Source organism: Caulobacter sp. AVps16 (genome assembly GCF_058681455.1).
In genome coordinates this window covers 1072575-1127673 of record NZ_CM178739.1, presented here as the reverse complement: position 1 = coordinate 1127673, position 55099 = coordinate 1072575, and the positions used below count along the sequence as shown (strand labels likewise).

General features: G+C 64.1%; 60 protein-coding genes (2 of these 60 only partly in view). 26 read left to right on the top strand and 34 right to left on the bottom strand.

The features are described 5' to 3' along the window. From ACW17U_RS05400 to ACW17U_RS05375, 6 genes are all read right to left on the bottom strand, one after another. On the bottom strand, nt 1-461 hold the 5' portion of the coding sequence (locus tag ACW17U_RS05400) for a hypothetical protein (RefSeq protein WP_492055132.1). 217 nt of this gene lie to the left of the window's left edge; 461 of the gene's 678 nt are visible here — the first part of the coding sequence; it begins with the start codon at nt 459-461; the stop codon falls past the left edge of the window. A gap of 26 nt (nt 462-487) precedes the next feature. Continuing rightward, complete coding sequence (locus tag ACW17U_RS05395) at nt 488-682, bottom strand: helix-turn-helix transcriptional regulator (protein WP_062147181.1); 195 nt, start codon at nt 680-682, stop codon at nt 488-490. After that, entirely contained in the window at nt 679-1080 is a 402-nt protein-coding gene (locus tag ACW17U_RS05390) for a hypothetical protein (protein WP_492055131.1), read from the bottom strand. Before ACW17U_RS05390 ends, ACW17U_RS05395 begins: the two co-directional genes overlap by 4 nt. 25 nt (nt 1081-1105) lie before the next feature. After that, nucleotides 1106-1543 carry a hypothetical protein gene (locus ACW17U_RS05385; protein WP_492055130.1) on the bottom strand — a complete coding sequence of 146 codons (438 nt, stop codon included), beginning with the start codon at nt 1541-1543 and terminating at the stop codon, nt 1106-1108. Nucleotides 1544-1658: 115 nt separating this feature from the next. Next, nucleotides 1659-1958, bottom strand: a complete 300-nt coding sequence (locus ACW17U_RS05380) for a hypothetical protein (protein ID WP_492055128.1) — start codon at nt 1956-1958, stop codon at nt 1659-1661. Between the two features lie 333 nt (nt 1959-2291). Then, nucleotides 2292-3320, bottom strand: a complete 1029-nt coding sequence (locus ACW17U_RS05375) for a 2'-deoxycytidine 5'-triphosphate deaminase (RefSeq protein ID WP_492055127.1) — start codon at nt 3318-3320, stop codon at nt 2292-2294. Nucleotides 3321-3479: 159 nt separating this feature from the next. Between ACW17U_RS05375 and metZ the strand changes: the two genes are divergently transcribed. Then, nucleotides 3480-4664 carry an O-succinylhomoserine sulfhydrylase gene (metZ, locus tag ACW17U_RS05370; protein WP_492055692.1) on the top strand — a complete coding sequence of 395 codons (1185 nt, stop codon included), beginning with the start codon at nt 3480-3482 and terminating at the stop codon, nt 4662-4664. After that, nucleotides 4645-5109 carry a Co2+/Mg2+ efflux protein ApaG gene (gene apaG, locus ACW17U_RS05365; RefSeq protein WP_492055126.1) on the top strand — a complete coding sequence of 155 codons (465 nt, stop codon included), beginning with the start codon at nt 4645-4647 and terminating at the stop codon, nt 5107-5109. The genes metZ and apaG overlap by 20 nt, the downstream gene beginning before the upstream one ends. A 110-nt stretch (nt 5110-5219) precedes the next feature. On the opposite strand, the gene ACW17U_RS05360 is transcribed toward apaG, so the two are convergent. The 4 genes from ACW17U_RS05360 to ACW17U_RS05345 form a co-directional block, all read right to left on the bottom strand. Next, entirely contained in the window at nt 5220-6128 is a 909-nt protein-coding gene (locus ACW17U_RS05360; RefSeq protein ID WP_492055125.1) for an Hsp33 family molecular chaperone, read from the bottom strand. Between the two features lie 230 nt (nt 6129-6358). Beyond that, on the bottom strand, nt 6359-7294 hold the full coding sequence (gene argF / locus ACW17U_RS05355) for an ornithine carbamoyltransferase (protein ID WP_492055123.1): 936 nt from the start codon (nt 7292-7294) through the stop codon (nt 6359-6361). A 114-nt stretch (nt 7295-7408) separates the two neighbouring features. Next, nucleotides 7409-8629, bottom strand: coding sequence for an aspartate aminotransferase family protein (locus ACW17U_RS05350; protein WP_492055122.1), 1221 nt, complete (start codon nt 8627-8629; stop codon nt 7409-7411). Nucleotides 8630-8780: 151 nt separating this feature from the next. Continuing rightward, nucleotides 8781-9602 (bottom strand): ABC transporter permease, encoded by an 822-nt coding sequence (locus ACW17U_RS05345; protein WP_062147205.1) that lies wholly within the window; start codon nt 9600-9602, stop codon nt 8781-8783. A gap of 328 nt (nt 9603-9930) precedes the next feature. Between ACW17U_RS05345 and gcrA the strand changes: the two genes are divergently transcribed. From gcrA to ACW17U_RS05320, 5 genes are all read left to right on the top strand, one after another. Then, the gene (gcrA, locus tag ACW17U_RS05340) at nt 9931-10461 is read left to right on the top strand and encodes a cell cycle sigma 70 cofactor GcrA (RefSeq protein WP_062147208.1); all 531 of its coding nucleotides are present in this window, start codon (nt 9931-9933) and stop codon (nt 10459-10461) included. 70 nt (nt 10462-10531) lie between these two features. Beyond that, nucleotides 10532-12055 (top strand): exodeoxyribonuclease VII large subunit, encoded by a 1524-nt coding sequence (gene xseA, locus ACW17U_RS05335; protein WP_492055121.1) that lies wholly within the window; start codon nt 10532-10534, stop codon nt 12053-12055. A gap of 27 nt (nt 12056-12082) precedes the next feature. Next, on the top strand, nt 12083-12304 hold the full coding sequence (locus ACW17U_RS05330; RefSeq protein WP_492055120.1) for a DUF2093 domain-containing protein: 222 nt from the start codon (nt 12083-12085) through the stop codon (nt 12302-12304). Nucleotides 12305-12483: 179 nt separating this feature from the next. After that, entirely contained in the window at nt 12484-13152 is a 669-nt protein-coding gene (locus tag ACW17U_RS05325; protein WP_492055119.1) for a M23 family metallopeptidase, read from the top strand. Between the two features lie 79 nt (nt 13153-13231). Then, nucleotides 13232-13747, top strand: coding sequence for a response regulator (locus ACW17U_RS05320; protein WP_062147218.1), 516 nt, complete (start codon nt 13232-13234; stop codon nt 13745-13747). Here the strand turns inward: ACW17U_RS05320 and ACW17U_RS05315 are convergent. Further along, the gene (locus tag ACW17U_RS05315) at nt 13744-14673 is read right to left on the bottom strand and encodes a lysophospholipid acyltransferase family protein (RefSeq protein ID WP_492055118.1); all 930 of its coding nucleotides are present in this window, start codon (nt 14671-14673) and stop codon (nt 13744-13746) included. The two genes, ACW17U_RS05320 and ACW17U_RS05315, sit on opposite strands and share 4 nt — an antisense overlap. A 127-nt stretch (nt 14674-14800) precedes the next feature. Between ACW17U_RS05315 and ACW17U_RS05310 the strand changes: the two genes are divergently transcribed. Both ACW17U_RS05310 and hisN read left to right on the top strand, forming a co-directional pair. Further along, nucleotides 14801-15184: a helix-turn-helix domain-containing protein gene (locus ACW17U_RS05310; RefSeq protein ID WP_062147226.1), complete on the top strand. Its 384-nt coding sequence runs from the start codon at nt 14801-14803 to the stop codon at nt 15182-15184. A 42-nt stretch (nt 15185-15226) separates the two neighbouring features. After that, nucleotides 15227-16063, top strand: a complete 837-nt coding sequence (hisN, locus tag ACW17U_RS05305) for a histidinol-phosphatase (RefSeq protein WP_492055117.1) — start codon at nt 15227-15229, stop codon at nt 16061-16063. Here the strand turns inward: hisN and ACW17U_RS05300 are convergent. From ACW17U_RS05300 to ACW17U_RS05280, 5 genes are all read right to left on the bottom strand, one after another. Beyond that, nucleotides 16044-17009: an alpha/beta fold hydrolase gene (locus ACW17U_RS05300; RefSeq protein WP_492055116.1), complete on the bottom strand. Its 966-nt coding sequence runs from the start codon at nt 17007-17009 to the stop codon at nt 16044-16046. The genes hisN and ACW17U_RS05300 overlap by 20 nt on opposite strands. Before the next feature lie 4 nt (nt 17010-17013). After that, nucleotides 17014-17322, bottom strand: coding sequence for an SCP2 sterol-binding domain-containing protein (locus ACW17U_RS05295; RefSeq protein ID WP_062147236.1), 309 nt, complete (start codon nt 17320-17322; stop codon nt 17014-17016). 92 nt (nt 17323-17414) lie between these two features. Continuing rightward, complete coding sequence (locus ACW17U_RS05290; protein ID WP_492055114.1) at nt 17415-18077, bottom strand: hypothetical protein; 663 nt, start codon at nt 18075-18077, stop codon at nt 17415-17417. Nucleotides 18078-18085: 8 nt separating this feature from the next. After that, nucleotides 18086-18970, bottom strand: coding sequence for a class I SAM-dependent methyltransferase (locus tag ACW17U_RS05285; protein WP_492055113.1), 885 nt, complete (start codon nt 18968-18970; stop codon nt 18086-18088). A 58-nt stretch (nt 18971-19028) separates the two neighbouring features. Beyond that, on the bottom strand, nt 19029-19871 hold the full coding sequence (locus tag ACW17U_RS05280; protein ID WP_492055112.1) for a class I SAM-dependent methyltransferase: 843 nt from the start codon (nt 19869-19871) through the stop codon (nt 19029-19031). A 230-nt stretch (nt 19872-20101) separates the two neighbouring features. Here ACW17U_RS05280 and ACW17U_RS05275 point away from each other — a divergent pair, with 230 nt between their 5' ends. Further along, nucleotides 20102-20572 (top strand): Hsp20 family protein, encoded by a 471-nt coding sequence (locus ACW17U_RS05275; protein ID WP_062151599.1) that lies wholly within the window; start codon nt 20102-20104, stop codon nt 20570-20572. Nucleotides 20573-20699: 127 nt separating this feature from the next. On the opposite strand, the gene ACW17U_RS05270 is transcribed toward ACW17U_RS05275, so the two are convergent. The 3 genes from ACW17U_RS05270 to gpmA all read right to left on the bottom strand — a co-directional run bounded on the left by ACW17U_RS05270 (nt 20700) and on the right by gpmA (nt 24117). After that, nucleotides 20700-21965, bottom strand: a complete 1266-nt coding sequence (locus ACW17U_RS05270; protein ID WP_062147248.1) for a pentapeptide repeat-containing protein — start codon at nt 21963-21965, stop codon at nt 20700-20702. A gap of 93 nt (nt 21966-22058) precedes the next feature. Further along, nucleotides 22059-23318: a pentapeptide repeat-containing protein gene (locus ACW17U_RS05265; RefSeq protein WP_062147251.1), complete on the bottom strand. Its 1260-nt coding sequence runs from the start codon at nt 23316-23318 to the stop codon at nt 22059-22061. 85 nt (nt 23319-23403) lie between these two features. Next, on the bottom strand, nt 23404-24117 hold the full coding sequence (gene gpmA, locus ACW17U_RS05260) for a 2,3-diphosphoglycerate-dependent phosphoglycerate mutase (RefSeq protein ID WP_492055111.1): 714 nt from the start codon (nt 24115-24117) through the stop codon (nt 23404-23406). Nucleotides 24118-24216: 99 nt separating this feature from the next. Here gpmA and ACW17U_RS05255 point away from each other — a divergent pair, with 99 nt between their 5' ends. From ACW17U_RS05255 to ACW17U_RS05240, 4 genes are all read left to right on the top strand, one after another. Further along, nucleotides 24217-24450: a hypothetical protein gene (locus ACW17U_RS05255; RefSeq protein ID WP_062147257.1), complete on the top strand. Its 234-nt coding sequence runs from the start codon at nt 24217-24219 to the stop codon at nt 24448-24450. Then, complete coding sequence (locus ACW17U_RS05250) at nt 24447-25403, top strand: KpsF/GutQ family sugar-phosphate isomerase (protein ID WP_492055110.1); 957 nt, start codon at nt 24447-24449, stop codon at nt 25401-25403. Before ACW17U_RS05255 ends, ACW17U_RS05250 begins: the two co-directional genes overlap by 4 nt. Before the next feature lie 433 nt (nt 25404-25836). Then, the gene (locus ACW17U_RS05245; protein ID WP_492055691.1) at nt 25837-27333 is read left to right on the top strand and encodes a phosphomannomutase/phosphoglucomutase; all 1497 of its coding nucleotides are present in this window, start codon (nt 25837-25839) and stop codon (nt 27331-27333) included. Between the two features lie 57 nt (nt 27334-27390). Then, the gene (locus ACW17U_RS05240) at nt 27391-28668 is read left to right on the top strand and encodes a metal-dependent hydrolase family protein (protein ID WP_492055108.1); all 1278 of its coding nucleotides are present in this window, start codon (nt 27391-27393) and stop codon (nt 28666-28668) included. A 110-nt stretch (nt 28669-28778) separates the two neighbouring features. Here the strand turns inward: ACW17U_RS05240 and ACW17U_RS05235 are convergent, their stop codons facing one another. Further along, complete coding sequence (locus ACW17U_RS05235) at nt 28779-29996, bottom strand: multidrug effflux MFS transporter (RefSeq protein ID WP_492055107.1); 1218 nt, start codon at nt 29994-29996, stop codon at nt 28779-28781. A 153-nt stretch (nt 29997-30149) separates the two neighbouring features. Here ACW17U_RS05235 and ACW17U_RS05230 point away from each other — a divergent pair, with 153 nt between their 5' ends. Further along, entirely contained in the window at nt 30150-31112 is a 963-nt protein-coding gene (locus ACW17U_RS05230; RefSeq protein WP_492055690.1) for an alpha/beta fold hydrolase, read from the top strand. A 6-nt stretch (nt 31113-31118) separates the two neighbouring features. On the opposite strand, the gene ACW17U_RS05225 is transcribed toward ACW17U_RS05230, so the two are convergent. Continuing rightward, nucleotides 31119-31373: a low temperature requirement protein A gene (locus ACW17U_RS05225; RefSeq protein WP_492055106.1), complete on the bottom strand. Its 255-nt coding sequence runs from the start codon at nt 31371-31373 to the stop codon at nt 31119-31121. Nucleotides 31374-31470: 97 nt separating this feature from the next. Here ACW17U_RS05225 and pip point away from each other — a divergent pair, with 97 nt between their 5' ends. Next, on the top strand, nt 31471-32460 hold the full coding sequence (gene pip / locus ACW17U_RS05220; RefSeq protein ID WP_492055105.1) for a prolyl aminopeptidase: 990 nt from the start codon (nt 31471-31473) through the stop codon (nt 32458-32460). A gap of 15 nt (nt 32461-32475) precedes the next feature. Here the strand turns inward: pip and rodA are convergent, their stop codons facing one another. From rodA to ACW17U_RS05175, 9 genes are all read right to left on the bottom strand, one after another. Continuing rightward, a complete protein-coding gene (rodA, locus tag ACW17U_RS05215) occupies nt 32476-33633 on the bottom strand; it encodes a rod shape-determining protein RodA (RefSeq protein ID WP_492055104.1) in 1158 nt (385 codons plus the stop codon). Next, the gene (gene mrdA, locus ACW17U_RS05210) at nt 33630-35630 is read right to left on the bottom strand and encodes a penicillin-binding protein 2 (RefSeq protein ID WP_492055103.1); all 2001 of its coding nucleotides are present in this window, start codon (nt 35628-35630) and stop codon (nt 33630-33632) included. The genes rodA and mrdA overlap by 4 nt, the downstream gene beginning before the upstream one ends. 4 nt (nt 35631-35634) lie before the next feature. Further along, nucleotides 35635-36150 carry a hypothetical protein gene (locus ACW17U_RS05205; protein WP_062147298.1) on the bottom strand — a complete coding sequence of 172 codons (516 nt, stop codon included), beginning with the start codon at nt 36148-36150 and terminating at the stop codon, nt 35635-35637. Next, entirely contained in the window at nt 36147-37187 is a 1041-nt protein-coding gene (mreC, locus tag ACW17U_RS05200) for a rod shape-determining protein MreC (protein ID WP_492055101.1), read from the bottom strand. Before mreC ends, ACW17U_RS05205 begins: the two co-directional genes overlap by 4 nt. 48 nt (nt 37188-37235) lie before the next feature. Then, nucleotides 37236-38279 carry a rod shape-determining protein gene (locus tag ACW17U_RS05195; protein WP_004623009.1) on the bottom strand — a complete coding sequence of 348 codons (1044 nt, stop codon included), beginning with the start codon at nt 38277-38279 and terminating at the stop codon, nt 37236-37238. A gap of 342 nt (nt 38280-38621) precedes the next feature. Continuing rightward, the gene (locus ACW17U_RS05190) at nt 38622-39500 is read right to left on the bottom strand and encodes a DMT family transporter (RefSeq protein ID WP_492055100.1); all 879 of its coding nucleotides are present in this window, start codon (nt 39498-39500) and stop codon (nt 38622-38624) included. Continuing rightward, complete coding sequence (locus tag ACW17U_RS05185; protein WP_492055099.1) at nt 39497-40108, bottom strand: O-methyltransferase; 612 nt, start codon at nt 40106-40108, stop codon at nt 39497-39499. Before ACW17U_RS05185 ends, ACW17U_RS05190 begins: the two co-directional genes overlap by 4 nt. A 111-nt stretch (nt 40109-40219) precedes the next feature. Then, a complete protein-coding gene (locus ACW17U_RS05180; RefSeq protein WP_378109058.1) occupies nt 40220-41809 on the bottom strand; it encodes a 2-isopropylmalate synthase in 1590 nt (529 codons plus the stop codon). Between the two features lie 236 nt (nt 41810-42045). Next, nucleotides 42046-44019 (bottom strand): alkyl/aryl-sulfatase, encoded by a 1974-nt coding sequence (locus ACW17U_RS05175; RefSeq protein ID WP_492055097.1) that lies wholly within the window; start codon nt 44017-44019, stop codon nt 42046-42048. A gap of 153 nt (nt 44020-44172) precedes the next feature. On the opposite strand from ACW17U_RS05175, the gene ACW17U_RS05170 reads away from it, so the two are divergent. After that, nucleotides 44173-44769, top strand: coding sequence for a TetR/AcrR family transcriptional regulator (locus ACW17U_RS05170; RefSeq protein WP_492055096.1), 597 nt, complete (start codon nt 44173-44175; stop codon nt 44767-44769). Here ACW17U_RS05170 and ACW17U_RS05165 read toward each other — a convergent pair. Then, nucleotides 44744-45451, bottom strand: coding sequence for a TVP38/TMEM64 family protein (locus ACW17U_RS05165; RefSeq protein ID WP_062147312.1), 708 nt, complete (start codon nt 45449-45451; stop codon nt 44744-44746). The two genes, ACW17U_RS05170 and ACW17U_RS05165, sit on opposite strands and share 26 nt — an antisense overlap. 219 nt (nt 45452-45670) lie before the next feature. Between ACW17U_RS05165 and ACW17U_RS05160 the strand changes: the two genes are divergently transcribed. From ACW17U_RS05160 to ACW17U_RS05120, 9 genes are all read left to right on the top strand, one after another. Then, nucleotides 45671-46336 (top strand): AAA family ATPase, encoded by a 666-nt coding sequence (locus tag ACW17U_RS05160; RefSeq protein ID WP_062151605.1) that lies wholly within the window; start codon nt 45671-45673, stop codon nt 46334-46336. A 278-nt stretch (nt 46337-46614) separates the two neighbouring features. Further along, on the top strand, nt 46615-47817 hold the full coding sequence (locus ACW17U_RS05155) for a pyridoxal phosphate-dependent aminotransferase (protein ID WP_492055095.1): 1203 nt from the start codon (nt 46615-46617) through the stop codon (nt 47815-47817). Between the two features lie 104 nt (nt 47818-47921). Further along, entirely contained in the window at nt 47922-48068 is a 147-nt protein-coding gene (locus ACW17U_RS05150) for a hypothetical protein (RefSeq protein ID WP_166504218.1), read from the top strand. A 9-nt stretch (nt 48069-48077) separates the two neighbouring features. Further along, complete coding sequence (locus tag ACW17U_RS05145) at nt 48078-48341, top strand: hypothetical protein (protein WP_062147317.1); 264 nt, start codon at nt 48078-48080, stop codon at nt 48339-48341. A gap of 186 nt (nt 48342-48527) precedes the next feature. After that, the gene (locus tag ACW17U_RS05140; RefSeq protein ID WP_492055094.1) at nt 48528-49616 is read left to right on the top strand and encodes a sensor histidine kinase; all 1089 of its coding nucleotides are present in this window, start codon (nt 48528-48530) and stop codon (nt 49614-49616) included. Nucleotides 49617-49684: 68 nt separating this feature from the next. After that, a complete protein-coding gene (locus ACW17U_RS05135; RefSeq protein ID WP_492055093.1) occupies nt 49685-50266 on the top strand; it encodes a carboxymuconolactone decarboxylase family protein in 582 nt (193 codons plus the stop codon). Between the two features lie 87 nt (nt 50267-50353). Then, nucleotides 50354-50938, top strand: a complete 585-nt coding sequence (locus tag ACW17U_RS05130) for a glutathione S-transferase family protein (RefSeq protein WP_492055092.1) — start codon at nt 50354-50356, stop codon at nt 50936-50938. Beyond that, complete coding sequence (locus ACW17U_RS05125; RefSeq protein WP_492055091.1) at nt 50938-51882, top strand: DUF6807 family protein; 945 nt, start codon at nt 50938-50940, stop codon at nt 51880-51882. The genes ACW17U_RS05130 and ACW17U_RS05125 overlap by 1 nt, the downstream gene beginning before the upstream one ends. Before the next feature lie 2 nt (nt 51883-51884). Further along, a complete protein-coding gene (locus tag ACW17U_RS05120) occupies nt 51885-52061 on the top strand; it encodes a DUF4169 family protein (protein ID WP_084745929.1) in 177 nt (58 codons plus the stop codon). Nucleotides 52062-52183: 122 nt separating this feature from the next. On the opposite strand, the gene ACW17U_RS05115 is transcribed toward ACW17U_RS05120, so the two are convergent. From ACW17U_RS05115 to ACW17U_RS05105, 3 genes are all read right to left on the bottom strand, one after another. Continuing rightward, nucleotides 52184-53203 carry an alginate O-acetyltransferase AlgX-related protein gene (locus ACW17U_RS05115; RefSeq protein ID WP_492055090.1) on the bottom strand — a complete coding sequence of 340 codons (1020 nt, stop codon included), beginning with the start codon at nt 53201-53203 and terminating at the stop codon, nt 52184-52186. Nucleotides 53204-53278: 75 nt separating this feature from the next. Continuing rightward, nucleotides 53279-54796, bottom strand: a complete 1518-nt coding sequence (locus ACW17U_RS05110) for a tryptophan halogenase family protein (protein WP_492055089.1) — start codon at nt 54794-54796, stop codon at nt 53279-53281. Between the two features lie 46 nt (nt 54797-54842). Further along, nucleotides 54843-55099, bottom strand: partial view of a Coq4 family protein gene (locus ACW17U_RS05105; protein ID WP_492055088.1) — the end only. The gene runs 532 nt beyond the window's last position; the window shows 257 of its 789 coding nt (coding positions 533-789); its start codon lies off the right edge, out of view; the stop codon is at nt 54843-54845.

The following is a 55099-nucleotide window of genomic DNA, read 5'->3' as shown; positions in this document are numbered from 1 at the left end:
GTCAGGTTGCCGACGGTCTGGACCAGGAACAGCGCCACAATGCCGGTCATGACGGCCGCGCCCAGCTCGAACGGCAGTGGTTCGAAGGCCGAATTGGCCAGGACCGGAGCCGCCAGCATCACACCGGCCAGCAGCGAGACCAGCCCCTGCTGGCGATAGTAAGAGGCCTGGGCCGGCGTGGCATCACGGGCGCTGCCCGGATCCAGCACCCGGCTGGCCGTCTTGCGGCTGAAACTGACGATCAGGACCATGGCCCCCATCGCGATCAGCATCATGGCAATCAGGCCGGACAAAAGGTCAGACCAGCCCAGTCCCTCGACCCGTACGGCCCCGGCCTTTTCAAGCTTGCCGATCAGCATGCCCGATCCGAAGCCGACGATGCCGCCGCAGACGGCGAGAACGGAGGCCACCCTGACTTTGGGGCTGGCAAAAAACCTGGGGAACTTCGACGCAACAGTCATGGCGATGCTCCTGCTTGGGACGGCCCTCAGGCCTCGTCCTGGAAAATGGTTTCGATGGATTGGCCAAAGAGACGGGCGATCTTGAAAGCCAGAGGCAGGCTGGGATCGTACTTGCCCGTCTCAAGGGCATTGATGGTCTGGCGCGAGACCTCCAGGCGCTCGGCGAGGTCGGCCTGGCTCCAGTCGCGCTCGGCGCGCAGGACCTTGAGGCGATTTTTCACCGATACCTCCTGCTGACAAAGGGTTGGGCCAGGCCGAAGCTGCCGCAGAACAGCGGGAAGATCAGGTAGAGCGGCGGATGCGGCAGTAGCCCGGCATTCTCCAGGAACCCCCAGACCGTGCAGAGGGCCATGGTTACGCCGATGCCCCAAAGCATGGACTGGGCCAGTATGGCGCGCAGGAACTCGTCGGTCTCCTCGACCATGTAGAGCCCCATGGCGGCGATGGCGGCGATGATCGGCAGGGCGGGAGCCACGGCGACCAGCCAGAGCAAGGGCCCCTTGGGTTCAAGGTTCCCGAGCGCCCAGATCGACCCGAACAGGACGACGACATAGGCCAACATGGCGGGGAAGAAGCGGGCCAGATAACGGCGCGCAGCAACGGATTTGGCCTGGGCCATGATTTAGGTCTCCTTTCCAGAGATTTCAGCGTCGGCGCAGCCACCAGATGGACCAGACCAGGCCGTAGCCGATCAATTGGGCGGCCAGCAGGGCACCAAATCCCAGCCAGACCCATTCGCTCGGCGACTTTTGGCCAAACATGGCGATCAGGATCTCGCCCCGGATTGCCGCTGCGACGGGCAGCATCAACAGCAGACCGCCGGAGCCGCCCCAGAACCAGGCGAAGGTGTGAGCCTCCCGCGCGGCCTCGTCGATGTTTTGCCAATAGATGACAGACACCCACAGCAAGACCGCGACGGCCACTAGGCCCCCGCCGAGGATCAGCGCCGGCGGCAGGGAAATGCCGAGTTCGCCTAGCAACACGGTGCTGGCTCCCAGGACGGCACCGACGATGCTGCATCCCAGCAACATCCTCTGAGCCAGCGATTGGCGTGCGGCCTGACGCCCAATCTGTTCGGTCATGACAAACAACCTCATCTAAATGACAAGGACATTTGTCATCACGCGACGAACAATGTCAAGCGTGCTTTTCTTTTTGTCTAGCTGTGACGACTAAATGTAAGGCGTACCAAGCCCCTCAGGCTGCGCGGGGCAGGTCAAAGGGGTCCGTCGCTTCACTACCCATGACACCACGCCAGTGTATCGCTTCGATCCTCGATCGCTTGAGTGCACGCCCCAAAGCGCTTTGGCTTGGGCAGACCCGGGTCTCCCAGCCATAACGCGAGAACCGGTCCCCGAAGTCGGACCAGCGGATCACGCGTCCGGCGAGATCCTGTCGCCAGACGGCCTTGTCGCAGCCCGGTATCCGGGCACACGCCTCCCAGGCTCGAATGCGGGTCTGCAGGATCGAAAACGGATCGGAACCGAGACGGGCCATGACGCGGCCTCCATGGAAACCAGGGTTGCCAGACGGGATCTCTACTCGACCACTCCGGCGCGCTATATCTACCACTTGTGTTTGAATGAATCTCACCCACCAGATATGGTGTGACGCAATGCCGCGACGGCTAGGCGACGGGTGCATGGAAGCCGTTCGCCTCACGCCTGACTGCCGCTGGGCGCAAGACCCGCCAGCCGCCCTCGCCCACTACGCCGCTCACGTGTCATGACGTTACAACCCGTCTGAAACTCGTGAACTGAGCTAAGCGTGAGTCGGCTTAAGGCGGGACTTAAGCCGGGCGCGACCTAACGCCCCATGCCGCGACGGACCTCAGGACCAGGCCTTGAAGTGCTTGGATAGTTTCAGCCCCTGCCGCTGGTAGTGCGAGCCACCCTCGCCATAAAGCCGGACAGGCCGGGCGGTCAGGGGCTCATAGACGAGGCGTGCGACGGTCTGTCCGTCCTCAAGCAGGAACGGCGTTTCGTGGCTGCGCACTTCCAGAACGCCCTTGGATCCGACGGCCGAGGCCTCCTCTGTGCCAAAGCCTGGATCGAAGAAGCCGGCATAGTGGACACGGAACTCACCGACCGAGGGATCAATCGGGGTCATTTCGGCGGCTTCAAGGACCGGTATCTCGATGTCGTCCTTGGAGGCCAGGATGTAGAACTCGCCGGGATCGAGCAGCAGCTCGCCATGGCGTGTTTCCAGGGGCTCCCAGTAGTCACGGGGATCATGGCCGTCGACGTGGTCCAGATCGACGACGCCGGCGTGGCGACGGCCCCGGAAACCGACGATGCCGCCCATGCCCGGGGATAGGTCGACGCCGACACTGCGGACCGACAGTTTTGCCGGCTCACCGCGCTTCAGGCGCAATTGGTTCAGCCGGGTCCCGGAGCGCACCAGCACCGAGAAGGTCTGGGGCGCGATCTCCATATAGAGCGGGCCCGTATAGCCGGCGTCGACGTCATCAAAGGCCCGGCTGTGATTGGTCAGGAGCCGGACAAAAACGTCCACCCGCCCCGTGGAACTCTTGGGATTGCCGCGCGCCGAAACATTGAGCGGGAGCTTCAGGTGTTCCTGCAATTCGGCGATATAGACGCAGCCCTTCTCCAGCACCGCGCCCCGGGTCAGGTCCAGCTCGTGCATGGCCACGTCCTTTAGACGCTCGGTCACACGGCGCCCCAGGCCCGGCAGGAACGAGGCGCGCACGCGCCAGGCCCGCGCGCCAAGGCGCAGGTCAAGACTGGCGGGCTGCACCTGGTCGACGTCGAACGGCGTCTGAGCGGTGATCGCCTCTTGGGCGATGAGGTCTTCGATGGTCTGGCAGGGCAGAATCCCTGCGGTGTGGGCGTCGGTCATTGGCGCGACAGTCGCTAAAGCTCGCCTGGAAGGCAAGGCTGCAGCGACGTCGGCTCGCCTGAAGCAATTCTGATGTTGAAATCAGTCCGCATCGCCTTGACCGTGTGCGCCGCTAAACCCCTTATGCCGGGCTTTTCCGCGCCGAAGAAGGAAGACCCCGTGGCCGAGGACCCGAAAGACTGGGACATCGCGACCAAGCTGATCCGCGGGGGGCTGGCCCGGTCGCAGCATATGGAGACCGCTGAGGCGCTCTACCTGACCCAGGGCTTTACCTATGACAGCGCGGAGGGGGCGGATCGCCGCTTCGCCGGCGAGGATCCCGGCTTCGTCTATTCGCGGTTCAACAATCCGACCGTGAAGATGTTCGAGGATCGCCTGGCCCTGCTGGAGGGGGCTGAGGTCTGCCGTGCCCAGGCCACAGGCATGGCTTCGATCCACATGTCGCTGATGGGCCTGGTCAAGGCTGGAGACCATGTTGTGGCCGGCCGCGCCCTGTTCGGGTCGTGCCGCTGGCTGATCTCTGAATGGTTGCCACGCTTTGGGGTCGAGACCACCTTCGTCGACGCCACTGATCCCAAGGCCTGGGAAGCGGCCATGCGCCCCAACACCAAGGCCGTACTGATCGAGACGCCGTCCAATCCGGTGCTGGAGATCACCGACATCCGCGCAGTGTCCGAGATGGCTCACGCCGTCGGGGCCAAGGTGATCGTCGACAATGTCTTCGCCACCCCGATCTTCCAGCAGCCGCTCAAGCTCGGTGCCGACATCGTGGTCTATTCGGCCACCAAGCATATCGACGGCCAGGGCCGTGTGCTGGGCGGCGCGATCCTGACCAGCGAGGCCATCAACGAGGAGTTCTACCGCGACGCCCTGCGCCATACGGGCCCGTCGCTGTCGCCCTTCAATGCCTGGGTCCTTGTCAAGGGCTTGGAAACCCTCGACCTGCGCGTCCGTCGCCAGACCGACACCGCCTTTGCCCTGGCCAATGTCATGGCCGAGCACAAGAAGACCCAGTCTGTGCTCTACCCCTTCCGACCCGATCATCCGGGCCACAATGTCGCCAAGTCGCAGATGACCGGCGGCGGCACCGTCGTGGCCCTCGACCTGGGTTCGCGGGAAGCCGCGTTCAACTTCCTCAACGCCCTTGAGATCGTCGACATCTCCAACAATCTGGGCGACGCCAAGTCGATGGCGACCCATCCGCCGACCACCACCCATCGCTCTGTGCCCGAAGACCAGCGCCCTTCACTGGGCGTTGTCGAGGGTGGCGTTCGCCTGTCCGTCGGCCTCGAAAGCCTCGAAGATCTAACCCGAGATGTGATCCGTGCGCTCGACCAGGCGTGAAACCTCTCCGCCCCTGCAGCGGATCCGTCGACGTAGAGGCGCCGATGGCGGCATCTATGAAGCGCGCACGCGCGACATCGTCGTGCGGGTTGCGCCGGCCTATCTGCCAGAAGAGTCCGCGCCGGAAGAGGGCCTGTATCTGTGGTCCTACACGGTCGAGATCGAAAACCACGGCGTCGAGACCGTGCATCTGGTCGCCCGTCGCTGGGCGATCACCGACTCGCTCAATCGCTGCAATGAGGTCGAGGGCTCGGGCGTGGTCGGTGAGCAGCCGGAACTGAAGGCCCGCGAGGCCTTCCGCTATGTCTCCAGCTGTCCGCTGCCGACCGCATCAGGGTCGATGCGCGGCAGCTACCAGATGATGACCGAAGGCGGCGAGGTGTTTGACGCCGAGATCCCGGAGTTCTCCCTGCACCTTCCCGGCGCTGCAAAGCGCCTGAACTAGGGCCTATTCCCAGGGTGGCGAAACGCACCGCCAATCAGAAGCCTGACCTAAACCTCTGAATTGGATTGCGTTTCGCACACTCACTTGAAGGTGCCGGGTCACAAATGGCTCTAGCCCACCTCGGCGGGGTCCAGGGCATAGACCCGCGAGCAATATTCGCAGGTCACGTGGATCTTGCCGTCGGGCTCGATCATTTCGGCCTTCTCGGCATCGGTGAAGGACTGGATCACGGCGCCGATACGATCTTCCGAGCAGCGGCAGAACGACCGCAGCGGCTTTTCTTCCAGCAGACGCACGCCGTCCTCATTGAACAGCCGCCAGAGCAGCGTCGGGGTGCCCAGGGCCGGATCAATCAGCTCGTCCTCGCCGGTCGTTTCGAAAAAGGCTTGAGCGTGGTTCCAGGCCTCCTTGGTCTCGCCGCGCGTCTCATCGCCGGCGATCGACTGGATCAGGATGCCGCCGGCCCGCCAGGTCGGGCCTTGGCCGATGTCAGCCTGACCGACAGCCAGACGGACGCGCGTCGGAGTCTGCTCCGACTGGAGGAAATACTGCTCAGCGCACAAAGCGAGGGTTTCGCCCTCGATCGGCGTCACGCCCTGATAGCGGTCCATGTCAGGCCCCTGGTCGAGCGTCATGATGAACACGCCTCCGCCGAGCAGGGTCTTGGCACCCGGACGGGCAAAGCCTTCCGAAACCTGGGCCACCTCGTCCGGATCGAACCGGCAATAGCCGCGCAGGCCCCCGCTGGTGTCGTAATCAACCACCACATAGCGCACCGGCCCATCGCCCTGGGCCTGGACGATCAACCGCCCCTCAAACTTCAGACTCGAGCCCACCAGGGCCGCCAGGGCACAGGCCTCGCCCAGCAGATTGGCGACAGGCTCGGGATAGTCATGGCGGGTCAGCACCTCGTCAACGGCTGCGCCGAGGCGAACGACACGGCCGCGCACGGGCAGGCCCTCGATCTGAAAGGCGGAAACGATGTCGTCGAGGGCGGGTATGGCGGTGGTGTCAGTCATGGGGCGGTTAAATAGGGGCTTCCGGCGAAAATGCGAGCCCCTGGATGTCGCGGCCACACCTCACCACGTCCGCCCCAGCCTGATCTTCCCATAATGGGTACGATCCACCGCAGGGCCCATTGTCGGACAGGCAGAGTCGGCGCACCCCAAGAAGGTCGCTGCTTCTGCCCATATGCAGCGGCAAAGCCGGCCAGTGTTCCACCCCCACCGGGCGCTGGCCGGCGCCCTCCCTAGCCGATCGCGCCGAACGCCCAGGCCAGGATCGACTTCTGGGCATGGATCCGGTTTTCAGCTTCGTCCCAGGCCAGGGAGCGCGGACCGTCCAGCACGGCGTCGGTGACTTCCTCGCCCCGGTGAGCCGGCAGGCAGTGCAGAAAGACACCGTCCGGCGCTGACAGGTCCATCAGGGCCTCGTCGACCTGATAGGGCTCCAGGGCGGCCAGACGCTCGTCATGGTCGGTATCGCCCATCGACACCCAGGTATCGGCCACCACCACGTCGGCTCCGCGCACCGCTTCCTTGGGATCGTCGGTCATCGTCACCTGACCCTGCAGATCGGCAGCGCGGGCCAGATCCACCAGATCAGGATGATAGACGGCGGGACAGGCGATCTTCAGCTTGAAGCCGAGCAGCGGAGCGGCATGGATGAAGCTGGAGCAGACATTGTTCCCGTCGCCGACCCAGGCGATGGTCTTGCCGCCGACATCACCGCGATGTTCCTCGATGGTCAGCAGATCGGCCATGATCTGGCAGGGGTGGCTCTTGTCCGTCAGGCCATTGATCACCGGCACGGTCGAAACCTGGGCAAAGCGCTCAACGTCGGCGTGACTATTTGCGCGGATCATGACGGCATCGACCATCCGGGACAGCACGCGCGAGGTGTCCTCGATGGTCTCACCCCGACCCAGCTGCATGTCGTTTGACGTCGAAATGATCCCGCTGCCGCCCAACTGACGGATCGCCGCGTCAAACGAGAACCGGGTACGGGTCGAGTTCTTCTGGAAGATCATCGCCAGAACCCGGCCGTCCGCCGGTGCGTCGGCGTCGACCCTGCCCTTGCCCCAACCCTTGCGGGCAGCCTTGCGGGCCTTGGCGTCCTCAAGCAGCAGCCGCAGCGTTGCGCCGTCGAGCTTCCACAGGTCGATAAAGTGCCGGGGTTGGGTCATTGCCATTCCCTCGCCGCTCTCCCCGGCGAGGGCCGGGGCCCGGATTTCTCCAGGACTTGAGAGGGCGTGTGCTGGGTCCCGGCTTTCGCCGGGACGCGCGTAAGAGTTCAGGGGTTAAGCGGCGGCCAGCTTTGCCCGCGCGGCCTCGCAGGCCTTTTCGAGCTTGGCGATGGCTTCACTGGCCTCTTCGAGGGTCAGGTTCAGCGGCGGCAGCAGACGCACGCAGTTGTCGCCGCCACCAGCCACCAGCAGCTTCTCGTCGCGCGCCAGAACCATGAACTCGCGATTGTTCGAGACCAGCTTGATCCCGATCAGGAAACCCTTGCCGCGGATGTCGACGATGACGTCCGGAAAGCGATCCTTCAGACCATTGAGCTGCTGGACGAAATAACCGGCTACCGACTTCACGTTGTCGAGGATCTCGGGCGTGTTGATCGTTTCAAGCGCGGCCTTGCCGATGGCCATGGCCAGGGGGTTGCCGCCAAAGGTCGAGCCATGGACGCCAACGGTCATGCCCTTGGCCGCCTCGGTGGTGGCCAGGCAAGCCCCGACGGGGAAGCCGCCGCCGAGCGCCTTGGCCACGGCCATGATGTGCGGCTCGCCGCCCGGGGCCCACTCATAGGCGAACAGCTTGCCGGTCCGGCCCATGCCGCATTGCACCTCGTCATAGATCAGCAGCACGCCGTGCTCGTCGCAGAGCGAGCGCAGGCTGACCAGGCAGTGCTCGGGAATGGCCCGGGCACCGCCCTCGCCCTGCACGGGCTCGACGATGATCGCTGCGGTGGTCGGCAGGGCAACGGCCGCCTTCAGGGCGTCGTGGTCGCCGAACTTCAGCTGGCTGTAGCCCGGCAGGCGGGGACCAAAGCCTTCGACATAGCTCGGATTGCCGGAGGCGTTGACTGCGGCATAGGAGCGGCCGTGAAACGAACCGTCGAAGCCGAAGATCTCGGTGCGCTCGGGCTGGCCGTTGGCCGTGTGGTACTTGCGCGCCGTCTTCAGGGCGCACTCGATGGCCTCAGTGCCCGAGTTGGTGAAGAACACCACATCCGCGAAGCTGTGAGCGCAGAGCTTGTCAGCCAGTTCTTCCTGCTCGGGGATCCGGAAGATGTTGGAGACGTGCCAGAGCTTCTCGCCCTGGGTCTTCAGCGCTTCAACCAGAACCGGATGGGCATGGCCAAGACCGTCGGTCGCGATGCCGCCGACGCAATCCAGATATTCCTCACCATCCGTCGAGAACAGGCGCGCGCCTCGGCCCCGGTCGAACGCAAGCGGGGCGCGATTGTAGACGCCCATGATGTGTTGTTGCGAAGACTGCGACGACGTCGGGCTGGTCAAGACCGCCTCCCAGAAAGGAAATAAGCCCCCGCACTGTTCGCACGGGGACCGGAAGGCCGCAGGTTGTCGCCGCGGAACAGCGCTCTGTCAATGAAGGGTCCAGGGCAAGTTCAGGGAAATTGTCCGCCCTGTTGCTTCCGGGTGACCCCCCTCAGGTCTTGAGGCGATATCCGGTGCGGAACAGGTGCCAGCACCACAGGAAAAGGCCGATTGTCAGGAGGGCTGTCGCGATCACCCCGACCTGGATAGAGCCGTCGGCGTGGCCGATGAACCCGTAGCGGAAGCCATCGATCAGGTAGAAGAAAGGGTTGTAGTGACTGGCCGACCGGAAGGGCTCGGGCAGGCGATCCACCAGATAGAAGGTCCCCGACAGGAAGGTCATCGGCATGATCAGGAAGTTGGTCACGGCCGAGAGCTGGTCGAACTTTTCGGCCCACAGACCGGCCAGAATGCCGGCGAGGCCGAGGATCAGCGACGCGCCGATGCCGAAATAGAAGATCGGCCAGATATGGGCGATGCCCAGGCCGGCCCCCGGCAGGACGCCAATCACGATCGCCGTAACCGCCCCGACCACCACACCCCGGGTCGCCGCCCCGAGGGCAAAGGCTGAGACCTGCTCCAGGGGCGACAGCGGCGGAGTCAGAAAGTCCGGCGTCAGGCCCATCATCTTGGCCTGGATCAGCGAGGAGGACGAGTTGGCGAAGGCATTGTTGAGAATGGCCATCATGATAAGGCCCGGGGCCACGAACTGGCCGAAACTGACGCCGTCCACGGCCTGACGGGCGGGACCGACTGCGACCACGAAGACCAGCATGTAGAGCAGGGTCGTCACCACCGGCGCGGCGACCGTCTGGGTGCCCACCTTCCAGAAGCGGCGGATCTCGCGCTGATAGAGGGTGAAGAAGCCGCTCCAGTTCCAGCCGTGATAGTCGCGCGGCTGCGGCGGAACGACGCTGTCTGCCATGTCTTTCATAGATCCGAGTCCCGAATGACGCCCCGGGTTTTCGAGGACCTCGAAAACGCTGAACCCCTTATCCATAGCGCGATTGCCGTCGAAACCGGTGGCAATTCTGCGCTGTCGAACCACCGGCATTTGCGCTTTGCGCTCACCGGACGCAAGTCGGACCCGATCCAAATCAACATCTAGTTTCTGTGGACAGACCACTGGGCGCCCATTGTGTGGGTTAAGGTTTTCTTTACGATATCTAGTAGGACGACCGCCGGCGGGGTGGTCAAGACACCAGATATGGGGTCCTGGGCTTGGGGAAGCCTCGGCCTTCATGACATGGCGGGAGATGCGTATGAGCTGGACCGACGATCGGGTCACCACCTTGAAGAAGCTCTGGCTGGACGGGCTTTCGGCCAGTCAGATCGCCAAGCAATTGGGTGGCGTCACGCGCAACGCCGTGATCGGCAAGGTGCACCGTCTGGGCCTGTCTGGCCGCGCGGCTCCCTCGCAACCGGCGCGTCCGGCCTTCAAGGCTCCACGCCCGGCCCGGCCCGCCGCCCAGACCATGCCGTCCGCGCCTCGGCGGGTCGTCACGCCGGAGCATGCTCCGGTCCAGGCCGTGGTGTCGGCCGGCGTCGCGCCCCCGACCCTGCCCGCCTTCCGCGATGAGCAGCCCGGTTCGGCCACCGTCCTGACCCTCGGCGCCCACATGTGCAAGTGGCCAATCGGCGATCCCTCGTCGGACGGCTTCACCTTCTGCGGCCGCCGCTCTTCGGAAGGCCCCTATTGCGGCGAACACGCCCGGGTGGCCTACCAGCCGCAACAATCCAAGAAGAAGGCCGGCCCCACCGAGCTGGCCCGCTCGCTGCGCCGCTACATCTAGACCCTACCCACAAGAACAAGTCTCTCATGCGGCCCTCCCCGTTCGTCGGGGAGGGCCTTATGCTGTGCGGATGACCGACGTCACCGCCCCTGATTCCAACGCGCCAGCCTATTCCGTCTCGGAACTGGCCTTTGCGCTGAAGCGCACGCTGGAGACCAGCTATTCCCATGTGCGGCTGCGCGGCGAGTTGTCGAAGGTCACCCACCACTCCAACGGCCACGTCTATCTGACGATCAAGGACGACAAGTCGGCCATCGACGGCGTGGTCTGGAAGGGCTCCGTGCGCGGCCTGGGCGTGCGGCCCGAGCACGGCCTGGAAGTCATCGTCACCGGAAAGATCACCACCTATCCGGCCGGATCGCGCTATCAGATCGTCATAGAAAGCATGGAGGCCGCCGGGGTAGGGGCCCTGCTGGCCCAGCTGGAGCGGCTGAAGGCCAAGCTGCACGGCGAGGGTCTGTTCGAGGCCAGCCGCAAGCGCCCCCTGCCCTCGATGCCCGCCGTGGTCGGCGTCATCACCAGCCCGACCGGGGCGGTGATCCGCGATATCCTGCACCGCATCCGCGACCGCTGGCCCTGCCATGTCCTGGTCTGGCCGGTAGTCGTTCAGGGCGATCAGGCCGCCGCACAGGTGGCGGGGGCCATTCGAGGCTTCAACGCCATAACGCCGGGCGGAGCCATTCCGCGGCCCGACATCCTGATCGTCGCCCGCGGCGGCGGATCGGTCGAAGACCTTTGGGCCTTCAATGACGAGACCCTGGCCCGCACCGTGGCATCCAGCGATATCCCGCTGATCTCGGCTGTCGGCCACGAGACCGACACAACCCTGATCGACTTCGTCTCTGACCGCCGCGCGCCAACCCCGACGGCCGCCGCCGAGATCGCCACGCCGGTGCTGGGCGAACTTCGTGCCCTTGTCTCTGACTACGACCGCCGCCTGAACCGCAGCGGCGCGAGGCTGATCGAGGATCGCCGCACCCGCCTGGTCAGTGCCGCCCGCGGCCTGCCCCGCCCGGCCGACCTTCTGGCCCTGGCCCAGCAGCGGTTCGACATCGCCGCAGGGCGACTGGATGCCGCCCTGGGCCGCAACACCGCCGTCCATGCCCAGGCCCTGCTTCGCGTGACTGCCCGCCTTTCGCCCGAGGCCCTGGGCCGTCAGCGCCAGCAAAAGGCCGACCGCCTGACCGACCTGACCCAGCGCCTGGATCTGGCGGCACACCGCACGCCCGAGCGCATCGCCCAGAATGCCCGCCTGCCCGCCCTGTGGAGCCGCCTCAACGCGGCCGGCGAGCGCCGCCTGCGTCGTGACGAGGATCGCCTGACCAGTCTTGAGAAGCTGCGCCAATCCCTCAATCCTCGCCGACCGCTGGATATGGGCTTTGCCCTTGTCCGCAAGGCGGATCGCTCAATCGTCCGCTCGGCCGCCAGCCTCGGCCCCGGCGACTGGGTCAGCCTGCAGTTCGGGGACGGCGATCGCAACGCCCTGATCGACGACAGTGCACCGCCCGTCGTCACGCCGCTGACAGTCGGCACGCCCAAACCCGCGCGGGCGAAACCGACAACACCAAAACCTGATCAAGGCGATCTGTTCTGAGACGCCGCATTGGCGTAAAAGGGCCTCATGAACGCTTATGACCGCGACCTTGGAAAGCCCGACGGCCTGGCCGTGCTCCACTACGGCGACGGCGAGTTCGCCGTCATGTCGCCGGGTCGCTTCGTGCTGTGCGCCGTCACCGGTGCCAAGGTCTCGCTAGAGGCTCTGCGCTACTGGAGCCCCGAATTGCAGGAAGCCTATGCCAGCCCGGCCGAGGCCATGAAGCGCTGGCAAGAGACCTCGGCCTGAACCGCCGGGCGCTTCTGGCGGGCCTGGCCCTTTGCGGCCCGGCTCTGGTCGGGGTTGGCACCCCAGTTTCCGCCGCGACCGCGCCGCTGGATCTGTATGGCCGGCTGGTTCAGGGTGGTTTCGCCATAGGCCGGACGACACCCCTCGCCACCCTTGATCTGGACGGCGAGATTGTCGGCATGGCCTCGGCCGATGGCTGGTTCTTCGTCGGTTTCGACCGCGACGCCCCGCTCACCCAGGTCCTGACGGTCACGACATCAGACGGTTCCGCCAGCCAAACCCTGGCCGTCGCCCCCGGCGATTTTGATATCCAGCAGATCAATGGTCTGGCGGCCGACCAGGTCGCGCCGGAAGACCCGCTCCTGCTGGCCCGGATCGCCGCCGAGGGCGAACGCAAGGCGAAGGGCTTCAGCAGCCTCGCGGACCTGGACGCCTTCAAGGATGGCTTCATCATGCCCGTGGTCAGGGCCAGGCGCTCGGCGCGGTTCGGCGGCCAGCGCATCCTCAATGGCGAGCCCCGGCGTCCCCATTTTGGGGTTGATCTGGCCGCCCCTGTCGGGACACCGGTTCGAGCGCCGGCGGGCGGACAGGTGTCCTTTGCCGAAACGGGCCTGCACTTCGAGGGCGGCCTCGTTCTGATCGACCACGGACAGGGCCTGATTACCGCCTATCTTCACCTGTCAAAAGTGATTGTAATGGCCGGAGATTTGGTCACGCAGGGCCAGGAGATCGGTGCCGTGGGACGTGAGGGCCGCGCTACGGGACCCCATCTCTGCTGGCGCATGAAATGGCGGGGGCGCAACCTTGACCCGTCCCTTATGGTCGATCTGCGCAGGCCTCGACTCTAGCGCGAAAATTAACCACTCGTTAGGCCTGATCTCTCTATCCAGAGACAGGGTCACGGACAGACACGGAGACACCCACCGCATGGCGGCGGACTACGCGAATTTGCGCTTTCTGCTGGTGGACGATAACCACCATATGCGGGCCATTGTCGCCGCCATTCTGAATGGCGTGGGCGTTCGGCACATTCGCGAAGCGACCGATGGTGCAGAAGCCCTGCAAGCCATGCGCGAGAGCATGATCGACATCGCCATTGTCGACTTCAAGATGTCCCCCCTGGATGGGGTGCAGTTCACCCAGCTAGTGCGCAATTCACCAGACAGCGCCGATCCCTTCCTGCCGATCATCATGCTGACCGGTTTCGCTGAACGGCACAGGGTGTTCGAGGCCCGCGACTCCGGCGTGACCGAAATCGTGGTCAAGCCGGTGACGGCGCGCTCGCTGCTCGACCGGATTGACGCGGTGATCTTCAAGCCCCGGCCATTCATTCGGTCGGCGGACTATTTCGGCCCCTGCCGCCGGCGGCGGGACGATCCCAACCATGCCGGCCCGTTCCGCCGCAAGGGCGAAGGCTCAAACCGCGACACGGTGGAAATCTAGTCCTCGGCCTGAGCGGCCATGGCCGCATAGACCTCGTTGGGCCAACGGCGATGTACCCAGAACCACTCGGCCGGACGCTCGCGGATGCGGTCTTCCATGAAGGCATTGATCAGCCGCACGCCAGCCTCGATGTCCGCGGAGCGATCGCCGGTCGAAGGCGGAACGATCGGGTCATGCACAACGGCCCGAAACCGCGCGCCCTTGATGCGCTGCACGGACATCGGCTGCAGCACCGTGCCAAAACGGATCGCCAGTCGCGTCGGGCCAGGCGCGGTGCGCGCGTCGTGGCCAAAGAACGGCGCAGCCACGCCATTATTGAACTTCTGATCGTTCATCAGGGCGACGGACCGGCCTTCCTTCATCCCCTCCAGCAGTTCACGGGCACCATCACCGCCCTTGGGGGCAAACAGCCTCACGCCATAGCGGAACCGGCTGTCCTTGATGCGCTTGTCCACATAGGGATTGTTGGCCGCCCGGTAGGTCATTTCGCAGATGACCCCGGAGTCGACGATCGCCGCCGGCATCACCTCCCAGTTCGACAGGTGGCCTGACACGAACACGACCGGGATCTTCTTCTCGGCGATCTCGGCCAGGCGTTCCTTGTTGACCACCTCGACACGGCCGGTGGAGGGCAGGATCCTGTCCATCAGGGGGAATTCCGCAAAGGAGCGCCCCAGACCGTCCCATTGCGCGACCAGGGTCTCGGCGCGCCAGGCGGCGTCCTTTTCCGGGAAGGCCAGCCGCAAATTGCGTTCGGCCACCTTGTGCGCGCCACTCAGGGGACCAAAGGTCCGGCCGATCCAGCCGCCAAGGCTTGACGCCGCGTCCACGCCCAGAAGGCGAAACAACGCGATGAAGAGGTCAAAGCCCAGCGCTTCCATGCGCCAGAGCAGATCCTGGGCCCAAGGCCGACGCTTATCCGACATGCCTTCTTAGTAGGCTGGCTTGCACGCCGCGCGCAATGTCGCTTCGCCCGGCACGCGACTTGCGGCTGTCAGAGCGGACCGTTCCGTTTCGGGACGCTCGATACTTAACAGGGGGGCTTGGCTTTCCATGGGTAATGACATCGACGTGCATCTGGGCAAGCGTTTGCGCCGCCGCCGCCGTCTTCTGGGCCTGACCCAGCAGCAACTGGCGGGCACGGTGGGCGTGCGATTCCAGCAAATCCAAAAGTACGAGTGCGGTGCGAACCGTATCTCGGCGGCTCGCCTCTGGCAGCTGTCTGAAGCGCTGGAAGTTCCGGTCGGCTATTTCTATGACGGGCTTTCCGACCAGGTTCGCCGCGAAACGACCAGCGACGCCGAAGGTGGCGAAATGTTTGCCCGCAAGGAGACCCTGGATCTGATCCGGGCCTACTACCTGCTCGGCGAGCGTCCGCGTCGTCGCCTGCTGGATCTGGCCAAGTCCTTGAACGGCGGCGAGCACGCCGACGCATAAGTGTGAGTGGCGTACGTGTGGCGGGGGCGTTAAACCCCGCCCATGACGCTTTCTGCTGACCGGCTTGCGGCGCTTGACGCCTTCATCATCGACCTGAACCGCGCTTCGGCCGAGGTCATACTCCCCCTGTTCCGGGCCGACCACGGGCTGGAAGACAAGGGGGCCGGCAAGGATCTCCCGCGGGCGAGCCATGCCGCCTTTGACCCGGTGACGGAAGCCGACCGCGGCGCTGAAGCCGCGATCCGCGCCCTGATCGCCAAGACCTATCCCGAGCATGGCGTGATCGGCGAAGAATATGGCGAGGACCGTCCCGACGCCGAGTTCGTCTGGGTGCTCGACCCTATTGACGGCACTCGCGCCTTTATCTCTGGCCTGCCGGTCTGGACCACGCTGATCGGCCTGCGGCATCAGGGTCGCCCGGTCCTTGGCTCCATCGGCCAGCCCTATCTCGGCGAAATCTTTCTGGGCCATGCCGGGGGCTCGCGCCTGCTGTCGCGCGGTGCCGAGCGCCCAATCCAGGTGCGGGCATGCGCCGAGCTGACCAGCGCCATCATCGCCACCACGGATCCGGATGCCTGCTTTGACGGGGCCGAACGGGCGGCCTGGCTGCAGGTCCGCGCGGCTGCCAAATTGGCCCGGCTGGGCTGCGATGCCTATGCCTATGCCATGGTGGCCCTGGGCAAGATGGACATGGTCATCGAGGCCGGCCTGAAATCCTGGGACATTGAGGCGGCCATTCCGGTGATCGAGGGTGCCGGTGGCGTCGTCACCGACTGGCACGGCCGGCCCATTGGCCAGCAAGGCGGGCAGATGGTGATCTCGGGAGATCGTCGGCCACTCGACGAGGCTCTGGTATCGCTCAGGCGGTCGGCGAAATAGGCGCGACCGCCGCAACCGTCTCATCAAAGGCCGCCCAGAACGGGGCCCGGCGGTCATCCGTTTCGATCAGCACCTCATGGAAGGCCCCCTCGACCTCGAGGTAACGCCCCTTGGGAATGCGGTCGGCGATCGCCTTGAGGTCCGCGTTCTTCACTCGGGTATCCTCGCCGGCCCCGACAATGGTCACCGGGATCGAAATCGCTTCAACACCCGGAGAACGGCGCAGCCAGGCGCAGGCGGAAAAGGCGAAATCGATCCAGCCCCAGGTCGTCCCGCCCAGCGCGATGTCGGGATTGGCCAGAAGTTGTGCCCGGTAGCGTTCATAGCGCGCCTGGTCATGGGTCAGGGCATCGGTGGCGAAGCTGTGCGTGAAGGGGTCACCCCGGTCGCCCAGGGCATAGTCCCCAGCGAAACCGGCACGGGCCATGATCCAGGCCAGGGCTCGCGCCGCGCGCGCGGGACGTTTGCCGGTATTGAGGCCCAGCATCGGGGCAGAGAGGACACAGGCCGAAAAACGTCGCTCGCCCTGGGCCAGGGCCAGGGTGGTAAGGCAACCGCCCATCGAGTGGCCCAGCGCGATCCAGGGCTTGGGCAAGCGATCCTCGAAGGTGTCCAGCAGGGTCGTGTAGTCACTCAAAAAGGGCTTGAAACCCCTGGCGTGCCCCTTGAGCCGGTCGGGCAGAGCCCGGGCCGACAGCCCCTGCCCGCGCCAGTCGTGGACCAGGATTGCGAAACCGCGATCCAGCAGGTCCTGGACGACTTCGAAGTATTTCTCGATCGGTTCGCTGCGGCCGGGACTAACGATCACAGAGCCGCGAGGCTCTACCTCGGGAAAAAAGCAAGCGGCGCGGAGGGTTGCCCCATCCGCGCCGCCAAACCATTCAGCCGTTCCATGGTCGGGGACAGGCACCTCGGGAATCGATACCAGAGGGGCCTGCTCCGACATGGGATCAGCGCATCTTCGAGAAGAGCGCCGCCATGCTCGACTGGAGCGCCATGGCCACGCCCATGTCCGACAGCTTCAGCTTGCCGGTCATCACCGCCATGGTGGGGTCGAGAGAGCCGGCACCGATGGCCAGCAGGTCATCCATGCTGAGGGTCATGGTCAGGTCGGCGGGCTTGTCTTCATTGGTGACCGAACCGCCGTCGATGTGCACGACACCGGCGTCCTTGAGGTCGAACTTCAGGCTCTTGCCCAGACCGCTGTCGTCGCCCACGGCGCCTTTAATACGATCGGTGATTTCCTGCAGCGTGGCCATTTGCGCGTTCTCCTTGTTTTTTCGCGTGTTGCGTTGGCAAAAGCTAGACCGGGCAGAGGCGGCAAGTAAACACCGTTCAGACCCGACCTTGCTTATTTCTTCTTCGGATAGAACCCGACCCTAGTTGGAGTTTTTGTCAACTTTACCTTCACGGCACCCGGAAAATCATCGTGGAGAAAATAGGGGGTCTCCTTGACCTGGGGCAGAGGTTTCGTTCGGCCATCAGCAAAGACGGCAACCCCGCCCTGGGCCTTTACAAAAGCGACACCGCCCATCTTGGGTGCGAGCATGGCGGCAGGTCCGGCCTGACGACGAATGACGCCGTTGGTTTCCTCGACAGTGGCCACCAGGTCCTTGACCTCGTACTCGGTCTCGGCCTTCAGGGTCGTGAGGAAAGCCATCGAGGTCCCGAACTTGGTGCCAACCGGTGCATCAAAGGCGACCTTGGCGTCGGAGAGCTGGGCCAGGCTTGGGGTCTTTTCGTAGTAGCCATCAGCATTGATCGGAATGACGGTCCTGTTGCCATTGGACTCGATCAGGGTCGCCTTCTGACCAGTGATGGGTTTGCCATTGACCCGGGGCGAATAGATCAATCGGAAGCGGGCCTTCTCACCGGGCGGAAGCTTCAGGAATCTTTCCAGAAACGGAAAGGCCTTGTCCGTGGAAACCGTCAGTTGGCCGGCAAGGGCGGGTGCAGCAGCGCCCATGGCCAGCGCCAAGGCCAAGGCCGGAACCAGGCGCGTTCGGTTTGTCATTTTTCCGCTCATTTGGGCTTCATGAATTTGAGGGTCATCCGATCGCTTTCGCCAATCGCGTCATACTTGGCGTGGTCGAACCCGGGTTCGGGCGGTTCTCCCCTTGGGGCCGAGAGCCGGGTTGGTGGCAGGGTCCAGACGCCGAAAGGATGATCCTTGGTGTCGAGCGGGTTGGCGTTGATCTCACTGGACCCGACCATGATGAAGCCCGCCTCCTGGGCCATCTGCTCGACATAGGCCTGTTGAACATAGCCGTCTGCGGCCAGGACATCCTGGATGCGCCCCGCCTGGCCCCGGTGTTCCTCGATCCCGAGAATGCCGCCAGGCTTGAGCGCCACCAAGGCGTCCTTGAAGGCCTTCTCGGCTATGCCGGCGGCCATCCAGTTGTGCACATTGCGCAGGAACAGCACCAGATCCGCCGAGCCCGCCGGCGCGACGGGACCACTCGTCGGGCCAAAGGCCGTAATCTCCACACGCCCGTAGAGCTTGGACTTCTCAGCCAGCTTATGACGATAGGCCTCCACGACCTCGATAGCCGATGGGTCCTGGCCATCCGCCTGCAGAGTTGGGGCATAAAGCTTGCCCTTCGTGGCCGCGAGAAATGGAGCCAGGATTTCCGTGTACCAGCCCGCGCCAGGCCAGAATTCCACGACGGTCTGACCCGGCTTCAGGTCCCAGAAGGTCAGGCTCTCGACAGGATGGCGCCACGGATCTCGCGCACGGTCGGCCGGCGAGCGCCAAGACCCGCCGACCGCCGCCTCTATGGTGTCATTCTGCGCCTTGTTCGGTGCCTTCGGGGGCGCTTCGGCGGCCTTGCGACCGCAGCCGGCAAGGCTTGCGGCCGCCCCGGCAACGATCACGCCGCGCCTGGACCAGGTTGTATCCGGAAGCATTCTTCCCCCTTACGAACGCCGCCAGACTAAGTCGCGACCTTGGCCAGAATGCGCCGCTTCAGCCAGGTTTGCGGAACCGCAGGGTCATCCGGTCGCTCTCGCCGATCGCGTCATACTTGGTGCGATCGAAGGTCGGGTCGGCAGGTTGGCCACCGGGGGCGGTGCGCTTGACCGGCGGCAGGGTCCAGACGCCGAAGGGGTGATCCTTGGTATCCTTGGGGTTGGCATTGATCTCGGACTTGGCGTCCAGCTTGAAGCCGGCCTTCTCGGCCAAGGCGACAACGGTAGCCGTGGAGAGGTACCCGTCAGCGCCGGCGCTGGTCTCGGACTTCGGGTCCGCGCGATGCTCCTCGACGGCCAGCATGCCGCCCGGCTTGAGCACAGCGAAGAAGTCCGCGAATACCTTGTCCGCAACGCCCGGCTGAACAGTCCAGTTGTGGACGTTTCGGGCGGTCAGCACGAGGTCGGCTGACCCGGGAGCCCCCAAGGGAGCGGAGACAGCGCCAAAATTGGCATAGCCGACCTTGCCGTACCGCTCATCCTTGGCAAAACGGGCTTCAAAGGCTTCGCGGCCCTTACGAGCCCCCTCTGAGAGCTTGGGATTGGCCAGATCGGCGACACCGGCGATGTAAACGCCACCCGTCGCCTTGGCGTAGGGCGCGAGGATCTCGGTCCAGTACCCGTTGCCCGGAGACACTTCGATGATCGTCTGGCGGGGCTTCACCCCCCAGAAAGACAGGCTCTCATACGGATGGCGAGCACCATCACGCGCGACATCAGCAGCCGGTCGCTGAGGTGCAGCGACAGCGGCCTTCAGCGCCGCATCGCGGGCGAAGGCGGAGGGAGCAGCAGCCACACAGAGGGCTGCTGCCAGAATCAGGACATGGCGACGGTGGGTCATTTGGGGGGCTCTTCCGCGTCAGGAGCGGCGACCTTAGCCGGGCAATTGCGGCAATCAAGCCCTTAGCGACCGTGGATCATTTTCGCCTCTTGAAGTCGAAAAGAGGCACCCCAACTAATTAATCGAAGGCGCTGGACTTCCGGGCCTTCCGGACCGCAGGCGATGCCGATTTCGGGTCGCCAAAGGGACGAACTGACACCGCAACCTTGCTTGATGAGAAGGATGTCACCATGCGTACCATCGACCTTTCCCCCCTCTATCGGTCTGTCGTCGGCTTCGACCGACTGGCCTCCCTGCTCGACGCCGCAGCGTCGAATGAGGCCGCGTCGGGCTATCCGCCCTACAATATTGAACGCACCGACGAGAACGCCTACCGGATCGAGTTGGCCGTCGCCGGGTTCAAGCCGGACGAACTGTCTATCGAGGTGAAGGAAAACCTTCTCACCGTCACCGGCCGCAAGACGGCCAATGACGAAGCCAAGCGCTACCTGCATCGCGGCCTGGCTGAGCGCAATTTCGAGCGCCGCTTTCAGTTGGCCGACTATGTGGTCGTAACGGATGCGGCCCTGGCCGATGGCCTGTTGTCGATCGCCCTGAAGCGCGAACTGCCCGAAGCCCTCAAACCCCGGACAATTGAGATCAAGTCGGAGGCCGCTCCGCTGATCGAAGGCAAGAAGGTCAAGGCCGACAAGGCCGCCTGACCGGCCACCTCCGACATCGACGTCTTCCCCCTCCCCGACTCTGGCGGCGCAGCGATGCGCCGCCTTTTTCGTGTCGAGGCAAAAGTCAGACCTGACGAAGGTCCCCCCGCGTCTTTCAGCAGCCGGGCTAGCTGGGGCCTGAGAGGTCCAGACCCTGCACCTGGCTAAGATCACAGTCCCGGAAACTGGTCTTGAGCACACGGGCCCCGGTGAAATCGGCTCCGCGCAGATCAGCACCGTCGAGCACGGCCTCTGAAAGATTGGCTGTCTGGGCCATGACATAGCGCAGGCGCGCGGACCCGAGATGGGTCACGGTTCGGCGGTCCGGCCCGAGAGGCAGGGCCGTCAGGAAGGCCTGGCGCAGATCGGCCTTGGTCAAGTTGGCACCGGTAAGCTTGGCCCCACGCAGATCGGCACCGCGAAGATTGGCCGCGCGAAGATCAGCGTTCTGGAGGTTGGCTCCCTGAAGCTGGGCACCAGACAGATCCATACCGACCATACACGCCCCCTTGGCGCTCATCGCCGTGAGGCGCAGGCCCTTGAGGCGATCGGCCAAGGGACGCAGGTCCTCGCCGTCCAGACGCGCGCACTGACCTTCCTGTCCGCCGGACTGACACCAGAGCTGGTTGTCCAGGGCACGCTGGTAGAGCTCCTTGACCCGTGCGAGCGCCTGGGGCGTGACAGCGATCAAAGCGCCGCTCATGTTCGAGCCCGTGGTCCGCGCCGTCGAGGTATCGACGCCAGCCATGACCGATCCCTGCAGATTGGCCCCTTCAAGATTGGCACCCTTCACGTCGGCACCGTCCAGAATGGCCCCCGAGAGGTTGGCTTCCTTGAGATTGGCCCCCGACAGCTTGGCACCGCGCAGGGAACAGTCGCTGAAATCGGCCTTGAACGCCGACACCCCTTCGAACTGCGAACCATCGAGGGTCGCGCCCGAGAAATTGACCTCATCGACTTCGCCCTGGCGCGTCTCGTGCCGAAGGGTATCGAGACCCTTGCTCGGGTGAGGAATGGCGATTTGCCCTTCTCGAAAATCCGCCTGGGTCAGATCCGCCTGGGCGAGGTTGGCACCGCGCAAACAGGCCCCGCGGAGGTCGGCACGCACCATAACCGATTGCCGCAGATCAGCCTTGCGCAGGTCACAGCCGAAGAGACTCGCACGATCCAGCTTTGTGCGGACCATGCGGCAGCCTTCGAGAGCCGACCCGGTAAAATCAGCGTCCACAAGATTACGGAATGAGAGGTCCAGACCGGACAGGTTTACGAACTTCAGAGAAGCGCGCCGGCCGCCTTGCTTCCCAGTCACGAACTTCTCGTGGGCTGTCAAAATCATGTCGAGCTCGGCCTGGCTAAGGCGTCGCCTGCCGGCCATGCTCTGCGCGGCGTTCATGCCCCTGATACTCCCGTAACCACGTTCTGTGGTCGGACCCTATCGGGGATGAACGAGTGAACCGTTAAAAGTGCGCGGAAATGTCGCGCCGGATCAAAGAACCCCGTTTAGGCCGCGCGAGCCCGCCCGAAGGGCTCCGGTAAGGTCGACGTCCTTGAGATTGGCATTGGTGAAATTGGCGCGAGAAAGGTCCGCACCACTGAAACAGGCCTGACGGAGATCCGCTCGAGCGAGATCCGCATTGGTCAGCAGACTTCCGGTCAGATCCGATGGCAGCAGCCGATCCGGCCCGATCAGCAGCGGGCCGAGTTGCGCATCTCTGAGGTCCGAACCTGATAGCTTGGCACCGCGCAGGCGGGCACCGCGGAGATCGGCGTGGCGCAGATTGCAGGCCCTTAGGTCGGCCCCCTCAAGTTGGGCACCCTGGAGCTGCACGCCTTCCATGTCGAGGCCGTAGAATACCGCCCCCTTGGCCGAAAGCGCAGTCAGGTTAAAGCCGCGGATCGTTTTCAGATTCCGCAGGTCGGCCTTGTCAAAGGCCGAGGGCTTGCCTTCCGAGCCCCCGGTTTCACACCACCGCGCATGGTCGGCGATCATCTGTTCGTAGGGCAGGTCCGATATGCTCGTTCCAGAGGGCTTGTCAGTCAAAGCCCCGTCCATGTTGGTGTCACTGACGTTCCAGGCCTGGGTCTTTGCACCGACCAGAACGCTGTTGCGCAGGTCCGCGCCGGACAGGTTGGCACCAGACAGATCGGCCCCTGCGAGGTTGGCACCGTTGAAATTGGCCTGCTTCAGATTGGCGCGGACCAGCTTTGCATCCTTCAGGATCGCATCACTGAAGTCCGCCTTGTTCGCGACGATTCCGGAAAGCCGCGAGCGCTCAAGGTTCGCGCCGGCCAGGATGGCACCCGTGGCATAGGCCTCACGATGGGTCTGCTCGAGGATCTTGTAGCCTTCCTTGCGATCCGCGGCGGCTATGGCCCCTTCCCGCAGATCGGCCTCGAAAAGGTCGGCCCCGGTTAGATTGGCGCCCCTCAGACTTGATCCCCGCAGGTCAGCCCGTCGCATTGAGGCGTCGGACAGGTCAGCCCCCTGCAGGTCGGCCCCGTAGAGATTGGCATTGTCGAGCTTGGCCTTGCGCAAGTCGCAACCGACCAGCAGCGCGCCGGTGAAATCGGCGTCGCAGAGATTTCGCCCGGTGACCGAAAGACCGGACAGATCGCAGAACGCAAAAACGGCCCGCGCGCCGCCAAGACGAGCCGCCCACAGCCGGTCGTGCTTGGCGCAGATCACGTCCACGTCATATTGCGTCAGGCGCCGATACTCGTGGCCCGTGGCCACAGGAGCGGTCATGTTACTTGCGATCTATCCAGATGGATGGATCCCGACCATGCCTCCTGCGGCATTAACGCTGAGTTTCCAAGGCCTTCCGGTACCGTCAGCCTATGGCCGGCAGGGACTCGGCGCGGCTCCCGTCAAGGTAGCGCACCGCCACGGGCTTTAGGCCCAGGTCGAGCTCGATCACCAGCGGATTGCCGGTCGGGATCTCGACATGAACGATCTCGGCGTCCGGCACGTTGAACAGGTGCTTGACGATGGCACGCAAGGAATTGCCATGGGCGGCCACCAGGATCGTCTCGCCCGCCGAAAGCCTGGGCGCGATTGCGGCCTCCCAGTAGGGCAGTACACGAACAAGCGTGGTCGCGAGGCTTTCCGTCGCGGGCAGGTCCTTGCCGGCGTAGCGGCGGTCCTTGCTGAAATCGTACTCGCCGCCCGGGGCCAGTTCCGGCGGCGGAATGTCGTAGGACCGGCGCCAGATCGTGACCTGGGCCTCGCCATGCTTGGCGGCGGTCTCGGCCTTGTTGAGGCCGGTCAGTCCACCATAGTGACGCTCATTCAGCCGCCAGTCCTTGGTCACCGGCACAAAGCTTTGCCGAGCAGCATCCAGGGCCAGATTGCAGGTTCGGATCGCGCGGGTCTGAACGGAGGTGAAGGCCTCGTCGAGTTCGATGCCGGCCGACTGAATCAGTTCGCCGCCCTTGCGCGCCTGGGCTTCGCCCTCGGCGGTCAGATCGACGTCCACCCATCCGGTGAAGCGGTTCTCGAGATTCCACTGGCTCTGGCCATGGCGGAGCAGGACGAGGGTCGGCATCGGGCCTCCTTGCGAGATGACACGGGCGGGCTAGGCCCAGAGGCGCTTCACGTCAAGCGCCCCCTCCCCGTCCGCGCGACACATGCTATAGGCAGGCTCATGTCCGATCGCATTTTCATGCCCCTGATGGCGCTGATCGCCTTTGCGATGATCGCCCTCGCCCTGGTCTGGCCGCAAGGTTATGGCGCACGTTCGCCAGATCCTTTCGGGTCGACGCCCATCCAGCAGACGCCGGAAATGCGGGCCAAGATCGAGCGCGAAAAGGAAGGTGCCCGACGCCGGGCCGAGGAAGCCGTGCGGGCCGTCAAGGCTGCGGGCGGAGCCGTGCAATGAGCGATTTTGACGCTGTCGCGGTCGGCCAGCGCGTCATCCTGGGCGAAGCAGAAGCCCTTCGGTCGCTTTCGGACACGCTGTCCGACGCCTTTGCCAGGGCCGTCGAGACCCTGTTTGCCGCCAAGGGACGCGTAGTCTGCACCGGCATCGGCAAGTCAGGACACGTTGCCCGCAAGATCGCCGCGACCATGGCCTCGACCGGCGCACCGGCCATGTTTGTCCATGCCGCTGAGGCCAGTCATGGCGATCTGGGCATGATCGGCCAGGACGATGTCGTTCTGGCGCTTTCAAAGTCGGGCGAAGCTCGCGAACTGTCCGACACCCTGGCCTATGCCAAACGCTTCTCTATCCCCCTGATTGCCATAACTGCCGTTGCAGAGAGCCAGCTTGGCCGCGCAGCCGACATCGTGCTGCTGCTTCCCGACGCCCCGGAAGCGACCGCAGAGGTCAATGCGCCGACGACCTCGACCACCCTGCAGATGGCCCTTGGCGATGCCCTGGCTGTCGCCCTGCTGGAACGGCGCGGTTTCACCGCCAGCGATTTTCGCGTGTTCCACCCCGGCGGCAAGCTTGGCTCCATGCTGCGCACGGTCGGCGATCTGATGCATGGCGCGGAGGAACTGCCGCTGGCCGCCGTCGACGCCCCCATGGCCGAAGCCCTGCTGGTGATGAGCGAAAAGCGCTTCGGTGCCGTCGGGGTCACAGACAGCTCCGGGGCCCTTGTGGGCCTGATCACCGATGGCGATCTGCGGCGCCACCTGGATGGCCTGATGGGCCATGTCGCCAGCGAGGTCATGACGCGCGCGCCCTTGACCATCGGATCTGCCGCCCTGGCCGCCGAGGCCCTGAAAATCATGAATGAGCGCCGGATTACGGTGCTGTTTGTGGTCGATGGCGAGCGCCCCGTTGGCATATTGCATGTGCATGATCTGCTTCGAGCGGGGATTCTCTAGACCTGGGTCTGACTTCGACGCCTTATCTGACCCTGCTATACCCTTTCTGAGCTATGCCCTTGGGTGACGTCAGCCGCCGAGCCCCGCTGGGCCGAGCATCTCGTACCTGCGCACGATAGACAAAACAGGCTCAACCCAGGGCAAACGACATAGATCTTCTTACGCTTGATACACGCACAATCTAGAAATGGTCCAAAATGGAAAAAGTCGTAAGAAAGCGGCGTCGAAAAACACCGCAGAAGAAGAAATTTTCTTTCACAAAAAATCATTTGTATATTGCATCTGCAGTCTTGATTGGCGGCTTGATACTGATAATTGCCGCGAAATTCTACCTACTGGCCCTCTAGGCTAGATGCACCCCTACGCGTTTACGCCCTGACAAGGTGAGCCTCCAGCGGCTATAGAGACGACTTCAACCTAGATGCGAGCACCGATGTTCTCTGCGCCCCGCTCCGACCTCGTTGCCAACACTGCCGCCTATGAGAACGAACCGCTGGTCAAGGCGACCGGCTTTCGGGAATACGACGCGCGCTGGCTGTTTGGGCCCGACATCAACCTGCTGGGCATTCAGGCCCTGGGGCTTGGGCTAGGCACCTATATCCAGGAACTGGGCCTGGCGAAGATCGTGGTCGGCCACGACTTCCGCTCCTATTCCAGCTCGATCAAGAACGCCCTTATCCTGGGCCTGATCTCGGCCGGCTGCGAAGTTCACGACATCGGCCTGGCCCTGTCGCCCACCGCCTATTTCGCCCAGTTCGACCTCGACATCCCCTGCGTGGCCATGGTCACCGCCAGCCACAATGAAAACGGCTGGACCGGCGTCAAGATGGGGGCCCAACGCCCCCTCACCTTCGGCCCCGACGAGATGGGCCGGCTACGCAACATCGTGCTGGGCGGCAAGTTCGTGGAGCGTGATGGCGGCAAGCTGATCCGCGTCGACGGCGAGGCCGAGCGCTTCATCGCCGATGTCGCCAAGCGCGCCAGCATCACCCGCCCCCTGAAGGTCATCGCCGCCTGCGGCAACGGCACCGCCGGGGCCTTCGCGGTCGATGCCCTGCAGCGCATGGGCGTGTCCGATGTCATCGGCATGGACACCGAGCTCGACTACACCTTCCCGAAATACAATCCGAACCCGGAAGATGCCGAGATGCTGCACGCGATGGCGGCCGCCGTCCGCGAGCATGGCGCGGACCTCGCCTTCGGCTTCGACGGTGACGGCGATCGCTGTGGCGTCGTCGATGATGAAGGCGTGGAGATCTTCGCCGACAAAATCGGCCTGATGCTGGCCCGCGATCTCGCCCCGCTGAACCCCGGTGCCACCTTCGTGGTCGATGTGAAGTCCACCGGACTCTACGCCACCGACCCGATCCTGGCCGCGCACGGCTGCAAGGTGATCTACTGGAAAACCGGCCACAGCTACATCAAGCGCAAGAGCGCCGAACTGGGGGCCCTGGCCGGCTTCGAGAAGAGCGGCCACTTCTTCATGAACGGCGAGCTAGGCTATGGCTATGACTGCGGCCTGACTGCCGCCGCCGCCATCCTGGCCATGCTGGATCGCAATCCGGGCTTGAAGCTGTCGGACATGCGCAAGGCCCTGCCGGTGGCCTTCACCTCCCTGACCATGAGCCCTCACTGCGGCGACGAGGTGAAGTACGGCGTCGTCGACGACGTCGTGAAGGAATACCAGGACCTGTTCGCCGCCGGCGGTTCGATCCTGGGGCGCAGGATCACCGAGGTGATCACGGTCAACGGCGTGCGCGTGCACCTGGAAGATGGCTCGTGGGTTCTGGTCCGCGCCTCATCCAACAAGCCCGAGATCGTCGTCGTGGTCGAAAGCACCAGCTCCGAAGACGACATGCGCGCCCTGTTCCGGCAAGAGGTCAAGCCACGCCTGGGCAACCGGGTTGGGAAGTATAATCAGGAGATCTGATCCCCTCTCGACAGCCGAGAAATCAGTCTAGCGTGAGGAAGCCCCGGAGAGTCGCCCATGCGCCAGATGATAGCCGCCCTTGCACTGGCCCTGTCGGCGACCACCGCCCTCGCCGCCCAACCGATCCTGCTCAAGCCCGCCCGCGTCTGGACGGCCGAGGACGCCGGGCCGCCGCATGAGGGCTGGGGCGTCCTGATCAAGGACAACCGGATCGCCGCCGTCGGACCGGTCGCAGGCCTCGACGCCACCGGAGTCGAGGTGATCGAGCTTCCAGGCGCGACGGTGACCCCCGGTCTGATGGACCTGCACAGCCATCTGCTGCTGCACCCCTATAACGAGGCCTCTTGGGACGACCAGGTCCTGAAGGAGACGCCCGACTACCGGGTGATCCGGGCCACGGTTCAGGCCAGGGCAACGCTGGACGCCGGCTTCACCACCCTGCGCGAACTCGGTACCGAGGGGGCGGGCACCACGGACGTCGCCCTCAAGCGCGCTATCGCTGACCGCCTGATCCCCGGGCCGCGCCTGTTTGTCACCACCCGAGCCATCGTGGCGACCGGAGCCTATGGGCCGGCGCGCCGCAACTTCAATCCAGACGCGGAAATTCCCCAGGGTGCCCAGGAGGTCAGCGGTGTCGACGAGGCCGTCCGGGCTGTGCGGGAGCAGGCCGCTGCCGGGGCCGACTGGATCAAGATCTATGCCGACTATCGCGTCGGTCCCGACGGCGCGACGCGGGCGACCTTCACCCAGGAGGAGCTGAAGGCCATGGTCGAGGTGGCCCATTCGGGTGGCCGGCCGGTGGCTGTGCACGCTGCTGGCGACGAAGGCATGCGCCGGGCCATTCTGGCGGGGGTCGATACCATTGAACACGGCTATGGCGGCTCGGAAGCCACCTTCCGGCTGATGGCCGAGAAAGGCGTGGCCTATTTCCCGACCCTGACGGCCAGCGAGAGCACCTCGACCTATTTCGGCGGCTATGTCGCCGGCAAGACCCCGCCGACCCCGGCCATGCAGGCGGCCGAGCGCGCCTTCAAGCTGGCCCTGAAGAGCGGCGTGACGATCGGAATGGGCAGCGACGTCGGCGTCTTCCGCCACGGCGACAATGCCCGCGAATTGGTCTGGATGGTCCGTCACGGCATGAGCCCGGCCCAGGCCATGCTGGCAGCCACCGCTGTCGACGCCCGCGTGCTGGGCCGCCAGGACGATCTGGGCAAGCTCAAGGCCGGCTTCCTGGCCGACATCGTGGCGGTGGCGGGCGACCCGACGCGCGACATCGAGGCCAGCAAGGCCGTCGTACTCGTGATCAAGGACGGCGTCGTTCACCGCAGACCGTGAGCCGCGCAGCTGTGGCGGGCCGGGGAACCATCGTCCTGTCTGGCGGCTTCACGCCTGGGTCCTGGGCCGCCATGTCATGCTTGATAGACCAGGTGCGATCGCAGACGGCTCTAGGCTTCGGACTTGGCCCCACCCTTGGGCAAGGCGACCAGAAAGATCGCCAGGGATGAGCCGATCAGGCAGGCGACCATTATGGTGGCCATCGGCCTCGCAGTGCCGTCATGCAGAAGGCCGCTGATCCAGGCGGCGATGGCACCGGACCCGAAGGAGGCCGAGCCCATCAGGGCTGAGGTTGAGCCCGCCCGGTTGGGATCAACGCTGAGCGCGCCGGCCATGGTGTTTCCGGCCATCAGGCCATAGGTCGACAGGGCCATGAACAGCAAGGGCAGGACCGTCCACTGCCCGCCAAGGCCTGACCAGGCAGCGCCGACGAGCAGAAGGGCAAAAACCACAGAGGCAACGCTGGCGCGCATCAGCACCCGATCCGGCGTCGTGCGCCGCAGAAGCAACCGGTTGACCTGACTGGCACCGATGATGCCCACGGCATTGAAGGCGAAGATGATGTTGAAGGCCACAGGCGTATGGCCATAGGTCGTCATGATCACCTCCGGTGCGCCCGAGATATAGGTGAACAGGACCGCACCATTCAGCGTGCCGGCGAGTCCATAACCCACCAGGCGGGGCATCCGCAGGAGTGCGGCAAAAGCCTTGAGCGGATTCTCCGAACGGGCCTGGGCCTCGGTCTCGGCCGACCGCGACTCGCTCAGACCCAGCGCGACCCACACGCCGATCGCGAGGCCGAATACCGCCAGGACCCAGAACACGGCGCGCCAACCCGCGACCAACTGGATCAGGCCGCCCAACTGCGGCGCGAGAACGGGTGCCAGGCCCATGATCAGGGTCATCAAGGATAGAACGCGAGCCGTATCGGCATGGCTGAACCGATCGCGTACGACGGCACGCGCCACGACAGCCCCCGCGCATCCGCCAAGCGCCTGCACAAAGCGCGCCGTGACCAGGGTCTCGATGTTGGGTGCCAGGGCGCACACGATCGATGCAAGCACATAGACCGACACCCCGAAGAGGATCGGGCCGCGTCGCCCCAGCCGATCCGACGCCGGACCATAGATGAACTGGCCAATCGCCATGCCGGCGAAAAAGGCCGCCAGAGTCGCCTGGGTCTGATCGGGCCCGGCCTTTAGAGACTGCCCGATCGCCGGCAGACTGGACAGGTACATGTCGATCGACATCGGCGCGAAGGCCGTCAGGGCACCCAGGAGGAAGACCAATCTCCAGGGCGTTGCGGCGGGGGGACTGGCGACGGTCATGCGGGCCTTCTACTCCAGTTTGACGCTGGGTGAACCCCACAACCGGCTTGCGAGCCGGCGCGGGGACCGTCAGGGTGATCAGCAATCATGTAGCACTGGACCGCGCAGGAGACGTTGATGAGCCGCACAGAGGAGCGTCCGCTCGCCCCGCCCATGCCCGCCCCATCCTTCGCGACCATCAACGGTATCCGGATGGCCTATTACGAGGCTGGACCAAGACAGGGGGTGCCGATCGTCCTGTGCCATGGCTTCCCGGAGTTTTCCTACTCCTGGCGACACCAGATCGCCGCCCTGGCCGCAGCGGGCCGCTGGGTGATCGCGCCCGATCAGCGCGGCTATGGTCTGACCGAGTGTCCAGAGACGGTCGAGGCCTATGACATGGAGCATCTAACTGGCGACCTGGTCGGCCTGATCGATCATCTGGGCGTCGAAAAGGCCGTGTTCTGTGGCCACGACTGGGGCGGAATTATTGTCTGGGCCATGCCGCTGCTGCATCCCGACCGATGCGCCGGGATCATCGGGCTGAACACCCCGTTCACCCCCCGCCTGCCACTGGATCCGATCGAGATGTACCGCCGCGCCTATGGCGACGACATGTACATCGTCCACTTCCAGAAACCCGGCATCGCCGATGCCCAACTGGCCGCCGATCCGGAGAAGACCATCCGCTACTTCATGCGCCTGCCCGGCGACAGCGTCGAAGCCTTCGAGGCCCGACCTGCTGAGAAACGCAGTCTGGCCCTGCAGGAAGGCCTGGCGCGCTACAACTGGAGAGCTGATCCAAACCAGGTTCTGCGTCCCGAGGAGGCCGCAGTCTTCACCGAGGCCTTTACGCGCACCGGCTTTACGGGCGGGATCAACTGGTATCGCAACTTCACCCGCAACTGGGAGCGCTCGGAACATTTGCCGCGGCGCATCGACGGCCTGCCTTGCCTGATGATCATGGCCGAGCACGATGTGGTCCTCCCGCCTTCCCTCTGCGACCGCATGGGAGAACAGATCGAAGACCTCGAAAAGGTGCTGATCAAAGGCAGCGGTCACTGGACCCAGCAAGAGAAACCGGCAGAGGTCAATGCGGCCATAGGGGCGTGGCTCGCTCGACGTTTCCCGGCCTGATCCTCTTCAGCGCCGCCCACCCGACATGGCTTCTGCCCGGCGTCGCATCGCTGCGGCCAATTGCAACAGCGCCAGAGCAGAGGTCTCGTCCCGCTGCGCCGCCCGCATGGCATAGACTTGGGCCAGGGCCATCAGCGCCTCAGCGCGGTCAACCCCACCATCAGAAAAGGTCTCGCCGATCGTGCGGTCGAGTTCCGCCAACTGGCGTGGTGTGAGCATGGCCAGCAGCTCTTCGTCGGTCAGATCTTCAGGCGAGTCCATACGCAGACCATAGCAACTCGGCCACAAGACGCATCCCCGAACGCCCGCCGTCGATCTTCCGTTCACAGGAGGCCGTGAAGCGCGCTAGGCTTCTTTCATGGATCGTCACGCCTCCACCTCCGTCATGTCCTCCATCGGCCGGCGCGGCCTGTTTCGCGAAGTCGAGCCCTATTCGTTTGGCTGGATGCCGACCGGAGGTCCGCACGAGATCTACTACGAGGAATGCGGCAACCCGCGCGGCAAGCCCTGCGTGATCCTGCACGGCGGCCCGGGCGGGGCGGTTAATCCGACCATGCGGCGGTTCTTCGACCCGGCCAAGTGGCGCATGGCCCTGTTCGACCAGCGCGGCTGTGGACGCTCCCGCCCCAATGCCAGTCTCGAGGACAACACCACCTGGAGCCTGATCGAAGACATCGAACGGCTACGCGAACATCTCGGCGTCGAGAAGTGGACGGTGTTCGGCGGCTCATGGGGTTCGACCCTGGCCCTGGCCTATGCCATCAAGCATCCCGACCGGGTCGAGGGCCTGGTGCTGCGCGGCATCTTCCTGCTGACTGAGAAGGAACTGCGCTGGTTCTATCAGGACGGTGCTTCGATGCTGTTTCCGGATGCGTGGGAGCGGTTCCTGGCCCCGATCCCGGAAGACGAGCGCGGCGACCTGATGGCCGCCTATCACCGCCGGCTCGTCGCCCCTGACCGTCGCGTGCAGCTGGAAGCGGCCGCCGCCTGGAGCCAATGGGAGGGGGATACCATTTCACTTCGTGGCCCTGAGGCCCGCCCCCCGAAATTCAACGAAGAAGATTTCGCCATCGCCTTCGCCCGGATCGAATGCCACTTCTTCACGAACCGGGGCTTCTTCGAGCAGGATGGCTGGATCCTGAAGAACATCGACAAGATCCGGAACATTCCGGGATGGATCGTACAAGGTCGATTTGATGTCGTAACGCCGCTGGACAGCGCCTGGAGCCTGCACAAGGCCTGGCCGCAAGCCCGTTTCGATATCATCTGGGACGCCGGTCACGCCTCGACTGAACCTGGAATCATCGACGGCCTGGTCCGCGCCACCGAGGCAGCTCTGGTCTCGTAGTCCCGGCTCTACGGACTACATCAGCGACCCCTTGCCGCTGGTAACCTCGGTATAGCGGTGAACCCGGACGGCCTGGACCAGGCCAAAGCCGATCATGACCGTCAGCATCACGGTACCGCCGTAGGACAGCATCGGCATGGGCACGCCCACGACCGGTGCCAGGCCCATGACCATGGCCCCGTTGATCAGCACATAGAGCGCAAAGGTCGCCGTGGTCCCGGCAGCCGCCAGTCTGCCGAAGTGACTATGGCTGATCGAGGCAATCCGCAGCGCCATGAAGATCACCGCGCCGTACAGGAACAGCACGCTGAAGCAGCCCAGGAACCCGAACTCCTCGGCCAGGGTGGCGAAAATGAAGTCGGTCTGCTTTTCGGGCAGGAAGTTCAGCTGACTCTGCGACCCCAGTCCAAAGCCCTTGCCCATCAATCCGCCTGAACCGAGTGCGATTTTCGACTGCATGATGTGGTAGCCGTTGCCCGACGGGTCGGCCTCGGGGTTCATGAAGGTCATGATGCGGTTACGCTGATATTCGTGCAGCACGAATATGATGAACGGCGGGATGGCGGCGAGAAGCGCCACGACCCCCGCCACGATGACCCGCCAGGACAGGCCAGCGAGGACCACGATGGACAAGCCGGTGGCGGCGATCAAAATCGCGGTGCCGAGATCCGGCTGATGGGCGACCAGGAGTACGGGCGCGCCGATCATGAAAGCCGGAATCAGCAGGCGCCAGGACAGCCGGGCACTGTCGGCAGACAGGCCGTGATAGTAGCGTGCCAGGGCAAGGACGAGCCCGATCTTCATGATTTCCGAGGGCTGGAAGCGGAAGCCGCCGATCGACAACCAGCGCGTAGCGCCCAGCGAGGTGTCGCCCACCAGTTCAACGGCGATCAGCAACAACAGGCCTACCACATAGACCGGATAGGCAATCATGAACCACAGGCGCAGGTCGATCATGGCCAGAATGACCATCATAACGAAATAGAGGCCGAACCGGACCAGGTGCTTGGCCGCCCAGGGTTCCCAAGATGCGCCAGCGATCGAGAAGAGCATCAGGGCCCCCGCGCCCGCGATGAGGCACAGCGCCAGGCAGAAGGTCCAGTCGATCTCCATGAACTTGATGATCGGCCGGTCGCGTTCGCCAGGCCGGCTGAGGCCGCCGCTGAGGGTCATATGTGCGGCCCCTGGGGTGCGGCAGGTGGTGGTGCGCCGACCACCGGATCGTCTGGTGCTGCGCCTTCGATCGCCGCTTCTGGCGGGGCGTCAGGCATCGGCATCGGCTTTTCAATACGGGCTCGGATCTCAGGATCCTTCAGCAGCGCCACCCGCATGACCTCGCGAGCGCGGGGCGCGCCGGCTGTGCCACCGCCCAGACCACCGTGTTCGATGATGACCGAGACGGCATAGCGCGGGTCGTCATAGGGCGCGAAGGCGACGAACAGATTATGGTCCTTCAGCCGCCAGCGCACATCCTTGCTGTTGCGCGAGACGCCCTTGTCGAAGCTGCGCACCTGGGCGGTACCGGTCTTACCGGCCATCTGGATGTCACCCAGGCCCAGCTGGCTATTGGCGTAGGCAGTGCCACCGGCGGCCGACACGGCGGCCATGCCCTCGCGCACATAGTCCAGGTGCTCGGCCGAGAACGGCAGGTCCGGCACAGCTGCGCCGCTGGGCTGTTCGACGCCGCCCACCGACTTGATCAGTCGCGGCACCAGGGCCTTTTTGCCATTGGCCAGGCGCGCGGTCATCACCGCCAACTGCAGGGCATTGACGTTGAGAGCCCCCTGCCCGATGCCGTAGCTGGGGGACTCGCCCGGGAACCAGATCTGGTTGCGAGGGTCCTTGAAGGCCTTCTTCTTCCAGGCCCGGTCCGGCACGATTCCGCGCCTTTGTCCCGGAATGCCGATGTCGAAGATCTCTCCAAAACCCACAGCCCTCGCGGCCTTGGCGATCGCATCCGGCCCGATGCGCAAGGCCGTCTGGTAGAAATAGATGTCGCACGAGTTCTTGATGGCATCGTGCATGTTCTGAGCGCCGTGACCGCGCTTTTCCCAGCATCGCCAGGTTCGCCCGCCGTAGTACCAGCCACCGGAGCAGTTGACCCTCACCTCAGGATTCACACCGGCCGAAAGGGCTGCGAGCGCAACCGTCGGCTTGAAGGTTGAGCCCGGCGGGTAGGTGCCGGTCATGGACTTGTCCAGCAGCGGCTTGCGCTCGTACTCCGAGAGCGCCTTGTATTCCGGCCCGCTCAAACCACGCACGAAGCGGTTGGCGTCGAAACTGGGCGCAGAGGCCATGCACAGCAGGTCGCCGTTGCGGATGTCCATCACCACGATGGCACCGCTCTCCTCGCCCATCACTTCTAGGGCACGGTTCTGGATATCGGCATCGAGCGTGAGCCGGATTTCCTTGCCCGGTGTCGGCCGGATGTCGCCCTCCGGGTCGAGACGAACGACCCGTCCCTGGGCGTCAACCTCGGCCTTGGTGGCACCGGCGCGGCCGCGCAACTCTGTGTCGAATGCCTTCTCCACGCCCTGCTTGCCGATCCGGAAGCCAGGATGGTGCAACAGGTCCTGATCCTGGGTCGGATCCTTTTCGGCGGCCAACAGGTCACGATCCGAGACCTTGGCGACATAGCCGATCACATGGGCGAAGGCTCCGCCGAACGGATAGACCCGCACCTCGCCCATGTCGGCCGTAACATTGGGCAGTTCGGGTGCACGGATATTGACCCGGGAGAACTCCTCCCAGCTCATGTCTTCCATGATGGCGACCGGTGCCTTGCGTGGGGCCCGCGCAATATCCTTGATCAGGCGCGCCCGCCGCGATCCGTCAATCGGGACCAGCTTGGACAGGTCGTCGAGGGTCGCCTCGACATCCATCCCCTTGTCCTTGATCACCATCAGCCGGAAATTCGGACGGTTGGAGGCCAGGGGCGTGCCGTTGCGGTCGAGGATCAGGCCTCGCGGCGGCGGCATAAGGCGATAGTTGAACTGGTTCCCGGCCGACAGCTTCTGATAGCGCTGGGCCTCGATCAACTGCAGTTGGGCAAGGCGACCGCCAAGGGCCAGCAGGCCCACACTCGCCAGTCCGCCCATCAGAAACGCGCGCCGGTGGAAGACCCCCTGACGCTCATTGACCTCGAAGAACAGGATCGAAGGTTCGCTCATCGCCCTACCGGAACCGGACGTCGGCGTCGTCGAAACGGTCGACCAGGCGATGGGCGAACGGGAACAGCAGGGCGGTGGCCAGGAACTGCCAGAAGACCGCCAGAAGGCTGGGCATGGCCAGGCTGTCGAGCATCGAGAACAGGAACCCGGCGAGCATGGCGACAGCGGTCACGCCTGCGAACCAGGCCCACATCATGGGCCGGCTTTGGCCCGTCATCATGTTGCGCGCGGTCAGCACCATGGCATACGCGACCAGCAAGGATAGGCCCCAAAGCCCGGTCGGACCGCCCCAGAAGAGATCCAGAAACAGGCCCAGCAGTAGAATAGCAAAAGGCGCCAGGATCGATGGGCGGATCAGGGCCCAGGCAAAGGCCGGAACCATGGCGAAAACCGGCTCCGGCAACTGTAGCCCCCAGATCCGTAGGGGTGCCGAGAACACGACGGTCGCGACAATACAAACCAGCAGCGGGACGCCCAGCCAGCGCGCCGGATGCAGAGGCCTGGCGCCATGCAGGCTCATTGCTGGCCTCCAGCCACAACGGGCTTTGCAGCCGGCGGCCTTGGCGTCACAGCCGGGGCCGGGGCTGGGGCTGGGGCCAGCGCCACTGGCGGCTTCGCAGCAGGCGCTGCGGGCCTGCTGAGGATCGAGGTCTGGGGATCTTCCGTTGTCACGGGTGGAAGGCTTCGGGTCTGCAACTGTTTTTCGTCGGCCAGTTGCGAGAAGTCCTTGAACAAAAGGATGCGCACGAAATCGATGGCGGCATCGTCAGCAAACAGCACCACGCGCCAGCGACCATCCAGGCCCTTGACGGCCGCGCCGACAGGAAGGCCGCGCGGAACGACCCCGCCGTCCCCGGAGGTCACAACCCGGTCGCCCTGCTGGATCGGGTCGACCCCGCGAAGATACTCGAGCTTGGGATTGGGGCCGCCATCGCCCGTGAGGATCGCACGCGCATTGGTGCGGTCGATCATCACCGGGGTACGCGAAGCGATGTCGGTGAGCAGGAGCACGCGACTGGCACCGCGTGAGACGCCGACGATGCGCCCGACCAGGCCGCGCTCGTTCAAGACGGGATTGCCGACCAGCACGCCCTTCTCCGAGCCGGCGTCGGCAAGGCGGGTATTGGCGAAGGGGCCCCGGCTATCACTGACGACCCGGGCCGAGGCCATCGGGATCGGCGGATCGGTCTTCAGGCCCAGGAGCGACTTGTAGCGATCATTGCTGTCCTGCAGGGACAACGCCCGGTCACGCCACTGCCGCATCTCGGCGAGTTCGGCCTTCAGCCGGCGGTTCTCCGAAGCCGTAAAGAAGTAGCTGCGCGCAAAATCGAGGCCCAGACCCGTCCAGCGGCCAGGCGCAGCAATGGCACCACTGACCGGCTTGGACACGGTGTCGACCGTTTGCCGGGTGACGCCATAGGCATGGTCCTGCAGCGTCTCGCGCCGGTCCGCCAACAGGAACGCCACCGCGATCACGGCGGCGACGATCAACGCCACGGCCGCGGTCCAGGTAAGCGGCACTTTCAGGTCGCCAAGGGGACCTTCGCGAAAGGGCACGGACAGTTTCTCCCGACGCCCCCCAGGCGCCTATGTCGGAACTTAAGGCTAGGCCAGGGTGGATTCCAAGACGCCCTTCATCCACTTCGGATGCTCAAGCACCTTGCCGCAGCCCAGGGCCACGCAGGACAACGGATCGTCGGCCACGGTCACCGGCAGGCCGGTATGGTCACGGATCTCTGCGTCCAGGCCGCGCAGCAGTGCGCCGCCGCCGGTCAACATGATACCCTTGTCGGCGATGTCGGAAGCCAGCTCGGGCGGAGTGGCTTCCAGCGCCACCTTGACGGCTTCAACGATCTGCCCGACCGGCTCGGCCAGAGCGTCGGCAGCCTGCTTCTCGCTGATGCGGACTTCGCGGGGCACACCTTGCATCAGGTCGCGGCCCTTGACGTCGATCGAAAGGCCCTCGCCGTCGGCCGGAGCCCTGGCGGTGCCGATTTCCTTCTTGATGCGCTCGGCGGTCGTTTCGCCGATCAGCAGGTTATGGTGGCGGCGCATATAGCTGATGATCGCTTCGTCCATCTTGTCGCCACCGACGCGGACGGAGCGCGAATAGACGATGCCCGACAGCGACAGAACGGCCACTTCGGTCGTGCCGCCGCCGATGTCGACGACCATCGAACCGGTCGGTTCGTGGATGGGCAGGCCGGCACCGATCGCGGCCGCCATGGGCTCATCGATCAGACCCACGCGACGGGCCGAGGCATTGAGGCAGCTGTCATTGATCGCGCGACGCTCGACGGCGGTGGCCCCCGACGGCACGCAGACGATAACCTTGGGGTTCACGAAACCCTTGCGGTTGTGAACCTTGCGAATGAAGTACTTGATCATCTCTTCGGCGACTTCGAAGTCGGCGATGACCCCGTCGCGCATCGGACGGATGGCTTCCATGTGGCCAGGTGTCCGCCCCAGCATCTGCTTGGCTTCAATACCCACGGCATGGACGATCTTGCGACCACCGACATTGCGCAGCGCCACGACAGACGGCTCGTTCAGAACGATGCCCTTGCCCTTCATGTAAATGAGGGTGTTGGCCGTGCCGAGGTCAATGGCGATGTCGTTGGAGATCACGCCGAAGAGGGAAGAAAACATTGAAAGCCCTGACTGAGGGATAGAGGGGCAAAACGCGGCAGTTCAAGACGAAATCAGGCTCAGGATGACGTTGCGACGCAAAGCAGGCTTCGCTCGCGAGTCTCTCCTAACCCACTACCGGACAAGGACAACATGATTCCCCTGAATCGCGGTTCCATCCGGGTCTAGGCGCTTCGGGATACGACGGGAGCGCCGCCCCCCTGGCTGCGCCGTCGTCCGACACTCCCGATACGCGTCGACGTCGCCCGTTTGCCCTGCGAAAGCGTTGATTTCAAGGTCTATTCGCGGCTTGTTCAAAGGCATTTGCGCGAAGGGTCTCCGCATGCCCGATCATGGCGAAATCTAGCCCAAGGCAGCCATCACGACGCCGACCGCCGTGACCAGTCCGGCGGCGACCTGCAAGAGGGTCAGGCGCTCGGCGAACAGCCGGTTTCCCGCCAGGGCCGCGATGGGCATTTCCACGACACCGACGGCCCGGACAGGCCCGACCGGGCTCAGCGTCATGGCCGTAAACCACAAGCCCGACGCCGCCGCACCACAGAAACCCGCACCCAGGGACTGCCGCCAGGCCGCCAGGACGGCGCTAAGAGTTTGAGGATTGCGCAGGGCCAGAACACTGGTCAGCGCCACGGTCTGGATGGCCTGCACGACCATCACGGTGACAAAGGCCGAGGCCACGGCATGGCCAGGGTCGAAGGCCAGACTGGCCTGGCGAAAACAGTTGGCGCTGAACGCGAAGAGTGCGCCGGCCCCCAGCCCTGACAGGGCCGCTCCGGGCCTGAGAACCACCGCGCCCCTCGGCCAGGTGAGAGCTGCAAGTCCCGCCGTCGCCACAAGACCACCGGCCCAGGCCGTAGCACTGATGTGATCTCCAAACACCAAAGCCCCCCAGACGAGAGCAAACGGCAGGCCGCTTTGCTGAAGTGTCGTGCCGAGGGCAAAGGTCGAGCGCTGCATGGCCACGAGTTGCGCGGCTGTGGCCCCCATTTGCGCCGCAGCTCCTGCCAGGCAGGCCAGCCAGAACCACAAGGAGACATGAGCCTGGGCCCCGGGGGTCAAGGCCCAGGCAAGGCCTGCGAAAAGGGTGGCGAACGGAAGCCCGAACAGAAACCGCACCAGGGTCGCGCCCCAGGGCCCTGCCCCGCCCATGACCGAGCGCTGGGCGGCATTGCGAGCGACCTGCAGGGCCGCAGCCGCGACGGTGATGGGAATCCAGATCATGATCGCCGCGCCGAGACGACCAAACCTGAAGCCCATGGCAGGCTTACGGTCGCCAGATCGGGATGGCTTTTCAGGCGCGCGGTCAGGTCGTCAACCCGGGACTGGTGATTGTCCGGCCAGTTGGGCTGGGGCAGCATGTCATCAACGACATAGAGGCCGCCCGGTGCCAACAGCGCCAGCGTTTCGTCCAAACCATCATACTTGCCGGGCCAGGCGTCGGCGAAGATCAGGTCAAAACTCCCCTCCGCCTGAGCTCTGACAAAGTCCAGACCGTCAGCGATCACGAAGCGCACGCGAAGATCTCGGGCCAGGGCCTGTCGTGCCACGGCCTGGACACGCTCATCCGTATCGACGCTGAGCAGGGTGGCATCCGCACTCATACCGGCAGCCAGGCACACGGTGGCCAGCCCCGTGCCGGTGCCCAACTCCAGCAGGCTTCCACCAGGCTTGGAGGCTGCCAGTAGACCCAGCATCGCGCCGGTGTTGGGCTCGGAGGGCATGTCGAAGCCCAGGGCGGCCGTGCGGGTGCCAATCTCGCGCCAGGCTTCAGGCAAGGCACCGGCATTGTCGCCGAACCCGGGGTTCACCGAGGAAGGGGTGGAGCTCATGTGGCATCCGATCAGGGGGCCGCGCAGGGCGGCGCTGCCCGTCGCGCTGACGCGACGGGATCATCCTTGCAGTTTGGGAAAGGGTCGAGAGGCGCGCAAACGCCCCCGATCCTAGAACCCGCTGGCGATCGCCGCTTCGGGCCGGCTCTTTTCCTTGCGGGCAAAGAGGTTGTTGAGCGCGTTGACATAGGCCTTGGCCGAGGCGGTCAGGGTGTCGGTGTCGGCGGCCTGGCCGGTGGCGATGCGGCCATCCTCTTCCAGACGCACCGAGACCTGAGCCTGGGCGTCCGTGCCTTCAGTGACGGCATGCACCTGGAAGAGGCGCAGGGCCGCGCTGTGCGGCACGATCTTGTGGATGGCATTGAACACGGCGTCGACAGGACCGTCGCCCGTCGCCTCGGCCATACGCTCCTGGCCATCGACATCGAGGGTCAACTCTGCCGACTGACCGTCGGTGCCTGCCACGACCCGCAAGCGCAGCACACGGATCTTTTCCGAGCCGCGCGCCAGGGCATCATCGACCAGGGCAATAATGTCGTCGTCATAGACGTGCTTCTTGCGGTCGGCGAGGTCCTTGAAGCGGCCGAAGGCCTCCTTCAGGGCGTTCTGACCCAGCTCATAGCCCAGGTCCTTCAGCTTGGCGCGGAAGGCATGGCTGCCCGAGTGCTTGCCCATGACCAGGCTGGACGGCGCCTGACCGACCGATTCCGGGGTCATGATTTCGTAGGTTTCGCGGTTCTTCAGCATCCCGTCCTGGTGGATGCCGCTCTCATGGGCGAAGGCGTTCTTGCCGACGATGGCCTTGTTGTACTGCACCGGGAAACCGGTGATGGCCGAGACATAGCGGCTGGCGCGGGTGATATGGGTGCTGTCGATGCGGGTCCCGTAGGGCAGTTTGTCGCCACGCACCTTCAAGGCCATCACCACCTCTTCGAGAGCGGCGTTGCCGGCGCGCTCGCCCAGGCCGTTGATGGCGCATTCGATCTGGCGCGCCCCGCCCTGCACGCCTGCGAGGCTGTTGGCCACGGCCAGGCCCAGATCGTTGTGGCAGTGGGTCGAGAAGATGACCCTGTCTGCGCCCTCGACATTCTGGGTCATCCAGTTGAACAGATCGGCATATTCCGACGGATAGGTGTAGCCGACCGTATCCGGCAGGTTGATCGTCGTTGCACCGGCCTTGATGGCAGTCTCGATCGCTCGGCGCAGGAACTGACGGTCGCTTCGGGTGGCGTCTTCTGCCGACCATTCGACATCGTCACGCAGATTGCGGGCATGACCCACGGAGCGGGCGATCACGTCGATGACGGCCTCGGGCTCCATCTGCAGCTTGTGCTTCATGTGCAGGTCGCTGGTGGCGATCACAACATGGATCCGGCCGCGCTGAGTGGGCTTCAGGGCTTCGGCGCAGCGGTCGATATCAACCTGATGGGCGCGGCACAGGCCTGCAACGGTCGAGTTCTTGACGATCTTGGCGACCTCGCGGACCGCTTCGAAGTCACCATTGGAGGCGATCGGGAACCCCGCCTCGATGATGTCGACCCCCATCTCCTCGAGGATCTTGGCCAGTTCCAGCTTTTCATCCAGCGACATGGACGCGCCGGGCGACTGTTCGCCGTCACGCATGGTGGTGTCGAAGATCACAACATTGTCGCGTTGGACGGTGGCGCCCGGTGTGGAGGCGGTGGGCGATACGGAGGTCATTTGAATACTCGTCGGAAGGTGTCTGCGTGCGGGGCGGCTATGGGTTTTCTCCCCCTGCGCGCCCGGTCACGACGAGGCGTGACCCTAGAGCGCCCAGGGGCTGGTAAGCCGAAGCAGAAGCAGGGTGCGCGCGACGTTCATGCTTACTTTCTACACATCGCCCCCAATTGCAGCAAGCTTTTTGCGCCTAGAGCGCAATTGGCCGCACGCTGAGCAACTTCCATCCAAGCCCCGACCTATTTGCGGCGGGTCACAATCGGAAAATCGTTGGGGAAGGCGTCAAACCACCCCGACAGTCGTCCCATGGCAGAGCGATCACCCTCGAGCTTGACCTCTCCGGTCAAGATCTTGGGCAACAGGGGTGTCCCCCGGAACAGGGAATCGAGGAACAGGGGCCGCGCCACCGTCAGGGTGGCATCCACGGTCTCACCGCCCTCCGAAGGCTGGGCCACCAGCACCCGGTTCCGGACCTCGACCAGGAAGCGCTCCTTGCGGTCCGGGAAGACGAACGCAAGCCGGAGCTTTGCATCGCCAACCTTCTCGGCATTCAGGCGGATGGCCAGAACATCAAAGATCATCTGGCTGGGAAGGCCCTGAAGCATATCGAGCGGTGCCATCGAGGCCGGAACCTTGCGCACCCCACCCCGCAGTTCATCAGTGGCGGTCAGGTACATGTTGCGCCAGATGGCGCTCTCGGCCTGATAGCCAAGCTGCTCATAGACATTGGCCAACTGTGCCTTGCCGGCCTTGTCGCCATCGTCCGCCATGACCACGTGGTTGAGCAGGGTCGCCGCCCAGTCATAGTCCCCCGCCTTAGCGGCCTCGCCGGCCATGGCCTTGACCTTCACGGCACCGCCCATGGCAGCAACATAGCGCTGGCCCGTCTGGGCCGGCGGCGCGGGAGACAAATGGGCGGGGTTGGCATCGTACCAGCCCATATAGCGCTGGTAGACCGCCCGGCTGTTGAAACTCATGCTGCCGTAGTAGCCACGATTGAACCAGTCCTTGGCCAGGCTGGGTGGCAGTTCGATCTGGGCCGCGATCTCATCGCCGGTCAGACCATGGTTGAGCATCCGAACGGACTGGTCGTGCAGATACTTGTAGGTATCCCGGTGCGCCGCCAGCACGGTCTTGACCGTCTCCTGGCCGAAGCGAGGCCAGCCATGGCTGGTGATCATCAGGTCCGAACCATCGGCAAACAGACGGATAGACTCGGTCAGATAGTCTGCCCAGGCCTTGCTGTCGCGCACCAGAGCGCCGCGCGGCGTCAGCACATTGTGCATCGACGGATTGACGTTCTCGGCCATGTCCAGAATGCGCAGATCCGGAAGGTAGAAGTTCATTTCCGCCGGGGCTTCGGTATTGGGCGTGTACTGGAACCGCACCTTGACGCCATCCAGCACCAGCTCCTGACCGGTATGGTCGATGATCTGGGTCGGGGGGATCAGGGTGATGGTCCCCTTGGCGATGCCCTGACCGATCCCCGAACTGACCTGCCCTTCGACGCCGGGCGGCAGCATCAGGCCAAACTGGTACTGGGCCCGGCGGCTCATGGCGTTGCCGGCCAGCACGTTTTCGCTGACGACCTCCTTCATGAAGCCCTCGGGCGCGACAATGGCGACCTTGCCGGCCTTGACGTCCGCCTCGTCGACAATGCCCCGCACGCCGCCGAAGTGATCACTATGGCTGTGGGTATAGATCACCGCGCGGATCGGCAGGGACCCGACCTTTTCGGTTATGAGATCAAGCGCGGCCTTGGCGGTTTCCGTCGTGGTCAAGGGATCAACCACCACCCAGCCCGTATCACCCTTGATGAAGGTGATGTTGGAGACATCAAAGCCCCTGACCTGCCAAACCCGGTCCGACACCTGGTACAGACCGTGCCGCGCCAGCAGCTGGGCCTGGCGCCAGAGGCTGGGATTCACTGTCGCCGGCGGCTCGCCTTTCAGAAAATCATAGGCCGCAAGGTTCCAGGCCACCTGGCCGTCGGCGCGCTTGATCAGCGGATCGGTCCGCGTGCCCATAAAGCCGCGATCAGCGAATTCAAAATCCTGGCGATCTGAAAACGGAAGACTTTGGGCAAGCGCCTTCTGCCGCTCAATCGTGGTGGACGAAGCCGGCTCGCCGGCGAAAGCCGCCAACGGCACCGCAAGTAGTGTCAGGGCCGACACAAAAAATGTCGCTCTAAGGTTCAAGCTGCGTCCTGCCATCGAATCTCGCCCCGTTTCGAGTTTTGAAACTTTGTAGTTTCATTATATCTAGCACTGAAGATGACTGTAGCAAACCAAGCTCGAACACCGACGCCGCGCGGTCGTCCCGGACAGCCGAAGCCTCGGGTAGATCGCGACGCCCGCGCTCAGGCGGTGCTTGATGCCGCCGTCAGAGTGTTCGCCGAGAAGGGTCTCCACAACACGACGATGCAGGACATCGCCGATCGTGTCTGTATGGCCAAGATCCTGATCTATCGGCTCTATCCGTCACGGCAGGCCCTGATCGATGCCCTGTTCAGCGACATTCTGAGCGAGATTGAGACGATTGCAGCCCAACCTTGGCGCGGTTACGGCTCGGGCATGGCGACCCTGATCGGCCTGGGACGCGCGCGCCCTGCCCTGCTGCTGCTTTTGCTTCGAGAGGCGCGCGGCCATCCGGAAACCCTGCCTTGGGCGACAGCTTGCGACACCCTGCTGGCCGGGCTGGCAGAGCCCTTTGTCGCGCCCCCTGCCGAAGCCTCAGACGAACTCAAGGCCGCTTGCGCGCAAGCCGCACGCACCTTCATGCCCTTTATCGTTGAGGCTTGCGTCGCCGGTATCGAAGACCGTGACGGGATGACGGACGTCGCCCGGGCGCAATGGTTTGGTGCGATAGTCCTGGCTTGGCGCACAGCAACCCGGACCGCTTTGGGGCTTCCTGATGCCCCAGAGCCCTACAGCTTGCTCAATCCCCTGCCTCACGCCTTTTGAGCCAGGCGCGGGCAATCAAACCCGCCACGATCCAGACTGCTATAGCCAGCACGAGCAGGACAATATGCTGCTGGCCGCCCCCCCGCATGGCTTGAACAATGGAATTGCCGGCGAACGCCGTCAGGCCGATCTTCGGAATGATCCCGATCGCCGTTCCCGCCGCAAAATCACGCAACCTCATCGGCGTCACGCCTGCGGCCATGTTGACGACGATGAAAGGTGCCGACGGCACCAGTCGCACAATGAGGCTGGCCAGAAAGCCATTCTTGCCGATCAGCCGCATGAACTTGGCCACGCCATCACCGGCAAAGTCGCGCAGAATCTTGGCCCCGAAAGTGCGCCCAAACCAGAAACCCACCAAGGATGAGACCAGGGTGCCGATCCAGCTGTAGAAGAAGCCCGTCCATGGGCCAAAGACCACCACCGCTGCGGCGATCAGGACAAACTGCGGCACCCCCAGAAAGGCCATTAGGGCAAAGGCGCCAACCGCCGCCGGCAGGGCCCAGGGCCCACTCGCCGCGCCCAGCCAGTGCTCAACGGTCGTTTCACCATTGAAACCGAGGAACTGGGCTCCGAACAGGAAGACGATCCCTACGCCGCCGAACAGGACAAAGGACACCGCCACCGTGCGCCAGGCACGGGCGTCCATATTGGTCACAAACTCGATGAGGCGGCGCATCACGTCTCCTGCCTCGCCCAATGGCACCGACGGGTCAAGCATCAGCCGTACCTGCGGCGCCTTAAAGGCACGCGCATTAACCACGCTGTCGCTGCGGATCCTTGATTTTCAAAGGATAGCACTCGCCCGTGGCGACAAATCGATTGCCAAGGCTTCACATTACATTGTTACTTATCCACAGGCCGGTGGGGCAAGGACCGTGTCTGAACTGGAGTGACCAACGTGAAGACCCTGGCTGTGATTTCTCGCAAGGGCGGAGCCGGCAAGACTACGCTTGCGGTCAATTTGGCGATAACCGCCCATCTGGCGGGCCTCAAGACGATGATCGCCGACATGGATCCACAACGCTCGGCAACGGATGCGCTGAGGGCCCGCGTCGCGCCCGGTCCGACGCTCATGGAGATCAACGCCGGCAAGCTGTTTCAGACCAAGGCAACGGCCGGATACAGCGGCTATGATTGCGTGATCGTCGATACCCCGGCGGCTCCTGATGCCGATGTGCTTCAGGCTGTGCAGTGCGCGGACCTCTGCGTTCTGGTGTGTCGGCCCACCTTTCTGGACATCGCGTCGGTCGCCCGGTCCGCTGAAGCGGTGCGCCGCCTGGGCAAGAAAGGACTAATTGTCCTGAGTCAGGCACCGCCGCGCCGCAATGGTGAAGAGCCCAGCAGTGTTCTGAAGGCCGCTGAGGCCCTGAGATTCACCGGCATGCCCATGGCCCCGGTCGGGCTTCGGGCCCGGGCAGCCTTTCAGCAGTCCATGGCTCACGGCCGGTCAGCCTGCGAGTGGGAGCCGAACTCGGCCGCCAGCCAGGAGATCAAGCGCCTTTGGGATCATCTCGAGACCTTGGCACCCAGCGGCCAGAACGACCTCTATCTGCGCGCCAACTGATGGACTTTCGCTAAGCGGAACGCCCATCAGCCAGGCCAGCTTTGCTGGCATGGCTGGGCCAGAGAGTAGCCAAAACTCCACCTGCGACTTCGATCCGGGAGCAAGCAACGCCCTCGGCGGGTCCCTGCTACCGGTAGACGCGGCTTAACCCGGCACCGAGCCTGTCGCAGAATGTCTTCAATTGATCCTGAAGCCGTCGCCCTGCGTTGCGCCCTTGGAGGTGGAGGCGTAAAGACCCCCGCAATCCTGAAAACCGGTTTCCCAGGGGAGTCCCAAGTATGTCGCTCGAGTCCGCCGCCCTGCGGCGCATCGCACCTTCGGCCACCATCGCCATCAGCGCCAAGGCGCGCGCCCTGAAAGCGGCCGGCCGTGACGTGATCGCGCTGTCCGCCGGCGAGCCCGACTTCGATACGCCGGACAATATCAAGGAAGCCGGTATTGCGGCGATCCGCGCCGGCAAGACCAAGTACACCGACCCGGACGGCATGCCCGAACTGAAGGCCGCGATCTGCGCCAAGTTCAAGCGCGAAAACGGTCTCGACTACAAGCCGAGCCAGGTCCATGTCGCCCCGGGCGGCAAGCCGGTGATCTATAACGCCCTGGTCGCCACCCTGAATCCAGGCGACGAAGTGATCATTCCTGCCCCGTACTGGGTGTCCTATCCGGACATGACCCTGCTGGCCGGCGGGACGCCCGTGCCGGTGGAAACCACCGCCGAAAGCGGCTTCAAGCTGACGCCCGAGGCCCTCGAAAAGGTGATCACGCCCCGGTCGAAGTGGCTGATCATCAACAGCCCCTCCAACCCGTCAGGCGGTGCCTATTCGCGCGCCGAACTGCAGGCCATCGCCGACGTGCTGCTGAAGCACCCGCAGGTCTGGGTTCTGACCGACGACATGTACGAGCATCTGGTCTTCGACGACTTCGAGTTCACCACCATCGCCCAGGTCGAGCCGAAGCTCTATGACCGTACCCTGACGATGAACGGCGTTTCGAAGGCCTATGCCATGACCGGGTGGCGCATCGGCTACGCGGCCGGCCCCGAGCCGCTGATCAAGGCCATGGGCAAGATGATCAGCCAGACGACCTCCAATCCGTCATCCGTTTCCCAATGGGCAGCCCTTGAGGCCCTGAATGGTACGCAGGATTTCATCAAGCCCAACGCCAAGCTGTTCCAGGAGCGCCGCGACCTGGTGGTGTCCATGCTGAACCAGGCCACTGGCCTGCACTGCCCTACCCCGGAAGGCGCGTTCTATGTCTACCCGTCCTGCGCCGGTCTGATCGGCAAGACCGCGCCCAGCGGCAAGGTCATCGAAAGCGACGAGGATTTCGCCGTCGAGCTGCTGGAAACTGAAGGCGTCGCTGTGGTCCATGGCGCAGCCTTCGGCCTCTCACCGTTCTTCCGGATCAGCTACGCCACCAGCAATGATGTCCTGGAAGATGCCTGTTCCCGGATCCAGCGTTTCTGCGGCAACGTGAAGTAATTCGGTACAATCCTCCCCTTCGGGGGAGGATTTTTCTGCGCATCGCACCCAAACCGCGTTAGGGGTCTCGCCCGTCGCGCTTCCAGCGACCAAGGAGGTCTCAAATGGCGCGTACTCCCAACTATTCCTTCGAACGTCAGGAACGCGAGCGCGCCAAGGCTCGCAAGGCCGCCGAGAAAGCCGCCGAAAAGGCCGCCGCCAAGCAGGCGCAAAATCCCGAGGGCGATCCGCCCTCATCCGACGACCAGTAAAGAACCGCCATGCCCACCTTGACGATGTACAACCACGAGACCGTAGCCCTGGATGGCGAGGCCTTCTCGGATTGCGAGTTTCGCGGTTGCCGCCTCGTCTATTCCGGCGGTGATGCTCCCACGTTCAGCGGCTGTCGCTTTGACGACTGCGAATGGAAGTTTGACGACGCCGCTGAGCGGACCCTGGCCCATCTGAAGCTTGTCTGGAACAACGGCGGCAAGGCCCCCGTTCAGGCCCTGATCAAGGAAATCACCGGCGGCGGCGGGCGATAGTCCCGCAAGGACCTGGCCTGGTGCGGTCAACACCGGGCCCACAAAGCTCCCAAAAGCGATATGTCAATCCGGCCAAACCCTTAGAAGACAGCCGTCCAGAATGGGCGTAGACTGAACCTATCGGTATTGATCCACTGCCGTCCGCGCCAAAGTTGCCGCGTCGAGGGTCGGACCCGCATCCTTCCGATGACACGACCCATACCAGGTATTGTCGACGCCCAGACCCTCGCTGAGGCTATTGTCGACACGATCCACGAGCCGCTCCTGGTCTTGGACGAACACTTCACGGTACTGGCCGCCAGCCGCTCCTTCTACGAAACCTTTCGGGTCGAGCCGCAGACGACCCTGGGCCGGCTGCTGTACGCCCTTGGAGAGGGTCAGTGGGACATCCCCGCCCTTAGGCTGCTGCTCGAGACGATCATTCCACAACACACGGCCATGGACGGCTTCGAGGTCGACTACGACTTTCCCGGCCTGGGACGCCGGACCATGTTGCTCAATGCCCGCAACGTCATCTACGCAACCAGTCCCCGCACAACCATCCTTTTGGCCTTCACCGACGTCACCGCCCGCCGCCTGATTGAGCGCGAAAGAGCGGTCCTGCTTGAGCGCACAGAGGCACTCTTGCAGCAGAAACAGGTCCTGCTGCAGGAAATGCAGCACCGTGTGGCCAACAGCCTCCAGATCATCGCCAGTATCCTGATGCTGAAGGCGCGGGCCGTGAACTCGGAAGAGACCCGGTTCCATCTCAAGGACGCCCATCAGCGCGTCATCTCGGTGGCAGAAGTGCAATCGCACCTGCATGCGTCAGAAGGCGTCGACCGGATCGAGGTTGGTCCCTATCTCAACAAGCTGTGCGCAAGCCTGGCGGCCTCGATGATCAGTGACCATCGTCCAATCGCCCTGACCGTGCTCGCCGACCACGTCTATATCCGCTCCGACAGGGCGGTGAGCGTTGGCCTGATCGTCACCGAACTTGTCATCAACGCCATCAAATATGCCTTCCCGATCGCCCGAGCCGATGCCCGGATCATGGTCACCTTCAAAGGGGACGCCGACGACTGGGAGCTGTGCGTGATCGACAACGGGATTGGTCAGGTCGCCGCGTTCGCCCCGGGCAATCCGGGCGGCCTGGGCACGGTTATCGTCCAGGCCCTGGTCAAGCAGCTCGAGGGGCGGATGGCCATCAGCACTGACCATGGCGTCCATGTCTCAATCAGGACTGGTCGGCTGGCGCTTGCCTTGCCGGAGACACACGACGAACCCAAGGTTTGACCCATGGCCCAGGCTGGGGCGATGCTGGGACCGCCGCAGCATCAGTCTGCAGGGTCGGGAGGATAGCAATGCGATTGGATCAACCGAGGGTCAAACCCCTGTCAGAGGATGCCCTGTCTCCCGAACAGGCAGACGTCCTGGCCCCATTGGGCGCGGGTGGCGTGATCCCGGCGGGCCCGGTGCTGAACATCTTTCGCACCCTGGCCCATGCGCCGAATGCCCTGAAGGCCTTCCTCGCCTGGGGCAACTACGTGCTCTCCAAGCGCAATGACCTGCCGGCCCGCGAACGCGAGATCGTCATTCTGAGGACAGGCTATCTCTGCAAGAGCGGCTACGAGTGGACGCAGCATGTCGAGATCGGCCTGCGCTGCGGTCTGACCGTTGATGAAATCGCCAGGATCAAGGCCGGTTCTGAGGCCGGTTGGTCGCGGCACGACGCCGCCCTGATCCGCGCGGCGGACGAACTGAACGCCGACCACTTCATCAGCAACCAGACCTGGTCGGAGCTGCTTGAACACTTCAGCGAAAAACAGGCCATGGATGTGGTTTTCACGGCCGGCCAGTACACCCAGGTCTGCATGATGCTCAACACCTTCGGGGTTCAGCTGGATCCGGGCCAAACCCTCGATCCCGACTTGCGCAAGACCTGATAACCACGCCGGGCGAAGTCGCGTTAAAGGTCGACTTGCCCGTCTTTTTTGTTCCTGTTACGTTCACGCATCCTAGCGGAGAGGCCGATGCTCACCCTGTTCCATGCCCCGCAGTCCCGATCGACCCGCTTCCTGTGGCTGCTCGAGGAACTGGGTGCCCCCTACGAGGTCCGGACCGTGGACATCTATCGGGCGACGACGAAGTCAGGGGCTCGCGACCCGGCCAATCCGCACCCCCATGGACAGGTGCCGGCCCTGCTGGACGACGGCGTTCTGGTGACGGAATCAGCCGCCATCGCCCTTTATCTGACCGACAAGTTCCCCGCCAACGGCCTGGGACCCCAGGTCGGGGACCCCTTGCGTGGTCCTTATCTCAGCTGGCTCGCCTACTATGCAGGCGTCCTTGAACCGGCGATCACCACGCTCTGGAAACAGCGGCAGGACGAGGCGGACCAAGCGACTTATCAGGCTCTGGATGACCGCTTGCGGACAACTCTGGAAGCCTCTCCCTGGCTGCTGGGCGATAGGTTCTCGGCAGCAGACATGATGTTTGTCAGCCTGTTGCAGTTCGCGCGGCAGATGCTGCCTCCGCACGCGGTCTATGATGACTGGCTGGCCCGGGCCAATGCGCGACCTGCCCTGGCACGAGCCCTCGCCAAGGATGCTGCCTGATGGCTCTCCGCGCACCAAGCTTCGCCCTTGCTGCCCTTGTTGCCCTTCTGGCTGTGGGAACGGCCGTCCAAGCCGATCCCGCCGTTGGAGCCAGGGTTGACGCCACCTTCGCCGATGACTCGGTCACACTGACCGAAGGCGGCAAGCCGGTTCTGGTCTATCGGACCAAGCCCCTCGCCCCATCCGTGGAACCAGGGCGGCTGAACTATGTCCACCCCCTCTATGCCCCCGATGGCACGGTACTGACCGAAGACAAGCCGGCCGACCATCTTCATCAGCGCGGCGTGTTCTGGAGCTGGCACCAGATCCTGGTGAACGGCAAGATGGTAGCCGACGGCTGGTACATGAAGGGCCTGACCTTTCATGTCCGGGAGAAGCGCTTCAAGGGGGATAGCCAGGGCGGCGGCACCCTTACAGTCAATGCCGACTGGATCGTCACGTCAGGGCCAGAACTCGACTATGTGGCCCGTGAGACCACGAAGGTCAGGGTCTTTCCGCTGAAGGACGGTAGCCGGCGCATCAATTTTGACACCGTCATCACCTCGCGCGTTGAAACCCTGGGTCTCGGCGGCAGTGACGATGCCAAGGGCTATGGCGGCTTTTCCATACGTTTGGTGCGTCCGGAGAACCTAAGCTTCGCCTCGGCGGGCAAAACCGTCACTCCTGCAGACACGGCGGTTGCAGCCGGCCCCAGCATGGGATTCGCCTGGCCCGCAGAGGCGGGTTTGCCCGCCTGGACGCTAGGCCTGACCTGCAAGGTCAATGACCAGCCGATCACGAGCTGGATCCTGCGAAGGTCCCTCTCGATGCAGAACTGCGCCTTCCCAGGCCAAACGCCCTATGTGATCAAAAAGGACGAATCCCTTCGTTTGCATCAAACCTTGATCATCCGGCCGGCGACCCCGGCCAAGGGGTCAACGGTGCCCAAACCCCCAAAGTCCTGACCATGGCCGAGATCCTCAATCTGAACCGGGCGCGCAAGGCCAAGGCCAAGGCTGATGGCAAGTCGCAAGCCGCCGAAAACCGCGCCAGGTTCGGACGTAGCAAGGCTGAAAAAGCCCTGGAAGCGGCCAGCGCAGACAAGCTCCGCCGCGACCTGGACGGGGCCAAACGCGAAGACTGAGGTCAGCCCCAAGCGCCCCTGTCGTTTCGAGAGACCCCTGTAAGCGGAAAAAACAGGCTCAAAAATCAAACCTGTAGAGCGCCGTTTAGAACTTTGGATCTCTCCGTCTGTAGCTAAGGGCTCTAGGCCAGCAGACGATTGACCGCAACGCCTCGCGGATAGGTAGCCAAAAACCGTTCGGCGACAAAATGAAGGATGACGTCGGGCTGTTCCCGATCGATCAAGTCTCCAATGACATCCCCATCATGCCAGACAAAGACTGAGCGCGAGAAATGCTGAGCCAGCAGCTCAACGCTTAGGGTCGCCGTTGAGTCCCTGAAGATCAGCGCCTTAGGCAAGGTCCTGTCTTCCTGCTCCATGATCACTGTCGCACGCCCACCGCCTCCGGGAATATAGCCTTCAGGCGTAGGCACCTGCCGGGCCCGCATACGCGCCTCCGGCAGGGTGTGCGAGATCACCAACTCCAACATGTTACCGACTCGCGCCAGCGCGGCGTCGACTTCAAACTGCGCCTTTACCGCGTCGGGCAGCTGGATCAGGACGTCGCCCTCCATCCCGGCAATAAAGTGTTGCAGGTCATTGAAGGTCAGGGGCGGTCCTACCGGTGCCCCACGGGCCTGCAGCGTCAGTATGGCCTCGCGATAGACATGGTAGGCTCCCATCCAGTTGACATGGGTATCACCGCGAAAGAACAGCAGCCCAAGGCGCTTCAGAGCGTCAAAGCGTTCGCCCAAATAGGTGACGATGTCGGGCCGCATCCGGGCCATGGCCCTGGCGGGCCTGTCCTCAAGCGTGGTCATGCCGTCGAGACCTGCGGGTAGATACTCTTGGTAGACGACGCTTTTCTCGGGGCAGATGAACATCTGGTAGAAGCGATCGCTCAGCCGGTCCGCCCGCTCGTCGAGAATGGTCTGGACCCTGCCTTGCTCATCGGCGGTCCACCGCTTGAGCCCGAACTGCCAGCTGAGAAAATCATTGGTGTCGTTGATCAGAAACACCCAGCCGCCGGGTGCAGCCAGACCCTTTGCACCGTTCTGGACGGTCTTCAGATCGCTAAGGATGGCGGAAGGTCCGGCAAGCCCATCAGCATGGGGCGCCGGCTGAACGTCCGCCTGTCTGCGGCGACCAAACTGAAATCGCATAGATCCGTCACTCCAGGGCGGGAGACGCTAGACGTTGCAAGAGTCGAGAGCAACCTGCTGCCGCCGCCTCCCCGATCACGCCTCGACAGTGTCCAGCATGTTGTTCTGGGCCAGGAAGGCCTCATGGTCTGGCATGGTCTCGACCAATTGGGCAATCTGGCGCTGGAGGGCCGCAAAGCTGGCGGCCGTGTCCTGCGGATCAGACCGGTCGGCGAGCGGATTGTAGCTCTGCGGGATCACGCCCTGTCCCAGCATGACCGCAAGCCAGGAACTCTGGGAGAAAAGCTCGTCAGGCCGCGAAACCAGCATCCCCCGGTCCCGGAAGATCGCGATGCGATCCCTCAGGCTGTCCGGAATCGGCATGCTGGCGACATAGCTCCAGAACTCGGAGTCCCGCCTTGTGGTGGCATGATAGTGCAGGATGATGAAGTCCCGCACCTCCTGGGCTTCCTCGCTGACCCGTCGGTTATAGGTGTCGATATTTACCGGACTGAATTCCCGGTCGGGAAAATGCTGCAGCAGCTTCACCAGGCCGGAATGGACCATGTGGATGCTGGTCGACTCGAGCGGCTCCAGAAACCCGCTGGCCAGGCCGAGCGCGACAACATTGCGGTTCCAGGCCTTGCGCCGGCGGCCGGTGACAAACCGCAGATGCCTCGGCTCTGCCAGGGGCGCGCCGTCCAGATTGTCCATCAGGGTCCGGGTGGCGATCTCTTCTGTCGTGAAGCGGCTGGAATAGACATAGCCATTGCCGGTGCGATGCTGCAGAGGAATGCGCCATTGCCAGCCAGCCTCGCGAACGGTCGAGGTCGTATAGGGCGTGATCGGCCCGACGCGCTCACACGGAACCGCCACCGCCCGATCAACCGGTAGCCAATGGCTCCAGTCGTCATAGCCGGTCTTGAGAGCGCCCTCGATCAGGAGGCCGCGAAAGCCGGTGCAGTCGATGAACAGGTCGGCCGAGACAGTCTGGCCGTCCTTCAGGGTCAGGCTCTCGACGAAGCCATCCTCGCTGCGCAAGGTGACGTCTATGACCTCGCCCTCAAGCCGTTTGACGCCCAGCTGTTCGCTGAAGCGACGCAGGTGGCGGCCGTAAAGAATGGCGTCGAAATGATAGGCCGAGGTGAAACGGCTCAGGGGTGAGGCCGGATCAACGGTCGGCGCGGCGACCCGGCCGCGCCGCGCAGCGTGGCCGCAGAGGGAATAGGCCCCGATGTCATCGGCCAGACCCTTGTCGCGCAGCATCAGATAGAGCTGGTGAAAGTCGCCCAGTTCGTTGTGCGGACCAAAGACGCCGAAGGGGTGCAGGTAGCGACTCTCGGCATCGCCCCAGCCCACGAACTCGATCCCGAGCTTCAGGCTGGCCTTGGTCTGCCGCATGAAGGCGGCTTCCTTCAGGCCGATCAGGGCATTGAACTGGCGGATGGCCGGAATCGTGGCCTCACCCACCCCCACAATGCCGATCTCGGCCGACTCGATCAGCTGGATCGAGCTGCCCCGGCCCAGGGCAGATCTGAGGGCGGCAGCGGCCATCCAGCCGGCCGTGCCACCGCCGACAATCACGATCGACCTTATGGCCCGCTCGTTCTGCATCCTGCGCTCCCCGCGGGCTGTTGCCGCCCCCTTGCGTCCAGGCGGTCTATGCCATGGGGGCGGCGTCGAGGCGATCACGCCGTTCAGGGGGGATGGCGAGGTAGATACTGTTGGGCTGGATCCCCAGCCGCCTGCGCGCCTCGTCGAGCGGCAGGGCGAACAGGGCCGGATAGTCGACCGCAGGCAGCCAGGCTGCGGCCTTGCCGTTTTTCCAGGCCTGGCGCACAGCGGCCCCATAGGGATGGCCATTGCGGGCCCGCGAAAACTCCCGCGCGCCGGCCAGGGCGATCGCGGCAAAGCCCA

Bases quoted from the DNA above. Each gene is read 5' to 3' on its own strand.
- ACW17U_RS05175 (WP_492055097.1), bottom strand. From the start codon at position 44,019: ATGGCAGGACGCAGCTTGAACCTTAGAGCGACATTTTTTGTGTCGGCC.
- ACW17U_RS05155 (WP_492055095.1), top strand. From the start codon at position 46,615: ATGTCGCTCGAGTCCGCCGCCCTGCGGCGCATCGCACCTTCGGCCACC.
- xseA (WP_492055121.1), top strand. From the start codon at position 10,532: ATGACCGACGTCACCGCCCCTGATTCCAACGCGCCAGCCTATTCCGTC.
- ACW17U_RS05345 (WP_062147205.1), bottom strand. From the start codon at position 9,602: ATGAAAGACATGGCAGACAGCGTCGTTCCGCCGCAGCCGCGCGACTAT.
- ACW17U_RS05320 (WP_062147218.1), top strand. From the start codon at position 13,232: ATGGCGGCGGACTACGCGAATTTGCGCTTTCTGCTGGTGGACGATAAC.
- ACW17U_RS05195 (WP_004623009.1), bottom strand. From the start codon at position 38,279: ATGTTTTCTTCCCTCTTCGGCGTGATCTCCAACGACATCGCCATTGAC.
- ACW17U_RS05325 (WP_492055119.1), top strand. From the start codon at position 12,484: ATGGCCTCGGCCGATGGCTGGTTCTTCGTCGGTTTCGACCGCGACGCC.
- ACW17U_RS05315 (WP_492055118.1), bottom strand. From the start codon at position 14,673: ATGTCGGATAAGCGTCGGCCTTGGGCCCAGGATCTGCTCTGGCGCATG.
- gpmA (WP_492055111.1), bottom strand. From the start codon at position 24,117: ATGCCGACCCTCGTCCTGCTCCGCCATGGCCAGAGCCAGTGGAATCTC.
- mrdA (WP_492055103.1), bottom strand. From the start codon at position 35,630: ATGAGCGAACCTTCGATCCTGTTCTTCGAGGTCAATGAGCGTCAGGGG.
- ACW17U_RS05285 (WP_492055113.1), bottom strand. From the start codon at position 18,970: ATGCTTCCGGATACAACCTGGTCCAGGCGCGGCGTGATCGTTGCCGGG.
- ACW17U_RS05265 (WP_062147251.1), bottom strand. From the start codon at position 23,318: ATGACCGCTCCTGTGGCCACGGGCCACGAGTATCGGCGCCTGACGCAA.
- ACW17U_RS05180 (WP_378109058.1), bottom strand. From the start codon at position 41,809: ATGACCTCCGTATCGCCCACCGCCTCCACACCGGGCGCCACCGTCCAA.
- pip (WP_492055105.1), top strand. From the start codon at position 31,471: ATGGATCGTCACGCCTCCACCTCCGTCATGTCCTCCATCGGCCGGCGC.
- ACW17U_RS05375 (WP_492055127.1), bottom strand. From the start codon at position 3,320: ATGACCGACGCCCACACCGCAGGGATTCTGCCCTGCCAGACCATCGAA.
- ACW17U_RS05270 (WP_062147248.1), bottom strand. From the start codon at position 21,965: ATGAACGCCGCGCAGAGCATGGCCGGCAGGCGACGCCTTAGCCAGGCC.
- ACW17U_RS05190 (WP_492055100.1), bottom strand. From the start codon at position 39,500: ATGATCTGGATTCCCATCACCGTCGCGGCTGCGGCCCTGCAGGTCGCT.
- ACW17U_RS05255 (WP_062147257.1), top strand. From the start codon at position 24,217: ATGTCCGATCGCATTTTCATGCCCCTGATGGCGCTGATCGCCTTTGCG.
- ACW17U_RS05185 (WP_492055099.1), bottom strand. From the start codon at position 40,108: ATGAGCTCCACCCCTTCCTCGGTGAACCCCGGGTTCGGCGACAATGCC.
- hisN (WP_492055117.1), top strand. From the start codon at position 15,227: ATGACGCTTTCTGCTGACCGGCTTGCGGCGCTTGACGCCTTCATCATC.
- ACW17U_RS05310 (WP_062147226.1), top strand. From the start codon at position 14,801: ATGGGTAATGACATCGACGTGCATCTGGGCAAGCGTTTGCGCCGCCGC.
- ACW17U_RS05150 (WP_166504218.1), top strand. From the start codon at position 47,922: ATGGCGCGTACTCCCAACTATTCCTTCGAACGTCAGGAACGCGAGCGC.
- ACW17U_RS05380 (WP_492055128.1), bottom strand. From the start codon at position 1,958: ATGGCCCGTCTCGGTTCCGATCCGTTTTCGATCCTGCAGACCCGCATT.
- ACW17U_RS05275 (WP_062151599.1), top strand. From the start codon at position 20,102: ATGCGTACCATCGACCTTTCCCCCCTCTATCGGTCTGTCGTCGGCTTC.
- rodA (WP_492055104.1), bottom strand. From the start codon at position 33,633: ATGACCCTCAGCGGCGGCCTCAGCCGGCCTGGCGAACGCGACCGGCCG.
- argF (WP_492055123.1), bottom strand. From the start codon at position 7,294: ATGACCCAACCCCGGCACTTTATCGACCTGTGGAAGCTCGACGGCGCA.
- ACW17U_RS05250 (WP_492055110.1), top strand. From the start codon at position 24,447: ATGAGCGATTTTGACGCTGTCGCGGTCGGCCAGCGCGTCATCCTGGGC.
- ACW17U_RS05135 (WP_492055093.1), top strand. From the start codon at position 49,685: ATGCGATTGGATCAACCGAGGGTCAAACCCCTGTCAGAGGATGCCCTG.
- ACW17U_RS05225 (WP_492055106.1), bottom strand. From the start codon at position 31,373: ATGGACTCGCCTGAAGATCTGACCGACGAAGAGCTGCTGGCCATGCTC.
- ACW17U_RS05130 (WP_492055092.1), top strand. From the start codon at position 50,354: ATGCTCACCCTGTTCCATGCCCCGCAGTCCCGATCGACCCGCTTCCTG.
- ACW17U_RS05330 (WP_492055120.1), top strand. From the start codon at position 12,083: ATGAACGCTTATGACCGCGACCTTGGAAAGCCCGACGGCCTGGCCGTG.
- ACW17U_RS05140 (WP_492055094.1), top strand. From the start codon at position 48,528: ATGACACGACCCATACCAGGTATTGTCGACGCCCAGACCCTCGCTGAG.
- ACW17U_RS05300 (WP_492055116.1), bottom strand. From the start codon at position 17,009: ATGTCGGAGCAGGCCCCTCTGGTATCGATTCCCGAGGTGCCTGTCCCC.
- ACW17U_RS05110 (WP_492055089.1), bottom strand. From the start codon at position 54,796: ATGCAGAACGAGCGGGCCATAAGGTCGATCGTGATTGTCGGCGGTGGC.
- ACW17U_RS05115 (WP_492055090.1), bottom strand. From the start codon at position 53,203: ATGCGATTTCAGTTTGGTCGCCGCAGACAGGCGGACGTTCAGCCGGCG.
- ACW17U_RS05235 (WP_492055107.1), bottom strand. From the start codon at position 29,996: ATGACCGTCGCCAGTCCCCCCGCCGCAACGCCCTGGAGATTGGTCTTC.
- ACW17U_RS05205 (WP_062147298.1), bottom strand. From the start codon at position 36,150: ATGAGCCTGCATGGCGCCAGGCCTCTGCATCCGGCGCGCTGGCTGGGC.
- ACW17U_RS05240 (WP_492055108.1), top strand. From the start codon at position 27,391: ATGCGCCAGATGATAGCCGCCCTTGCACTGGCCCTGTCGGCGACCACC.
- ACW17U_RS05145 (WP_062147317.1), top strand. From the start codon at position 48,078: ATGCCCACCTTGACGATGTACAACCACGAGACCGTAGCCCTGGATGGC.
- ACW17U_RS05295 (WP_062147236.1), bottom strand. From the start codon at position 17,322: ATGGCCACGCTGCAGGAAATCACCGATCGTATTAAAGGCGCCGTGGGC.
- ACW17U_RS05120 (WP_084745929.1), top strand. From the start codon at position 51,885: ATGGCCGAGATCCTCAATCTGAACCGGGCGCGCAAGGCCAAGGCCAAG.
- ACW17U_RS05125 (WP_492055091.1), top strand. From the start codon at position 50,938: ATGGCTCTCCGCGCACCAAGCTTCGCCCTTGCTGCCCTTGTTGCCCTT.
- ACW17U_RS05280 (WP_492055112.1), bottom strand. From the start codon at position 19,871: ATGACCCACCGTCGCCATGTCCTGATTCTGGCAGCAGCCCTCTGTGTG.
- ACW17U_RS05290 (WP_492055114.1), bottom strand. From the start codon at position 18,077: ATGACAAACCGAACGCGCCTGGTTCCGGCCTTGGCCTTGGCGCTGGCC.
- ACW17U_RS05230 (WP_492055690.1), top strand. From the start codon at position 30,150: ATGCCCGCCCCATCCTTCGCGACCATCAACGGTATCCGGATGGCCTAT.
- ACW17U_RS05360 (WP_492055125.1), bottom strand. From the start codon at position 6,128: ATGACTGACACCACCGCCATACCCGCCCTCGACGACATCGTTTCCGCC.
- ACW17U_RS05390 (WP_492055131.1), bottom strand. From the start codon at position 1,080: ATGGCCCAGGCCAAATCCGTTGCTGCGCGCCGTTATCTGGCCCGCTTC.
- ACW17U_RS05245 (WP_492055691.1), top strand. From the start codon at position 25,837: ATGTTCTCTGCGCCCCGCTCCGACCTCGTTGCCAACACTGCCGCCTAT.
- gcrA (WP_062147208.1), top strand. From the start codon at position 9,931: ATGAGCTGGACCGACGATCGGGTCACCACCTTGAAGAAGCTCTGGCTG.
- ACW17U_RS05385 (WP_492055130.1), bottom strand. From the start codon at position 1,543: ATGACCGAACAGATTGGGCGTCAGGCCGCACGCCAATCGCTGGCTCAG.